Origin of the sequence: Brevibacillus sp. MER 51 (genome assembly GCF_023714195.1) — a bacterium.
In the GTDB taxonomy this organism is placed as follows: domain Bacteria; phylum Bacillota; class Bacilli; order Brevibacillales; family Brevibacillaceae; genus Brevibacillus.
Map to the genome: position 1 here is coordinate 115,344 of NZ_JAMAUS010000001.1, position 57,671 is coordinate 173,014.

54 protein-coding genes and 1 other annotated feature (2 of these 55 cut by a window edge) are annotated in these 57,671 nt (G+C 46.2%); of the genes, 40 read left to right on the forward strand and 14 right to left on the reverse strand.

Translation table 11 applies throughout. The features are described 5' to 3' along the window. On the forward strand, positions 1-835 hold the 3' portion of the coding sequence (gene gnd, locus M3630_RS00480) for a phosphogluconate dehydrogenase (NAD(+)-dependent, decarboxylating) (protein WP_251250827.1). It extends 62 nt beyond the left edge of the window; 835 of the gene's 897 nt are visible here — the last part of the coding sequence; its start codon lies beyond the left edge, outside the window; the stop codon is at positions 833-835. A gap of 179 nt (positions 836-1,014) precedes the next feature. Next, on the forward strand, positions 1,015-1,800 hold the full coding sequence (locus M3630_RS00485; protein ID WP_251250828.1) for an enoyl-CoA hydratase/isomerase family protein: 786 nt from the start codon (positions 1,015-1,017) through the stop codon (positions 1,798-1,800). Here M3630_RS00485 and M3630_RS00490 read toward each other — a convergent pair whose 3' ends face one another. Then, complete coding sequence (locus M3630_RS00490) at positions 1,801-2,505, reverse strand: MerR family transcriptional regulator (protein WP_251250829.1); 705 nt, start codon at positions 2,503-2,505, stop codon at positions 1,801-1,803. Between the two features lie 179 nt (positions 2,506-2,684). Between M3630_RS00490 and M3630_RS00495 the strand changes: the two genes are divergently transcribed. Continuing rightward, on the forward strand, positions 2,685-3,950 hold the full coding sequence (locus M3630_RS00495; protein ID WP_251250830.1) for a methyltransferase domain-containing protein: 1,266 nt from the start codon (positions 2,685-2,687) through the stop codon (positions 3,948-3,950). A 2-nt stretch (positions 3,951-3,952) separates the two neighbouring features. Further along, positions 3,953-6,538, forward strand: a complete 2,586-nt coding sequence (locus M3630_RS00500) for a metallophosphoesterase (protein WP_251250831.1) — start codon at positions 3,953-3,955, stop codon at positions 6,536-6,538. 52 nt (positions 6,539-6,590) lie between these two features. On the opposite strand, the gene M3630_RS00505 is transcribed toward M3630_RS00500, so the two are convergent. Continuing rightward, positions 6,591-8,006, reverse strand: a complete 1,416-nt coding sequence (locus M3630_RS00505; protein ID WP_251250832.1) for an alanine/glycine:cation symporter family protein — start codon at positions 8,004-8,006, stop codon at positions 6,591-6,593. A 43-nt stretch (positions 8,007-8,049) separates the two neighbouring features. Further along, a complete protein-coding gene (locus M3630_RS00510; protein WP_173609287.1) occupies positions 8,050-9,027 on the reverse strand; it encodes a glutaminase in 978 nt (325 codons plus the stop codon). A 265-nt stretch (positions 9,028-9,292) separates the two neighbouring features. Here M3630_RS00510 and M3630_RS00515 point away from each other — a divergent pair, with 265 nt between their 5' ends. From M3630_RS00515 to M3630_RS00545, 7 genes are all read left to right on the forward strand, one after another. After that, on the forward strand, positions 9,293-10,552 hold the full coding sequence (locus tag M3630_RS00515) for an ATP-binding protein (RefSeq protein ID WP_237901062.1): 1,260 nt from the start codon (positions 9,293-9,295) through the stop codon (positions 10,550-10,552). A gap of 4 nt (positions 10,553-10,556) precedes the next feature. Beyond that, complete coding sequence (locus M3630_RS00520) at positions 10,557-11,489, forward strand: response regulator (protein WP_251250833.1); 933 nt, start codon at positions 10,557-10,559, stop codon at positions 11,487-11,489. 163 nt (positions 11,490-11,652) lie between these two features. Continuing rightward, positions 11,653-12,411 (forward strand): alpha/beta fold hydrolase, encoded by a 759-nt coding sequence (locus tag M3630_RS00525; protein WP_251250834.1) that lies wholly within the window; start codon positions 11,653-11,655, stop codon positions 12,409-12,411. A 3-nt stretch (positions 12,412-12,414) separates the two neighbouring features. Next, a complete protein-coding gene (locus tag M3630_RS00530) occupies positions 12,415-13,026 on the forward strand; it encodes a TetR/AcrR family transcriptional regulator (protein ID WP_251250835.1) in 612 nt (203 codons plus the stop codon). Positions 13,027-13,201: 175 nt separating this feature from the next. Then, positions 13,202-13,864: a GntR family transcriptional regulator gene (locus M3630_RS00535; protein ID WP_251250836.1), complete on the forward strand. Its 663-nt coding sequence runs from the start codon at positions 13,202-13,204 to the stop codon at positions 13,862-13,864. A gap of 11 nt (positions 13,865-13,875) precedes the next feature. Further along, entirely contained in the window at positions 13,876-15,213 is a 1,338-nt protein-coding gene (locus M3630_RS00540) for a serine hydroxymethyltransferase (protein WP_251250837.1), read from the forward strand. A 146-nt stretch (positions 15,214-15,359) separates the two neighbouring features. Beyond that, positions 15,360-15,854 (forward strand): MarR family winged helix-turn-helix transcriptional regulator, encoded by a 495-nt coding sequence (locus M3630_RS00545; RefSeq protein ID WP_251250838.1) that lies wholly within the window; start codon positions 15,360-15,362, stop codon positions 15,852-15,854. Positions 15,855-15,866: 12 nt separating this feature from the next. Here the strand turns inward: M3630_RS00545 and M3630_RS00550 are convergent, their stop codons facing one another. Beyond that, a complete protein-coding gene (locus tag M3630_RS00550; protein WP_251250839.1) occupies positions 15,867-16,763 on the reverse strand; it encodes an NAD-dependent epimerase/dehydratase family protein in 897 nt (298 codons plus the stop codon). Positions 16,764-16,964: 201 nt separating this feature from the next. Here M3630_RS00550 and M3630_RS00555 point away from each other — a divergent pair, with 201 nt between their 5' ends. From M3630_RS00555 to M3630_RS00585, 7 genes are all read left to right on the forward strand, one after another. Continuing rightward, positions 16,965-17,951 (forward strand): substrate-binding domain-containing protein, encoded by a 987-nt coding sequence (locus tag M3630_RS00555; protein WP_081603434.1) that lies wholly within the window; start codon positions 16,965-16,967, stop codon positions 17,949-17,951. A gap of 65 nt (positions 17,952-18,016) precedes the next feature. Continuing rightward, entirely contained in the window at positions 18,017-18,985 is a 969-nt protein-coding gene (locus M3630_RS00560; protein ID WP_251250840.1) for a sugar phosphate isomerase/epimerase family protein, read from the forward strand. A gap of 11 nt (positions 18,986-18,996) precedes the next feature. Further along, complete coding sequence (locus M3630_RS00565; protein WP_173609278.1) at positions 18,997-20,055, forward strand: Gfo/Idh/MocA family protein; 1,059 nt, start codon at positions 18,997-18,999, stop codon at positions 20,053-20,055. Between the two features lie 23 nt (positions 20,056-20,078). Beyond that, positions 20,079-21,416 carry an extracellular solute-binding protein gene (locus M3630_RS00570; protein WP_251250841.1) on the forward strand — a complete coding sequence of 446 codons (1,338 nt, stop codon included), beginning with the start codon at positions 20,079-20,081 and terminating at the stop codon, positions 21,414-21,416. Positions 21,417-21,524: 108 nt separating this feature from the next. Beyond that, positions 21,525-22,835 (forward strand): carbohydrate ABC transporter permease, encoded by a 1,311-nt coding sequence (locus M3630_RS00575; RefSeq protein ID WP_251250842.1) that lies wholly within the window; start codon positions 21,525-21,527, stop codon positions 22,833-22,835. Positions 22,836-22,847: 12 nt separating this feature from the next. Further along, entirely contained in the window at positions 22,848-23,675 is an 828-nt protein-coding gene (locus tag M3630_RS00580; protein ID WP_232772830.1) for a carbohydrate ABC transporter permease, read from the forward strand. 18 nt (positions 23,676-23,693) lie between these two features. Continuing rightward, the gene (locus M3630_RS00585; protein ID WP_251250843.1) at positions 23,694-24,185 is read left to right on the forward strand and encodes an SRPBCC family protein; all 492 of its coding nucleotides are present in this window, start codon (positions 23,694-23,696) and stop codon (positions 24,183-24,185) included. Between the two features lie 78 nt (positions 24,186-24,263). Here M3630_RS00585 and M3630_RS00590 read toward each other — a convergent pair whose 3' ends face one another. Then, positions 24,264-25,673, reverse strand: coding sequence for a sigma-54 interaction domain-containing protein (locus tag M3630_RS00590; protein WP_251250844.1), 1,410 nt, complete (start codon positions 25,671-25,673; stop codon positions 24,264-24,266). Positions 25,674-25,904: 231 nt separating this feature from the next. Between M3630_RS00590 and pdhA the strand changes: the two genes are divergently transcribed. From pdhA to M3630_RS00615, 5 genes are all read left to right on the forward strand, one after another. After that, entirely contained in the window at positions 25,905-26,972 is a 1,068-nt protein-coding gene (gene pdhA / locus M3630_RS00595; protein WP_251250845.1) for a pyruvate dehydrogenase (acetyl-transferring) E1 component subunit alpha, read from the forward strand. Beyond that, the gene (locus M3630_RS00600) at positions 26,969-27,952 is read left to right on the forward strand and encodes an alpha-ketoacid dehydrogenase subunit beta (RefSeq protein ID WP_251250846.1); all 984 of its coding nucleotides are present in this window, start codon (positions 26,969-26,971) and stop codon (positions 27,950-27,952) included. The genes pdhA and M3630_RS00600 overlap by 4 nt, the downstream gene beginning before the upstream one ends. Before the next feature lie 18 nt (positions 27,953-27,970). Next, complete coding sequence (locus tag M3630_RS00605) at positions 27,971-29,272, forward strand: dihydrolipoamide acetyltransferase family protein (RefSeq protein ID WP_251250847.1); 1,302 nt, start codon at positions 27,971-27,973, stop codon at positions 29,270-29,272. Next, complete coding sequence (gene lpdA / locus M3630_RS00610; RefSeq protein WP_251250848.1) at positions 29,273-30,718, forward strand: dihydrolipoyl dehydrogenase; 1,446 nt, start codon at positions 29,273-29,275, stop codon at positions 30,716-30,718. It begins immediately after the preceding gene. Between the two features lie 131 nt (positions 30,719-30,849). Continuing rightward, positions 30,850-31,200: a VOC family protein gene (locus tag M3630_RS00615; RefSeq protein WP_173609268.1), complete on the forward strand. Its 351-nt coding sequence runs from the start codon at positions 30,850-30,852 to the stop codon at positions 31,198-31,200. A gap of 142 nt (positions 31,201-31,342) precedes the next feature. Here the strand turns inward: M3630_RS00615 and M3630_RS00620 are convergent, their stop codons facing one another. Beyond that, positions 31,343-31,933 (reverse strand): NAD(P)H oxidoreductase, encoded by a 591-nt coding sequence (locus tag M3630_RS00620; RefSeq protein ID WP_251250849.1) that lies wholly within the window; start codon positions 31,931-31,933, stop codon positions 31,343-31,345. A gap of 188 nt (positions 31,934-32,121) precedes the next feature. Between M3630_RS00620 and M3630_RS00625 the strand changes: the two genes are divergently transcribed. The 3 genes from M3630_RS00625 (at position 32,122) to M3630_RS00630 (ending at position 33,660) form a co-directional block, all read left to right on the forward strand. After that, a complete protein-coding gene (locus M3630_RS00625) occupies positions 32,122-32,466 on the forward strand; it encodes a winged helix-turn-helix transcriptional regulator (RefSeq protein WP_047069284.1) in 345 nt (114 codons plus the stop codon). A 480-nt stretch (positions 32,467-32,946) separates the two neighbouring features. Further along, positions 32,947-33,078 carry a hypothetical protein gene (locus M3630_RS30885; protein WP_285860071.1) on the forward strand — a complete coding sequence of 44 codons (132 nt, stop codon included), beginning with the start codon at positions 32,947-32,949 and terminating at the stop codon, positions 33,076-33,078. Positions 33,079-33,165: 87 nt separating this feature from the next. Beyond that, a complete protein-coding gene (locus M3630_RS00630; RefSeq protein WP_173609265.1) occupies positions 33,166-33,660 on the forward strand; it encodes a YdhK family protein in 495 nt (164 codons plus the stop codon). Positions 33,661-33,750: 90 nt separating this feature from the next. On the opposite strand, the gene M3630_RS00635 is transcribed toward M3630_RS00630, so the two are convergent. The 4 genes from M3630_RS00635 to M3630_RS00650 form a co-directional block, all read right to left on the reverse strand. Further along, positions 33,751-34,221 (reverse strand): GbsR/MarR family transcriptional regulator, encoded by a 471-nt coding sequence (locus tag M3630_RS00635; protein WP_251250850.1) that lies wholly within the window; start codon positions 34,219-34,221, stop codon positions 33,751-33,753. Positions 34,222-34,349: 128 nt separating this feature from the next. Further along, a complete protein-coding gene (locus M3630_RS00640; RefSeq protein WP_251250851.1) occupies positions 34,350-35,741 on the reverse strand; it encodes a M14 family zinc carboxypeptidase in 1,392 nt (463 codons plus the stop codon). Continuing rightward, positions 35,734-36,930: an MFS transporter gene (locus M3630_RS00645; protein ID WP_251250852.1), complete on the reverse strand. Its 1,197-nt coding sequence runs from the start codon at positions 36,928-36,930 to the stop codon at positions 35,734-35,736. The genes M3630_RS00640 and M3630_RS00645 overlap by 8 nt, the downstream gene beginning before the upstream one ends. Positions 36,931-37,222: 292 nt before the next feature. Then, complete coding sequence (locus M3630_RS00650; RefSeq protein ID WP_251250853.1) at positions 37,223-37,852, reverse strand: hypothetical protein; 630 nt, start codon at positions 37,850-37,852, stop codon at positions 37,223-37,225. Positions 37,853-38,309: 457 nt separating this feature from the next. Here M3630_RS00650 and M3630_RS00655 point away from each other — a divergent pair, with 457 nt between their 5' ends. Together M3630_RS00655 and M3630_RS00660 are read left to right on the forward strand one after the other, a co-directional pair. Continuing rightward, positions 38,310-39,788, forward strand: a complete 1,479-nt coding sequence (locus M3630_RS00655; protein ID WP_237900933.1) for an Lsa family ABC-F type ribosomal protection protein — start codon at positions 38,310-38,312, stop codon at positions 39,786-39,788. A 207-nt stretch (positions 39,789-39,995) separates the two neighbouring features. Further along, entirely contained in the window at positions 39,996-40,574 is a 579-nt protein-coding gene (locus tag M3630_RS00660; protein WP_251250854.1) for a dihydrofolate reductase family protein, read from the forward strand. A gap of 87 nt (positions 40,575-40,661) precedes the next feature. On the opposite strand, the gene M3630_RS00665 is transcribed toward M3630_RS00660, so the two are convergent. Then, entirely contained in the window at positions 40,662-41,627 is a 966-nt protein-coding gene (locus M3630_RS00665; protein ID WP_251250855.1) for a DHH family phosphoesterase, read from the reverse strand. Between the two features lie 259 nt (positions 41,628-41,886). On the opposite strand from M3630_RS00665, the gene M3630_RS00670 reads away from it, so the two are divergent. Beyond that, positions 41,887-42,462: a hypothetical protein gene (locus tag M3630_RS00670; RefSeq protein WP_251250856.1), complete on the forward strand. Its 576-nt coding sequence runs from the start codon at positions 41,887-41,889 to the stop codon at positions 42,460-42,462. Positions 42,463-42,575: 113 nt separating this feature from the next. Here M3630_RS00670 and M3630_RS00675 read toward each other — a convergent pair whose 3' ends face one another. Both M3630_RS00675 and M3630_RS00680 read right to left on the reverse strand, forming a co-directional pair. Then, positions 42,576-42,947 carry an ArsR/SmtB family transcription factor gene (locus M3630_RS00675; RefSeq protein ID WP_251250857.1) on the reverse strand — a complete coding sequence of 124 codons (372 nt, stop codon included), beginning with the start codon at positions 42,945-42,947 and terminating at the stop codon, positions 42,576-42,578. Then, positions 42,948-43,382: an SRPBCC family protein gene (locus M3630_RS00680; RefSeq protein WP_221866987.1), complete on the reverse strand. Its 435-nt coding sequence runs from the start codon at positions 43,380-43,382 to the stop codon at positions 42,948-42,950. It lies immediately after the preceding gene. A 248-nt stretch (positions 43,383-43,630) separates the two neighbouring features. Between M3630_RS00680 and M3630_RS00685 the strand changes: the two genes are divergently transcribed. From M3630_RS00685 to tyrS, 8 genes are all read left to right on the forward strand, one after another. Further along, on the forward strand, positions 43,631-45,106 hold the full coding sequence (locus M3630_RS00685) for a protein adenylyltransferase SelO (protein ID WP_251250858.1): 1,476 nt from the start codon (positions 43,631-43,633) through the stop codon (positions 45,104-45,106). 107 nt (positions 45,107-45,213) lie between these two features. Continuing rightward, positions 45,214-46,032 carry a hypothetical protein gene (locus M3630_RS00690; RefSeq protein WP_173609254.1) on the forward strand — a complete coding sequence of 273 codons (819 nt, stop codon included), beginning with the start codon at positions 45,214-45,216 and terminating at the stop codon, positions 46,030-46,032. A 109-nt stretch (positions 46,033-46,141) separates the two neighbouring features. Further along, positions 46,142-47,104, forward strand: coding sequence for an AAA family ATPase (locus M3630_RS00695; protein ID WP_251250859.1), 963 nt, complete (start codon positions 46,142-46,144; stop codon positions 47,102-47,104). Between the two features lie 14 nt (positions 47,105-47,118). Next, positions 47,119-47,757 carry an RNA ligase family protein gene (locus M3630_RS00700; RefSeq protein ID WP_251250860.1) on the forward strand — a complete coding sequence of 213 codons (639 nt, stop codon included), beginning with the start codon at positions 47,119-47,121 and terminating at the stop codon, positions 47,755-47,757. A gap of 147 nt (positions 47,758-47,904) precedes the next feature. Beyond that, positions 47,905-48,966, forward strand: a complete 1,062-nt coding sequence (locus M3630_RS00705) for a suppressor of fused domain protein (protein WP_260506815.1) — start codon at positions 47,905-47,907, stop codon at positions 48,964-48,966. 40 nt (positions 48,967-49,006) lie between these two features. After that, positions 49,007-50,671, forward strand: a complete 1,665-nt coding sequence (locus M3630_RS00710; protein ID WP_251250861.1) for a DUF6138 family protein — start codon at positions 49,007-49,009, stop codon at positions 50,669-50,671. Positions 50,672-51,061: 390 nt separating this feature from the next. Then, the gene (locus tag M3630_RS00715) at positions 51,062-51,451 is read left to right on the forward strand and encodes an ATP-binding cassette domain-containing protein (RefSeq protein ID WP_251250862.1); all 390 of its coding nucleotides are present in this window, start codon (positions 51,062-51,064) and stop codon (positions 51,449-51,451) included. A 365-nt stretch (positions 51,452-51,816) separates the two neighbouring features. Beyond that, positions 51,817-52,046 (forward strand) — a binding site (T-box leader). 58 nt (positions 52,047-52,104) lie between these two features. Beyond that, positions 52,105-53,373: a tyrosine--tRNA ligase gene (gene tyrS, locus M3630_RS00720; RefSeq protein WP_255688258.1), complete on the forward strand. Its 1,269-nt coding sequence runs from the start codon at positions 52,105-52,107 to the stop codon at positions 53,371-53,373. 59 nt (positions 53,374-53,432) lie between these two features. Here tyrS and M3630_RS00725 read toward each other — a convergent pair whose 3' ends face one another. Continuing rightward, positions 53,433-55,547 (reverse strand): hypothetical protein, encoded by a 2,115-nt coding sequence (locus M3630_RS00725; RefSeq protein ID WP_251250863.1) that lies wholly within the window; start codon positions 55,545-55,547, stop codon positions 53,433-53,435. A gap of 153 nt (positions 55,548-55,700) precedes the next feature. Here M3630_RS00725 and M3630_RS00730 point away from each other — a divergent pair, with 153 nt between their 5' ends. From M3630_RS00730 to M3630_RS00740, 3 genes are all read left to right on the forward strand, one after another. After that, positions 55,701-56,117, forward strand: a complete 417-nt coding sequence (locus M3630_RS00730) for a MarR family winged helix-turn-helix transcriptional regulator (protein WP_251250864.1) — start codon at positions 55,701-55,703, stop codon at positions 56,115-56,117. 3 nt (positions 56,118-56,120) lie between these two features. After that, positions 56,121-57,311, forward strand: a complete 1,191-nt coding sequence (locus tag M3630_RS00735; RefSeq protein ID WP_251250865.1) for an MFS transporter — start codon at positions 56,121-56,123, stop codon at positions 57,309-57,311. 258 nt (positions 57,312-57,569) lie between these two features. Next, positions 57,570-57,671 carry the 5' portion of an AI-2E family transporter gene (locus M3630_RS00740; protein ID WP_251250866.1) on the forward strand. The gene runs 1,047 nt beyond the window's last position, so only the first 102 of its 1,149 coding nucleotides appear in the window; the start codon lies at positions 57,570-57,572; its stop codon lies beyond the right edge, outside the window.

The following is a 57,671-nucleotide window of genomic DNA, read 5'->3' on the forward strand; positions in this document are numbered from 1 at the left end:
CCATCAGCATGAGGTTGTAGCGTATGATGTAGATTCTGCGCGTGCAGAAGAGTTGAGTCATGAAGGCGCGATTCCGGCATTTTCGGTGAAGGACGCTGTAGCGAAACTGCCGACACCTCGCGTAGTATGGATGATGGTACCAGCAGGAGAGATTGTGGATCAACTGGTTGATCAACTCTCCACCTTGCTTGCCGCAGGAGATATCGTCATTGACGGTGGCAACTCTCATTACAAGCAATCGCTAGATCGCTATGCACGCTTGAAAGAGAAAGGTATTCACTTCATGGATGCTGGAACGAGCGGAGGCATGGAGGGAGCGCGCCACGGAGCATGCATGATGATTGGCGGAGATCGGGAAGCATTCACGCATATCGAGCCGATGGTTCGCGACATTAACGTTGAAAACGGATATTTGTATGCTGGGGAAGCGGGCAGCGGCCACTTCTTGAAAATGATTCATAATGGAATCGAATACGGCATGATGCAGGCGATTGGAGAAGGTTTTGAGGTACTTGCGAAAAGCCAATATAACTATGATTTTGCAGAGGTCGCACGCGTGTGGGCAAATGGTTCCGTCATTCGAGGCTGGCTGATGGACTTGACAGAGCGAGCTTTTCGAAAAGACGCCAAGCTTGATGAAATCCGTGGGGTCATGCACTCTTCCGGGGAAGGAAAATGGACACTGGAAACCGCGCTGGATCTACAGGCAGCCACACCCGTGATTGCGATGTCCTTGCTGATGCGGTACCGTTCGTTGGATGAGGATACGTTCCACGGAAAAGTGGTCGCAGCCTTGCGTAATGAATTTGGCGGGCATGCCGTAGAAAAGAAATAAGATAGGGGATGACCAAAGGTGCTTCGGTGGTTGAAGCTCCGGGGTCATCCTTTTTTTATGTATGGAAAAAGAAGGGGTTTTTGATTCGGAAAGCAAAGTGTGCAGGTATCACCCAGAAGTTTGCCTGGTCGAAAAGTGCTTTTATTCAGTAGCTTCTAAAACGATGGGAGGATGGAAAGATGAGCGTTGAAGAGGTTGTTTTGTATAAAAATGAGAAAGGAATTGTGACCCTTACGCTAAACAGACCAGAGGCATTGAATGCTTTGAACCGAGATGTCCTTAATCAGCTTTCGACCATCTTGGACAGGATCAAAACCGATACCAGTGTGAGAGCGGTCATCCTTACAGGGGCGGGAGAAAAAGCATTTTCGGCCGGCGCTGACATTTCGTATCTGCATCAGGCGACACCGTTGGAAGTTAGGGATTTTGCTCATTTGGCCGTGTCGGTGACCAGTAAAATCGAATCGTTGGGAAAAGTAGTCGTTGCTGCAATGAACGGCTATGCGTTAGGTGGGGGGCTTGAGATCGCCGAATCGTGCACGCTGCGTATTGCGGTTCACCATGCCAAAATGGGACATCCAGAGGTACGAATTGGAGCAGTGGCGGGCTTTGGTGGAACAACCAGACTTCCTAGGCTAATAGGAAAAGGCCGAGCTGCGGAATTGCTTCTTACAGGGTCAGCGATAGATGCGGATGAAGCATATCGAATGGGTCTGGTAAATCGGGTCGTTTCGCGTGAGCGGCTACTGGCGGAAACAGAGGAGCTTCTCCAGGAAATTTTGTCTCAGTCTCCGCTAGCAGTGAAACTGACGTGGGACGCGATTCACCGCGGAAGCAACCTGACAGTAGAGGAGTCCGCACTTCTAGGCGCAGACTATTTCGGACTCGTGGCATCCACCGAAGACTTTCGGGAAGGAACCAAAGCTTTCTTAGACAAAACTCCACCGCGTTTTACAGGGAGATAATCACACGAGCTTCAGTACCTCACACAATTCAACCAACCGCCTAACTCCGTACATCTGATGGCGATTGCGATCGTGAATGCTTCTAATCGCATCCGCCGTCACTTTTTTGGCCTGCTCAATACTTTGATTTTCTACTGCTTGTACAATTTCTTTCATGTTTGTTAAAAAATACACCGTATTGCGCATTGTGCGGATAAGCAAAATCTTCCGAATATCCATGGGAGTGAATTGGCGGTAGCCATTCGCAGGATCTCGTGGCAGTACGAGCAAGCCTTCTTTTTCCCAATGGCGAATCGCAGACGTGGTGACTCCTGTGTAAGCAGAGACTTCACCAATCGTCATGCGATCTCGCCACTTTTTGTTAGAAGGCAAGGAGACATCGAGATTTTCCAAAAGTCCGAGTGTTTGGTCTGCTGCGACCTTCTCTTGTTGGAGGGTGGCCTGTTCTTTATTCACAAGCCAAAAGGCAGCATCCATATCCGCTTTTTGAATCAATCGAAGGACTTCACAGGTGATGGCGACACCGAAGCCGGGGAACATAGCGCGAAGACAACGAAAATAGGCAAGATGGCTCTCTGTATAAAGTCGATAGCCATTGTCTGCACGTTCGGGAGCAGGAACGACTCCCCAAGATTCATAATGGCGTAAAGCACTCGTGCTAATATGTAGCTCGCGAGCGATCTCAATCGGCTTGAAATAAGGCATCTGACGCACCTCCCGCTGGTTTGTTATCGCGGATTTCACTATACCAAGAACAGCAATTCGAAGCAAATAATCCTGTCATTTTTGGAAAGTCGCCATACTTTTACCCTGTTCAGCATGGGATGGAAAGGCGAATATTGTCAGTAGATATTCATACTTCTTTTCCAGAGGTGAGACAACGTATGGCCATTGTTCAGCTCCGCTCAGAGAACCCGGATTTTTCGTTCATGATCAAGAAAAATCCAAATTCCGGACTGAGTTTACGATCTATTCGAAAAGGCATCGCTTACGGGTGGTTTTCCAATACGGATACATACAACGTTTACTTTAAAGATGCAGAAAATGAGGTTTCCTACAAACAATCGGAACAGGAGCATTTTGAATATTTGAATGTCTCCCGGTACAATACACCCTTGTTTCCGTTAAATGCGATTAGTGAATTTTTTTCCGCTTCGATGAAGCAACACGACGAGCGGGATGCTGAAGGGTATGAGCATGTTTTTTTCATCAACATGATTCACATCGAACGCCTGCTTTATCTGACTTTTTTTGAGAAGCACCTCAAGGATTTCACCTTTGAACTCAAGCACCACGCCGATAAAAGCTACGCTCTGACCATCACAACGAGAACGAGTCTGCATCAGCTTCTCCATGTCGTAAGTGTGCTCTGTCTATTCTTGAGTATGTTTGGAAAAGAGTACATCGATATATCCGATAACATCCTGGATAAATACATCAAAAGCATCCATGTCATCGACGCACCTTTTTACATACGAAGCCTGTTCGCACGCAACTTCCTGACAACCAGAGATCGCTATCGCAAGTATAAGACTGAGATCGAGGAGACAAGCCGCTACCCCATTCAATTGGAGTATGGCAGCACTGGTTTGCAGAGAAGGAACTACATCGCGAGTAAGCTTCCTTTTACCAAATCGATTGTGGATATCGGATGCGGAGAAGGCTTTTATGCGATTCCGTTTGCTACCAAGCTGCCACAGTATTACTATGCCATCGATATTGAGGAACAATCATTGGAAGTAGTCAGACGCAGGGCAGAGGAAAAAGAAATCTCGAATCTCATTTTGTTCCGCTCGCTTGATCAGTTTTTACAGGATTACAACGGTGAACAGGTAGATGTCATTTTGACTGAGGTCATTGAGCATATGAGCAAAGAGGAAGCGCGAGCGCTCATTAAGCAAATCTGCAGTCGATTGGATTTTGACCATCTTATCATTACAACGCCCAACGCGGATTTTAATCAGTTCTACGAGCTGGAAGGCTATCGCCACGACGATCATAAATGGGAAATGGGACAAGAAGAGTTCCAGGCATGGATGACCAAGATCATGGAAGAAGCCGGGGTAGAGGGGCAATTTGTATCTATTGGTGACGGCGTAAACGACATCCATACCACGCAAGGCGTCATTCTCCAGAGGAAGGGGGCGTAACGATGCTGTTACAGACACAGGTTCATACGATTTTCATGCTCGTCGGTCCCACCGAATGTGGGAAAACGACTTTTGCCAAGGAAGTACTCATGCCAAAGCTTTCATTTGAAGATGAACAAAAAAACGTAAAAGCAAATGTCCAATACATTTCCTCGGACAGCATTCGCCAGGAATTGCTGGGCTATGATTACGACAAGTATGATCAGGTGATGCTGGAGGCTAGTGAGCAGGCTTTTCAGCTCCTGTTTGAAAAACTGCGCTTGGTGACTTCGTTTCCGATCAACGCCGAATTCGTGGTTGTCGATACAACAGGGCTAGCGGAAGACTTCCGCTCGAAAGTCCGCGACATTGCAGCCGAGAATAATTACCGCTTGGAAGTGATCCTCTTTGATTATCGCAATCGGGAAGATTACTACGCATCTGAACGGTCGAAAAAACTGATTACCAACCATATTCTCCGTCTAAAGCAAGAAGTGCTCCGGGCATTGTCCAAAGAAGGGTACCACAACATTCACAGGATACGGCACAAAGATTTTTATGCAATAGCTGATGGGTTGGCAAATCCTCGATATGAGGTCGTGATCGAAAATAAGGAGGCCTATCTGGCTACGATCCTTCCCAAAGATCAAACATACATCATCATCGGAGACGTTCACGAATGCGTCCATGAGTTAAAAGGTCTTCTGCAAACCTACGGATTCAAGCTGGAGGACAATCGTCTCATCTCGACTGACAAGGTGCAGCATACCAAAATCATCATAGCAGGAGACTGGATCGACAAAGGAGCGCAAACGAGGGAGATCATCGAGTTTTTATATACGAATCAAGAGTATTTCTTGTTTGTTCTCGGGAATCACGAAAATTTTGTCTACAAGTACCTGCGCAAGGAACTAAAAGGGGTAGACCCACAGCTACTGGATACTTATTTTGATTCCACACACGTCCTGGAAAAAGACGCCGAATTAACTGAGAGGTTCAATCACCTGTATACGCTCGCTCAGCCGTTTTATCGATCGAACGCACTGACTGGCCCGTCCTATTATGTCACACACGCGCCCTGCAAAAAGAAGTATATCGGAAAGCTTGATGCGAATTCGATGCGACGCCAACGCAATTTTCGGATAGACCGAACAGCTTCATTGGAAGAGCAACTCGCATTTTTGACGGTTGAAGCAGTAAGTAACCATCCGTACCATATTTTTGGGCATATTGCGGCTCAAAAAGCGTTTCGCTTGAAAAACAAGCTTCATCTCGATACCGGATGTGTGCACGGAAATGCTTTGACCTCTGTCGTGATCGCACACAAGCCGTTTTTCAAATCGTTTCAGTCTGAGCATCGGGTGATGACTGAGGAGTTGCCGATCTTGTTCCATGCTGAAAAACAAGTATCCGTGGAAGATTTGGCAGAGGAAGAACTTCGTCGACTCCGTTACTGCTCGCAAAACAAGGTCAATTTTATTTCTGGAACGATGCCTCCTGCGGATAAGAATGCGGCGACTCAGGAATTGGAGTCGTTGAAGGCGGGGCTAGACTATTTTGCGAGTCGAGGCGTTCATCAAGTCGTGTTGCAGCCAAAATACATGGGTTCGCGATGCAATCTCTATCTCCATCATGAGCGCGACAAATGCTTTGCGATCAGCAGAAACGGTTATGCCATCAATCAGGTTGATTTGACACCGATTTATGACAGTCTATATGCAAGGTTCCGCACGTACATGGAGCAAAATGAAATTGCGATGCTCATCTTGGATGGCGAATTGTTGCCGTGGAGTGCAATAGGGAAGGGCTTGATCGAAAAGCAGTTCAAACCAATTGAATCCGCGTTGCGGAGTGAATTTGCATTTTTGCAGGAAAACGGTTTTGAAGAAGCGCTTCAGCAACTCATTCACAACTATGACGAGAGCGGATTCGAAAAAGACCAGTTCCATCTATCCAAGAGTGCACTCACGGAAAAATTCGGCTCGAGCTTGTATCAAAACTATAAGTATTTACGAGAAATCAAAGAGAGCTACGTTTCTGTCGCCGAGCATTTGGAGGCCTATCACATTTACCAAAAACAGATGGAGCTCTATGCAGGAGAAGGGGAGCTTGCCTACAAGCCTTTTACGATTCTAAAGACCGTCTATTTGAATGGGGACGAGCAATTGCCCGATTGGAAAACATCCGATATGTATCGCTTTGTCAATGACGATCATTTTCTCACTATCGATTTGTCTGAGCCGAATGCGTATGAAGAAGCGGCTCGTTACTTTTCCACGATTACAATGGAAAACAAGATGGAAGGCGTCGTGATCAAGCCAGAGCTGATCAATCAGAAGGTCGTTCCTGCCATGAAGGTACGCAATCCGGAGTATTTGTCGATTATTTATGGCTACGACTACCGATTCCCACACAAATACCGCAAGCTTTTCAATCAGAAAAATATTACGCAAAAACTCAAGACTTCCATGCAGGAGCATAGGCTGGGTGAGCGGATGCTTGATTTCAAATTCGCCGATATTTCTCCAGAAAATACGGAGTATCAAAAAGTAGTCGCAACGATGCTCTTCGAAGTGGCGAAGGAAAAAGAGATCGATCCACGATTGTAAATGAAAAACGAGAAGCCGCTACTACATAGGCTTCTCGTTTTTATTCGTTGCGTTATTTGTTGGAGGAAGGAGTAGCATTATCCCAGGCTTCAATATTATCGAGACCTTCAATACTGTCCTTGTAGAACACAGGGTCTTTTCCTGCCTTTTTCTGTTTCAAATAATCATGTAGCGCAGCATAGGCGACTTTTGACAACATGGCAATTGCAATCAGGTTGACAATGACCATCAAGCCCATGAACAAATCGGCCAAATCCCATACGAGCTGTACCTTTGCCACTGATCCGAACAACACCATAGCGAGTACACTCAAACGATAAAGCAATAGCCAAGCTTTGCTTGTTTTCAAAAACTCGATGTTGGTCTCGCCGTAGTAGTAGTTACCAATCAATGTACTGAAGGCGAACAGGAATACCATAATGGCAAGGAAGGCAGACGCCCAAGAACCAATATGAATGCTCAGTGCTGCTTGGGACAGCTCAATGCCACTCAATCCTTGTTGCGTGTACGCGCCGGACAGCAAAATGATGAAAGCTGTGCTTGTACAGATCACGAGGGTATCAAATAAAACACCGAATGCCTGAATCAGACCTTGCTTCACTGGATGGCTTGTCGTTGCCGTTGCCGCTGCATTCGGCGCACTACCCATACCGGCTTCGTTCGAGAACAATCCTCGCTTGATGCCGTGCATGAGCGCTGCACCCAGAGAACCACCTGCGATTTGTTCGAAGCCGAACGCGTTTTTCACAATCAACGCGATTAGTGCAGGCATCTCGGTGATGTTCATCAACACGATAAACAGCGCCATCCCGATGTACAATACAGCCAATACAATTACAATGTACTCAGACATTTTCGCAATGCGCTTTACGCCGCCGAAAATGATCGCTGCAAATGCGATCGTCATGATGATACCCAGTATCAAACGATCTGTCCCAAACGAATTTTCAAAAGCAATCGTGATCGTGTTGGATTGCACTGCGTTAAATACGAGACCAAACGAAAGGGTGATGAGGACAGCAAACAGCGCGCCCATCCAACGTTTGTTCAGGCCTTTTTCCATGTAGTAAGCCGGACCGCCACGAAAACCGCTCTTATCCTTGATTTTATAAATCTGAGCGAGCGTACTCTCAACAAAACTGGATGCCGAACCGATAATCGCGATGACCCACATCCAGAATACGGCGCCAGGACCACCTAGAGCAATGGCAATGGCAATTCCCGTAATGTTCCCTGTGCCGACACGCGCGGCCATACTAATAGCGAAAGCTTGAAAAGGGGAGATGCCACCGTCGTCTTTCACTCTTCCTTCTTTAATGGAACGGATCATTTCCGGCAACATACGTACTTGCAAAAATTTACCCCGGTAGGTAAAGAACAAGCCTAACGCGATGAGCATGATAATGATAATATAGGACCACAAAAAATCGTTTATAGAAGTTGTTACATCCAGTAGGAATTGTTGCATCGTGTCACCTCGGAGTTTGTTATGAATGTTTCCTTAGTATTCTCTAAAAAATTGTTACATCCCATTCGTGAGCCATATGTTTTAACAAAGAAACGCCCGCTACACTATTTCCACAACCGTCAATGGAAGGTCCGAAAATACCGATTCCACAGCCATCTTGAAACGGTGAATGTGGTTTGCGGTTAGGAGGAACCAGCGTCATGATACCGCCTGATACGCCACTTTTTGCTGGCAAGCCAACATTCGCGGCAAATTTGCCCGATGCATCGTACATGCCGCAGGTGAGCATCAGTGCTTTGGCTAAACGGACGACATCTTTCGGGAGAACTTGTTCGTTGCGCAGAGGATGGAAGCCGTCGAGTGCCAACAGGAGACCGATCAAGGCGATTTGCTCGGTAGTTACTTCAATCGAGCATTGCGTCAGATAAACCTCCAAAGCCTCTTCTACTTCGCAGGCCAGATAGCCTGTATCCTTTAAATAATGGGCGAGTGCCCGGTTTCTGTGAGAGTTTTCCCATTCGGAAAGAAACACTTCCTCGTTCACCATTGGCGTGACACCTGTGATTTTACTGAAAAATGCATACAAGTAGCGCAGCTTATGATCCGGTGATTGACCAGGGAGGAGTGAAGAGGTCGTAATTGCTCCCGCATTGATCATCGGATTAAAAGGCTTACCTGGCTTGTTCATTTCCAGTCGGATAATGGAGTTGAATGCATCTCCAGTCGGTTCTACATCCACCCGATCCAACACGTAAGGGATGCCATGGTAGCAGCAAACAGCAATAAAACTGATGACTTTGGAAATACTTTGCATCGTAAAAGGAACTTCCCAGTCACCCGCGGTGTGCATTTTTCCTGTAGGCTCGATGATACAAATCCCTAACTGATTCGGATCCGTTCTGTACAAGGCAGGGATATAACTGGCACATTTTCCTTCTGATGCCTTGGAACGATATTGTTCCACCCATTGCTCTAATTCATCCACGAGTAAAACCTGTTGAATCAACGCCTGTCCCCCCAAAAATCGAATACACTGCTCTTACGCGAAGTGGATGAGAAAGCGCTTCCATGCTTCGCGAAAATACATATAATGATCACTTTACAACCACCCTACAAAATAAAACAAAAACTCACAGATTGTTTCATGAGAGTTTCACATTTTTTTTTACTTGTCCGATATGCGTATCCTCGGTAAAAATAGATAAGGGCATCAAGAAACAACATGGGAAGTGAAAGGCGTGCGTGTTCAGACACAAGTAAAACGAGATTGGTATATATTGGTGCTCATGCTGATTACGGTGCCATTGGCAGGGGAGTTGAAATTTTATCCCGTCAATGAGACTTTTCGAATTAGCTTTGGAGCTCCTACCTTTTTCTTCTTTTTATTATTGTTTCAACGAATTCCATCTGTTCTCGCTGGCTTTTTGACGGGGATTACGGTCGTATGCTTCCGGGTTGTGATGGACCTCATCGCCGGGAATCATACAGCATGGGAGGCTTCTCTCCAAGCGCATTATTCTAGCTTTTTCTTTTATTTCGCTTATTGTGTTCTGTTTTACTTAACCGGAGTACGTCATTTTCACAATAGGACCATTTTGGTTGGATTAATGGGAATGGTCATCGAGGTATTGGCTGACCTCATTGAGTTTCTCTCGCAACATGTACTGCTGGATACCGTCCTCACATGGGGAGCGGTGCAAGAAATGCTCGTCATCGCTCTGTCCCACAGCTTTATCGTGATCAGTTTTCTCAACATGATGAAGCTGTACGAAGCACAGTCGCGCGAGCAACAGACAAGAAAACAGAACGAGCACATCCTGATGCTGATATCAAACTTGTATGAGGAATCGATTCATTTGAAAAAAACATTGCAAAATGCCGAGAGTATTAGTATGAAGTCTTTCGAGCTATACCAAGGCTTGCAGGAGCTCCATAAGGAACAGGTGGTCACGAATGTAGAGAGCTTTGCCAAGAAAGCCTTGATTGTTGCAGGCGAGGTTCACGAGATTAAAAAGGATAATCAACGCATTTTTGCAGGGCTGCACAAGCTGATTTCCGATGAAAGCCTTACGGATTACATGGACATCCATCAGCTCGTGGACATTATCAGACGAAGCAATATGAAGTATGCGACTTTGTTGGAGAAGGACATACAGATAACAGCTTCCATTACGGGGACACATCCGCTCTACCATGTTTTCATGATGCTTTCCCTGATCAATAATCTGGTGGCAAATGCAGTGGAAGCTATCCAGCAAACAGGAGCCATTTCCATTGAAATTGATCGGATTGGGGATCATGTGGAAATCAAAATCAACGATGACGGGCCGGGAGTACCTCCACGGAGAAAGGCTTTATTATTCAAGCCTGGCTTTACTACGAAATACGATCAAACCGGCAACCCCTCTACAGGGATCGGACTGTCTTATGTACAACAATTGGTAGAACAATGGCAAGGGGAAATCTCCCTACAGGATGGAGTAGATGGGAAGGGGACGACATTTCTCATGCGAATACCAATTGATCCGATAACGAAGAAAGAGTGAGAAGATGCTGTTTTATTTAGTGGATGACGATGATGCTGTTCGCCTTATGCTGACGGAAATTATAGAAGACGAGAATCTGGGCGAAGTCGTGGGGGAAGCATCTGACGGTTCGATGGTAGACGGTCATACGTTAACCGCACGCAACGTAGATATTTTGCTGATCGACCTGTTCATGCCCGACCGGGATGGGATCGAAACGATTCGCCAAGTAAAGCCGACGTTCTCAGGAAAGATCGTTATGATCTCACAGGCAGAAACGAAAGATTTGATTGCCCAAGCTTATGCCCTTGGAAGCGAATACTACATTATCAAGCCTGTAAACAAGATCGAAGTCGTAACGATCCTCCAAAAAGTGATCGAGAAAATTCGCCTCGAGCGTTCGATACGGGACATTCACAAATCGCTGAATGCCGTCATGCAAGTGGACCAGCCACCTTCCGGACAACATCGTCCGTCACAGGGTAAACCACTTCGCGAGGCGGGGCAATTTCTATTAACAGAATTGGGCATCGCGGGGGACAATGGTAGCAATGACTTGCTAGATATTTTGGACTTCTTGCATGGATACGAACAGACGCATACGTTTAAAAATGGATTTCCTGCGTTAAAAGAGATCTTTGTGGCAGTAGCTCAGGACAGGCTAGGAGTAGCTGCGGATGATCCACAAATCGCTAAGGTTGTCAAAGCTTCTGAGCAGAGAGTACGTCGAGCGATTTATCAGTCGCTGAATCATTTGGCGTCTCTTGGGCTTGCGGACCTCTCGAATTGGAAGTTCGAGAATTACGCTTCGCAGTTTTTTGATTTTACGTATGTGTGGAAGAAGATGGCGGAATTGAAAAGCAATGCTACATCGCCGAGTTCAGATATTCGGATCAATATGAAAAAGTTCATTCAAGTGCTGTATGCAGAGGCGAAGCGCATACAGTCGGAGTCGTGATTGTGCAGATTCTAATGTATAGAGGTAAGTCCTGATCAGGTTGATTAGGGCTTTTTGTTTTGTACGGGGAATACATTTGTTTTTTATTGACTAAACGTTCATTCAATAATAAACTGGGGTCATATACCAAATACCAAATCTACAATTCACGGAGGGATCACCGATGGATTTGTACTATGAGGTTTCAGGGGAAGGAAAACCAGTCATTTTGTTGCACAGTGGCGGTGCTGATTTGCGGGATTGGGTGTTTGTCGCGCCGATTCTGGCGAAGCATTTTCAGGTCATCGCTTTTGACGGACGCGGCTGCGGGAAATCGCCGTCTCCAACAGAGACAGCGAACTACGTCGATGATTTGCTTTCCGTCATGGACTATTTCCAGCTGGACGAAGCCACGCTCGTAGGGCACTCAATAGGCGGTCGAATTGCAATGGATTTTGCGCTGACTTATCCGCAGAGAGTGAGCAAGCTCGTGTTGATTGCTCCTGATTTGTCAGGGTATACATTCAGCAAGCCTTTCACAGAATGGATGCAAACAATTCAAGCGGCAGCACCGGATGTTGACCGTATGTTGGAGCTTTCTCTGTCCTCCTGCTCGTACCGCGTCGTGATGGCAAGTCCCCAGAAGGACCTCATGGTAGAGATGACGAAGCATAATATAGCGAAAATGTTCGAGTGGTCCACCTGGGAGTCCGTATGGCCGCAACCACCTGCGATTGAGCGTCTGGGAGATTTGGCTGATAAAACATGCTTTCTCCTCGGCAAGGAAGATGCGCCTGATCTACAACGTATCGCTGAACTTTTTCAACAAGTCTTGCCAGAGCATAGGGTTATCGAGATTACGGGTGCCGATCATAAACCAACGTTGACGCATCCTGAAGAAATCGCTCGCGCTATCACTGAATTTTTGGAGGGATTGACGTAAACCATGCCGCGTACCCAAGCTGAAAATGAACGCATTCGCCAAGCTGCAAAAGACAAAATCCATGCAGCCGCGATGACGCTATTCATAAAAAAAGGCTACCACGCGACCTCAATCGACGATGTAGCCAAGCAGGCCCAGATATCGAAGGGACTGCTTTACAATTATTACAAAGGCAAAGAAGAGCTTCTCGCCGCGATGGTCCAGGTACGGATCGAGGAAGTAAAAGAAGTGATGGAGGCTGCGACTCAGCTTGCAACGCCGCACGAACAGCTGCGCCATATTGTCAACGGTGCGCTTGATAACGTATACCAGCGACCGGATGTCTATCGTTTTTACTTGAATTTGCAGACGCAGCCCGAAGATGATCGTGTTCTTGCTTCTTACAGAGAGCAATTAAATGAGGAGTCACGCAGGCAGTTTGAAGTCCAGTGCCAGATCTTCAAACAATTAGGAGTAAAGCAGCCCAGATTGAGATCGCTCTATTTTTCATCGGCGCTCCAAGGCGCAATGCTGATGATGACGACTTATCCGGAAGGGTTTCCGGTTGAAGAGATGAAGGCGCAGATTGTTCGGGAGTATGGTAGCCCTCCGGCAGAATCAGAGAGTTTTGATTGATAATGAAGAGGCTATCCCATTCGTAAAGGATACAGGTGGGGTAGCCTCTTTTTTTCTGTACCTATGACCTATGGTATTACTGAAAAGCCCAAAACACATACCATCCAAACCACCGCTTTGATATATCAAAATATTTTAAATTGACAGAAATAAATAAAACCAATATATTGGTTTCATGGACATGAACCTAATCAAACAGATCGAACGCCCCACATTACGCGAACAGGTATACCAAGGCTTGAAGAAAGCGATCATCATGCTGGAGCTAAAGCCAGGACAACGAGTCAACGACAACGAGCTGGCGGCTTTATTTGGCGTGAGTCGAACACCTGTGAGAGAAGCGCTCAAACGGCTGGAGGACGAAGGGCTTATTGAATCCGTTCCCGGCTCTCTCACACGGGTGACACCCTTACTCGAAAAGGAGGCGAAGCACGCTTTTCCGGTTGTTGCGGCCTTGCACGGGTTGGCAACACGATTGGCGATGCCATTTGAAACAGAGGTCATCTGTAGTCTGGAGCAATGGAATGAAAAGCTGCAGGTCGCACTCGAACAGCAAGATGTGATCAAAGCTCTTGAAGCAGATGATGGCTTTCACGACGTGATCCTCGAAGCTGCTGGGAATCGTGAAATCTACCTGGCTCTTGAGCGAGTTGTACCGAAAATTCGGCGTTTGGAATTTGCTCGGTTTGGTTCCTTAGAAGGGGTGGAATCAGTAGAACAGCATCGCAGAATCATCGAAGCGATTCGAGACAACAACAGTCAGCTTGCCTCTTCTTTAATGGAAAAAAACTGGATCAACCTTGGCAGATTGCTTACGGACCATTCTAATGATGAATAGGGGGTAATGGCATGAGTACGGTTGAAATGAAGGGAGAAGTACATGATTCGCGTGTTCTTCAATGGGCACGATCCATTATCGAAGAGAGCCCGTCCCACCGTCTGATTCAGCAAGAGATCGTGAATGCTGTCAACCGCAATGCGATTTGGCGCGGCGAGGAATGCCTGAATTTGCTCGCACCAGAAGCTCCTACCACGCCCATCGTACGTCAACTGCTCGCTTCTGAGGTTGGTACTCGCGCTGCGGAAGGACATATTGGCAGCACGCAGAGATGGTTCGCTGGCACAAAATATATCGACGAAATCGAAGCGCTATGTGTGGAGCTATTGAAAAAAGTATTCCACGCCAATTTTGCTGACCATCGATTGGTAGCGAGCATGATCGGGAACATGACAGTCTATGCGGCGTTAACACAACCGGGCAATACGATTATGACGATTGCGCAACCGTTTGGGGGGCATTCCAGCAACCGGGTGGACGGGCCTGCTGGCATTCGCGGTTTGCAAATTGTGGATGTGCCAATGGACCCCGCTGAGCTTACCGTTGATTTGGACGAATTCGCGAAAGTCGCACGGCAAGTTAGACCAAAGCTCGTTACCCTCGGCGCGTCCATGACCTTATTCCCATTTCCTTTGAAGGAAATGGCTGAGATCGTGAAGGAATGGGGCGGGCGCATTTATTTTGATGGCGCACACCAGTTGGGGTTGATCGGTGGTGGTCAATTTCAAGACCCGCTACGAGAAGGGGCATGTGTGATGACTGGCTCGGCTGGCAAAACATTTAGTGGTCCGCAAAGCGGCATTATCGTCTGGAATGACCCGGAACTTTCGATACCGATAACAGATGCCATTTTCCCAGCCCTTGCCGCGACACATCAAGTCAACCGGGTAGCGGCACTGGCTGCGGCGGCGGCAGAGTTTTTGGCGTTTGGCAAAGAATACATGGCGCAAATTGTGACGAATGCGCAAGCGCTGGGAAAAGCATTCGATGAACGGGGTATTCGAGTTCTTTGCGCGCATAAAGGCTATACACGTACACACCAAGTCATTCTGGACGTAAAAGAGTTTGGCGGTGGGTACGAGGTAGGTAAGCGATTGGCAGAAGCGAATATCATCACGAACAAAAATTTAATTCCAGGCGATGGACCAGAGGATTGGGACTTTCCAAGCGGTCTGCGTATCGGGACGACAGAAGTCACTCGCTTTGGTATGAAGGAACAAGAGATGGACATGATTGCAGAACTCATTGTTAGTGTGTTGTCCGGCAGGGAAAAGCCCGAGGTGGTTAAGTCTAAGGTGACCGAATTGCGCAGATCGTTTAGCAAGATGCAGTTCTGCTTCCCGGAATAGAGCCGGTGGGAAAAACACCGTATGCCGGTGGGTCAAACCTTGGCATACGGTGTTTTTCGAGTGGTAAGTGGACTCTCATTCTTGACAATGTCTTTTCATTTCGTAAATAATCGATTGATACCATCAAAGAATGGGAGTCTAAACGGATGAGTACAGACCATACAAACTCAAACTCGGATGTTACTATTGATCAGACAACGAAAGAGCTTGCTCTCGTATTTGGTCAGCTAAAGCGGATCGGACATGTTTTCAGTCCTTCGAAAGACCTCCGTCAGAGCGAACTGAATTTGCTAGTTCACTTGACCTACGTCAGTCCACCTGGCACGAGCGGCATCAGAGTTTCTGAGCTAGGCAAGCAGTTGAAAATAACGTCAGCAGCTGTGACCCATGTGATTCAATCACTCGAACAGCAAGGCTACATAACCCGTACCGTAGGACCTAAGGATCGACGCTCCATTCTCGTAGCCCCTACGAAAAAGGGATTTGATTTTGTGGCAGCGAGAGAGCAAGAGCTGTTTAATCGTTTTCAGCAGCTGCATGAGCATCTAGGTACGGATGATGCACAGGCACTCATACGAATTTTAACGAAATCAATCCGATTCCTGCATACCTATCAGGATAGCGATGAATCACACCCATAGTTCGAAGAGGAACTATGATTTTTTATTGTTTTGATAAGAACCTTGCTCCAGCTCTTTAAGGAGAGAGTTCGCAGAGGGGCTCCATTGCAACTGTTGTTCCGCGCGCAATCCAGATATCCTCTGATTGATGCTCGCCCCCCAAGCGGCTGGTCCTAACTCCTTGGCCGCATCCTCATAGCTCCATGATTCCGCTTTGTCTATCCCGGCTATTTTGGCAATCGAAGTCATGAGCTCTTTCGTCGTGATCATTTCCTTGGAAGTTCCATTAAATAATGAGCCTGGCTGTGCGCGTAAAAAAGCGCATTCGTAAAGGCTCGCCAAATCATTAACATCGATAGTTGACCATGCCGTTTGTCCATCACCGATGTAGTTGGCTGACTGAGAGAGCTTCGTTCTTTGAATCGTTGCTTGGACGAGTCCACCACCACGACCATACACAAGTGTAGGACGTATGACGATTGTACGAATATTGCGCTCGGCTGCTACTAAAACTTCCTGCTCCTGGTTCGCTTTCCATTGGAGAAAAGGCAAAGGGTTGAGAGGGGAGTTCTCATCCACGACAGTGTCGTACGTATCGTTATAGATCAGCGTTCCGCTCGTATAAATGAATGGCTTCCCTGTCCCTTCCAAACCATCCAGCATTGCCTGAACCGCAGCTACATCCAGTTTTTCCATATCAGGAGTGTGCGAGATCGCCATATGAATGACCCCATCGAATTTTTTAACAATCTCCGTTAGCAGTGTGGTGTCCGCAAGATCGCCAGCAATAGGGGTGAACCCCTGTGAAAGCAACAGCTCCGCTTTCTCTTCCGATCGTACAAGTCCAGCAACCTGATACCCAAGAGACTGAAAATGCTCGGCGACTACGGACCCGACATAACCTGTTATTCCTGTAAGAAAAACATTCATGACAAAACCTCCTTCATACATAATTAATTTAGTAACTAAATTATATAGTGAATTATTTAGTAACCTCCTTGCGATGTCAACACAATTTATAATTAACTGAATATTGACAAAACGAAAGTTGGGTGTTATTTTTACATTAGGAAAACGTTTACCCGCTACATAGAAAGTGAGTGAAGAACCATTACTGTAACCATTAAAGATATCGCTCAACTCGCCAACGTTTCCATTGCGACTGTTTCGCGCGTGCTGAACAATTCCAAGCCAGTCCGACCAGAACTGCGGGAAAGAGTCTTGAAAATCGTGCAAGAGACGGGCTTTCAGCCGAATGCGATTGCCAGGAGCTTGGTTAGCAAGGAAACCCGCATCATCGGGGTGATGATTCCCGATATCTCCAACAATTTTTACTCCAATCTCATTTACGGAATTGACAGCGTCATTAGCGAGTACGACTACAGTATGTTTTTGGCGATATCCGATGAAGTGGTGGACAAAGAGCTGAAGTACTTGCGCCTGTTCAAAGAAAAACAAATCGATGGTGTCATTATCGCGAGCATCCATTTCCTGGAGGGCAACATCCAGACGCTGCAAGAGATTCAGGTTCCCCTTGTTGTTACCGGCCACGATTTGCCCGGCTATCAGATTCCGACTGTCAACGTTAACAATGTGCAAGCTTCTTATGACGCTACCGCCTATCTCATTTCGCAAGGCCATACAAAAATCGCGTGTATATCTGGTCCACTGTGGGACCCGCCGTGTGGTCTGGATCGCATGGGTGGTTACCGAAAAGCCATGCGGGCACATGATTTGCCCATTCACGAAGGATTTGTCGTGGAAGGAGAATTCACAGCCAAGAGCGGTTACGAAGCCATGCGCCGTATTTGTGAGGAAAAAATTCGTCCAACAGCCGTTTTTGTTGCCACAGACCTGATGGCGGTTGGCGTCCTCAATTACTTGTACGACCATGGCATTCGTGTACCAGAAGACATCTCCGTCATGGGCTTCGACAATTTGGAGCTCGCCTCACTTTCCCGTCCGATGCTCACCACCGTGCACAATGACCCGTTCATGTACGGAAAAGCCGCAGCAGAGCAATTACTCAGACAAATCCGCAATGAACCTGTAGAGAGAATGAGCACCGTCCCCCATCATCTCGTGATTCGCCAAACTGTAAGCGCTTTACTGGAGTGAGGCAACAAGTCTTTACCATATAGAAGAAGCAAACGAGTTTACGCATTCAAAAGGGGTGAAGAGATATGAAGCTTGGCGTATTTACCGTTCTTTTTAGCGAGAAGTCGTTCGAAGAAATGCTGGATCATGTGAAGGCAGCAGGTTTAGAGGCCGTGGAAATTGGCACAGGCTGCTATCCGGGCAATGCACACTGCAATCTGGATGAGCTGTTGGAAAATCCGGAAAAAAGACGAGCGTACAAAAAAGCAGTAGAGGATCGGGGATTGATAATCAGCGCGCTTAGTTGTCACGGAAACCCGTTGACACCAGAGAAAAGCTTTGCGCAGCAATCCCACGAAACGTTTGTGAAAACGGTACAATTAGCCGAGATGCTGGAGGTGCCTGTGGTCAACTGCTTTTCAGGCACGGCAGGCGACCACGAAGGAGCGAAGTACCCGAGCTGGCCCGTTGCTCCTTGGCCCAATGAGTATCGCGACGTGCTGCATTGGCAATGGAATGAGAGGCTCATCCCGTATTGGCGCGAATGGACTGCTTATGCGACAGAGCATCATGTCAAGGTTGCGCTGGAACTGCATGGCGGATTTCTCGTCCACACACCAGGGACACTGCTAAAGCTGCGGGAACAGGTAGGTGAGGGAATCGGGGCAAACTTCGATCCAAGTCACATGTGGTGGCAAGGGATTGATCCTGTAGCTGCGATCAAAATCTTGGGCAAAGAAAAAGCTATCTATCATTTCCATGCCAAAGACACGTATATCGACCAGGAAAAAGTGAACATGTACGGGCTGACGGATATGAATTCCTACGCCAACCTACATGAACGTGCGTGGTATTTCCGAACCGTAGGCTATGGGCATTCGCAGCAGACGTGGGCGGATATGATGAGTGCACTGCGCATGAATGGATACGATTATGTCGTGAGTATCGAGCATGAGGATGCCATCATGTCGATTGAAGAAGGCTTTTTGCGCGCTGTTCAAAATCTGCAGCAAGTCATCTTGCGAGAACCAGTCCAGAATCTATGGTGGGTGTAGGAGGGAAGGAAATGACGAGTAGACGCAAATGGAAAATCGGAATCATCGGTGCAGGGGGGATTACAGAAGCACACTTGGAGGCGATCAAGGAAGAGCCGCGAGCAGAGGTAGTTGCGATTGCAGATATTTCAGCAGAAATGGCTTCCTTTCGTGCGAAACGGCATGAGATTCCGCAAGTTTTCACCGAATACCAGACGATGCTGCAAGAGTCTGATACGGACGCAATCATTGTTTGTGTCCCGAACTACTTGCATGCAGAAGCGACCAAACGTGCGCTTGCAGCAGGCAAACACTTGTTGTGCGAAAAGCCGATGGCTATGAATGCCCAGGAAGCAGAAGAAATGATCGAAGCCGCGAAGAAAGCAGACAAAATCCTCATGGTAGCTCAAAACAACCGATTCCGAAGCGATTCCCTGCAAGTCAAAACATGGCTGAAGGAAGGAAAGCTGGGGAACATTTATCACGCCAAAACCGGTTGGATCAGGCGTAACGGGATTCCCGGATGGGGGAGCTGGTTTACGCAAAAAGAAAGGGCTGGCGGCGGTCCGTTGATTGATATCGGCGTACATATGCTCGATTTGACCTTATGGCTCTTGGATCATCCAAAGCCTGTATCTGTCCTCGGGCAAACGTATGCGCAATTCGGACCTCACAAACGCGGCTTGTCAGAGTGGGGAAGGATCGATGATAACGGGAAGTTTGACGTGGAAGATATGGCAGTTGCGATGATCACTTTTGAGAATGGATTGTCACTTACGCTCGATGCAAGCTGGGCTTCTCACATCGCAGAGGAAAACGTTTTCCTTCAACTATATGGACAAGAGGGTGGGGCCTCCCTGCGTTTATTGGAGAACCAGTTCACGCTTTACCACGAGTGGAACGGCGTAACTGCTTCGACAGAATTAACACCAAAACCTCAAAAAGAACGCGTACTCTTATTCCGTAATTTCATAGACGCCATCGAAGGGAAAGCAGAGGTGCTCTGCACACCGGAACAAGCCTTGTACATCAATAGATTGATCGAAGCCATCTACGCATCCGCACAAAAAGGTGAAGCAGTCCGCTTTTAACATGAGCATAGGGGGTTACTTAGATGAAAGTTGCAAAAAGACTTACATCCGTTGGACTTACCTTATTAATGGCCTTCTCATTGGCAGCATGTTCTTCCACACCTCAGCAAGCTTCTACAGATACAACCCCATCACAGCCTTCAACACCAACCGCACCTAAAACAGAGCCATCACAGCCCACAGCAGAAAAAATCAAGCTTGTCTACGCACGCGGAAAAGACGCGACGGATTCCACCAAAAAGCTCGTGGAGGCTTTCCAAAAAGCCCATCCGAATATCGAAGTAGAAATCCGTGAGATGCCTGCCGATTCCGGGCAGAGTCATGATCAATACGTTACCATGTTCAGTGCCCAATCCTCCGAGATCGATGTATTTGACCTGGACGTGATCTGGCCGGCTGAATTTGCACAAGCGGGTTATCTTCTGCCGCTCGACCGCCTGATGGAGCAAGATGGAATCGAGACCGGAAAATATATCAAGGGGGCCATGGATGCCGGGAACTTTGGCGGCCAGCAATGGACCATGCCCAAGTTTATCGACGCGGGACTCTTGTTTTACCGCAAAGATCTTGTATCCGAAGCACCAAAGACGTGGGATGACCTGATTGCCCAAGCAAAGGCAACGAAGGGCAAGGGCGGCACGAAGTTCGGCTACTTGATGCAAGCCAAGCAATATGAAGGACTGGTTTGCAACTTTGTCGAGTTCAGTGCATCGTACGGCGGTAAAATTTTGGATGAACAAGGCAAAGTAGCGGTCAACAATCCGGCTACGATCAAAGGGTTGAAAAAAATGATCGAGGTCGTCAAATCTGATTTCGTCCCATCCAATGTCACCACATTCATGGAGCCGGAATCACACACCGCTTTCCTCGAGGGGCAGGCACCTTTTATCCGCAACTGGCCGTATCAGTTCGCGTTGGCGCAGGATCAGGCCCAGTCCAAAATCGTTGATCAAGTAGCGATCGCTCCACTGCCAGCTGGCGATGTAGGCTCCGCAGCAGCACTTGGCGGTTGGATGGGCGGAATCAACAAGTTCTCGAAGCACCCGAAAGAAGCATGGGAATTCCTCAAATTCATGACAGGTCCAGAGGGTCAGAAAATATCAGCGATAGAAGGTGGGCTCGCACCAACTTACCTGCCAGCCTACGAAGACGCCGATGTTCAAAAAGCTAGTCCGTTGTTCGCCAACAAAGATTTCGTCGATGGAGTAAGCGCTGCTGTATCTCGTCCAACGACTCCGATCTATCCCAAAATTTCGGAAGTGATCCAGATTGAAGTGTCCAAAGCGCTTGCAGGGCAGCAAACAGCCGAGCAAGCGGTGCAAAACATGGAAACGCAGATGAACGACTTGATGAGAAATTAAGCGGCACCATATGGAGCTTCCAAGGGAGTCTAACCGACTTCCTTGGAAGTTGCACAACGATCAGGCAAGCCCAAGCATGCTTCTAGCGGGAAGGAAGGTGGTGAACGGATGAATCGATCAACCAAAATGTCTCTCTCAGAAAAACAGATGGGGTATGTGCTGATTTTTCCTGCACTGCTCATCATACTTGTTATCGCGATTTGGCCTGTCATGCGATCCTTTTGGATCAGTCTGCACGATATCCGGTTGAACGACCCGACGAAATCAGAGATTCACTCTTCATATGGACTAGATATGGAACGCTACGTCAGCACGTTACCCAATCTGCTCCGGTATGTAAAGAGGGAGGCGGACTCTGCAGAAGGGTCATCAAAAGAAAAATTGAACGCGCTCCAAGTGCAAATCGAGCAAATGAACACTTCCCTCAACCAAACAGGCGAGGTCGCGAGCCGATACCAAATGATCGACCAGCTATTGCTGGACTTTAAACCAGTCCCCACAGAACTCAAATATGTGAGCCTCTCGAACGTACAAACAGAGTCTATCAAAAACACCTTGGCGGAAATCAGAGCGGTCCTTTTGCAAATGAGTGAACAAAAGCTGCTTTCGAAGCCAGAGGGTGCTCTTGGCGTGCTCCAAGGCATTGAAGCTTCGATAATCGAACCCAACTTTGTTGGCTTTGCCTACTACAAGAAGTTTTTAACGGACGCCCGGATGTGGGGGGCTCTGTACAATACGGCGTTTTTTACCGTTATTTCCGTTGCCATTGAACTAGTGCTCGGCATATTGATCGCGCTTTTGATCAATCGACCTTTTCGTGGAAGGAGTCTTGTACGAGCAACTGTGTTAATACCGTGGGCGATTCCGACGGTTATCTCCGCGATGATGTGGAAGTTTTTGTACGATGGGCAAAATGGCATCGTCGCCTATCTTTTTGAGCAGGCAGGGCTGATCGCGGATATGGGGATGCTCCTGACGACAAAGGCTGGAGCTATGTTTTCCGTCATTTTGGCAGATGTGTGGAAGACGACGCCGTTCATGGCTTTGCTCATATTCGCAGGCCTGCAAACGATTCCCCAAAGCTTGTATGAAGCAGCTTCTGTCGACGGTGCCACCCGCACCCAGCAATTTTTTCGTATTACGCTTCCGATGCTGAAATCAACTATTCTGGTGGCGCTATTGTTCCGCACACTAGATGCGTTCCGCGTATTTGACCTGATTTACACGCTGACAGGTGGGGCACCCGGGAACTCAACTGAGACCATTTCCATTTACGCGTACAAAACGATGTTTGCTCAAATGAGTTTTGGAGAAGGTTCTGCGCTTGCGGTCATTGTCTTTTTATGTGTGGCATTGATCTCCATCGGCTATGTCAAAATATTGGGAGCTGATCTGCTGAGTGATGGCAGTAGCAAATAAGGAGGTGATTGGATGGGTAAACATACAGGTCCCTTGTTTTACGTGGGTCTACTGCTATTCGTTTTTCTTGTGATGTTCCCGTTTTTATGGATTCTCCTCGCAGCATTGAAGCCACCAGCGGAGCTGTTTGGAGAGCGAGCCTTTCATTTTATCATCCAAAATCCTTCGTTGGACAACTTTGTCCGCGTCTTCACGGAAAGACCGTTTGCCCGTTACTTGTGGAATTCAACTGTCGTGGCGACGTTAACCACACTCTACTCTATAACGATCGCTTCCTTTGCTGCATATGCAATTGCCTGGCTTTCCTTTCGGGGGAAAACGGTTATTTTGGGTGTCGTACTGGCTGTGTCCATGTTTCCGCAGATCGCTACCATTTCTCCTATTTTTATGTTCATGCAATCGATGGGCTTAACGAACAGCTACATTGGCCTGATCATTCCGTATACAACCTTCGCGCTGCCGCTCGCCATCTGGAATCTGACCATCTTTTTCCGCAAAATACCGAGTGATTTGGGCGAAGCAGCCAAAGTAGACGGTGCGAGCATTTGGCAAACGATGACGAAAGTGTTTTTCCCGCTTGCTATGCCTGGGGTTTTTACGACCGCCATCCTCGTTTTTATCGCAGCGTGGAATGAATTTTTGTTCGCCTTGACGTTGAATACACAGGAAGCGATGAAGACAGTGCCTGTGGGAATCGTCATGTTTCAGGGAATGTTTACAATCCCGTGGGGAGAAATATCTGCTGCCTCCATCATTGTGACGATCCCGCTCGTAGTGATGGTGTTGATTTTCCAGAGGCGGATTATTTCAGGGCTGACATCTGGGGCTGTCAAAGAATAAAAGGCGTCAGTCAATCGTTTGTCTCGCAAGTGTGATTGTGTTACGGTGGAAGCAGCAATCAGAAAGCGAGTTGACGAACGCATGAATAATCTTACAAAATTTCAGATTAACAGGCCTGCCCATGAAGTGTTCGAAGCTTTCGTGGACCCGGCGAAAATCGGCAACTTCTGGTTCTCTTCCAGCTCGGCAAGGTGGGAAGAAGGGAAGCACATTACATTATTCTACGATATTTACAACGCAGAAGTAGGGATTGCCGTTCGCGAAATCGAAGAGCACAAACGAATTGTTTTCCAGTGGGCGGGAGAAGAAAATACTGTAACGATTACATTAAACGCGTTGGATGAAGCCACGACGATCATTGAAGTGAACGAAGAGGGTTTTCAAGAAGATGATCCAGCGCTTCTACAAAAAATCGTCGACAATAAAGAAGGCTGGGTGTACGTCTTAAGCTGTTTGAAAGGGTATCTGGAGCATGGGATCAACACTTTAAGAGAAGGGCTTGTGAAATAGCCCCCGGATGTTTGCGAGACCATACGCTGAAAGAACGAGAAAGCCCGAACCAAAGTGTATCGGGCTTTTCCTTTTGCCTTATTTAATGCCGAGGGTACGCTTTTTTCGAACGAGCGTGGATATGTTCACTTGCAGCTTATCCGCACACTGCTGCATGGTGTCTGTCTCTTTCAAGAGGCGCTGGATATACGCTCGTTCAAACCGTTCGACCGCTTCTTTTAGCGGCAATAGCTCATCCATTTTAGCGAGTTGGAGAGGCAGGGCTGTCTGTTGCGTATTACGAATGGATGTTGGCAACTGATCAAAGGTAATCCGCCCATTTTCACACATGTGGAAAGAACGTTCCACCACATTTTTCAACTCGCGTGTATTCCCTGGCCAATCATAATCCATCAGCGCCTCCAACGCATCTGTTTCGACGCGCATCTCTTGCTGGTACTTCCATTCGAGCTTTTTCAAATAGTAGAAAATGAGAGCCGGAATATCCTCGCGGCGCTCACGCAAGGGTGGGATGGTAAGAGAAAGTACGTTTAGCCGGTAGAACAAATCCTGCCGAAAACGCTTTTGTTCCACCATCGCTTCCAAATCACTATTAGTGGCAGCGATGATACGCATGTTCACTTGACGAGATGTTTTCCCCCCAAGTCTCCGAATCCGTCCATCCTGCAACACATTCAAGAGCTTCACCTGTAAAGGAAAGGGAAGGTCTCCAATCTCATCGAGAAATATGGTTCCTCGATCCGCCAGCTCAAACAATCCTTCCTTTGACTGGCTTGCCCCCGTAAATGCGCCTTTCTCATAGCCAAACAATTCTGACTCAAGCAAATGCTCGGGAATGGCCCCACAGTTAATCTTGATAAACTCTCCAGTTCGTCCGCTTTGCGCGTGAATGTAATTCGCCATGACATCTTTACCAACACCAGACTCGCCTAGCAAAAGGATGGGAGAGTCGTTGGTCGCAAAGCGCTTGGCGAGTGAAGCGATTCGATGCATGAGCCCACTGCGATAAATGATCTGCTCGTCAAAGTTACCATCGGTTTGGATATGCTCCAGAGCCCTTTGATACGCCGAACTGATTTGACGTGTTTCTTCCAGCTCCTTCTGAAGCTGATTCAGTTCCGTGACGTCGCGCACATTTCCCACTACAAACAATAATTCCTGGTCTGAATCGAGCAGCGGGGTAGCTGTGTTAATCGCTTGCCGACCGTTTGGATAATCGATCACGACACTATGGGTTTGTTTCGTCAAAATCGTCCGCACAGCAGAAGAGTCAGGAACAAGATGCATTTCTTTTTGCTCCATAAAGCTGAAATTATTCAGGATGTCGGCGGGAACTCCCGTGATGTTCAAGTACGCCTCATTGTAGAGCAGGACGTAGCCGTTGCGGTCACAGATCGCCAATCCATCGTGAGACGTACTGAAGATGGTTGTCAGCAATTTTGCGAGTTCATGATTGTCACTGGCCTGGAAATACTTGGTTTGATACATGGAAGTCCTCCTATGTAAGCTTGTAAACGGAATAATCAGAATTAATCATCGATGCGCAATTATGCATATGCAAAAATGATCATTTTTGAATGGTTTTGTTGTGAAATCGCTTTCAAATGATTGGCATGCTACTTGCTCTTCTATAAAGACGAAAGCAAAAGCAAAACGATCAGGATCACACTAACGAAAGACACCGCGGTGTTTTTCATTGAAAAAGAGAGGGATGTTTCCATGTCTTCATTATATCAGGTATTGAGTCCAGCGGGTGAGCTGGTAGGCGATCTCAAGGGGCAATTAGACGAGGCGACGATGATCAAGATGTATGAAAATATGGTGCTGGTTCGCCAGTTTGACCGCAAGTCGATTAACCTGCAACGACAAGGAAGAATGGGTACGTATGCTCCTTTTGAAGGGCAGGAAGCTTCGCAAGTAGGCAGCGCGATGGCATTAACACCTGGAGATTGGCTTTTCCCAACCTACCGAGACCATGCGGCAGCAATCGTCCATGGTCAATCCATGGCACGGGTGTTCCTCTATTGGATGGGCCACATGGAAGGGAGTATCAGTCCGAAGCATTTGAACATCATGCCGCCCTGCGTACCGATTGCGACTCAAATGGTTCATGCGGCAGGAACTGCTTGGGCGAGCAAGCTGCAAAACGAAAAGCATGTCAGCATCGCCTACTTTGGTGATGGAGCAAGCTCAGAGGGCGATTTTCATGAGGCTTTGAATTTTGCAGGCGTATTTCAAACACCGACCATTTTCTTCTGTCAAAACAACGGCTTCGCCATCAGCGTTCCGTTTTCACAGCAGTCTTCATCGAAAACGATTGCACAGCGTTCGGCTGCTTATGACATCCCTGGAGTTCGGATAGACGGCAATGATATCTTCGCTGTTTGGCTGACGATGAAAGAAGCCATGCAACGTGCACTAGATGGCAAGGGACCAACGTTGATCGAAGCGGTGACATTCCGATATGGCGCACACACAACCGCAGATGATCCAAAGAAATACCGGGATCAAGAGAGTTTGTCTGAGGAATGGCGTCAAGAACGCGATCCACTCCAACGTCTGCGTGTATATCTGGAGAATCAAGGGTTGTGGAATGAAACGAAGGAAGAGGAGTTGGTTGCACGGGTCAATGAACAGATCGACGCAGCTCTTGTCGAAGCAGAGAGCTATCCGAAGTCCAAACCGGAAGACATGTTCAAGCACGTCTACGCTGAACCATCGTGGATGGCAACGGAACAGGAGAGCGAGCTCGTCAAGCCATCGAAGCAGGAGGGAATCCCCGCATGAAACGCAAACTGACGATGATTCAAGCAATCACGGAGGCTATGGATCAAAAATTGGCAGATGATTCACGCATTATACTGCTCGGCGAGGATATTGGCGTGAATGGTGGCGTGTTCCGGGCGACGGAAGATTTGATTCACAAGTACGGTCCGGATCGTGTAGTGGACACGCCGCTTGCTGAGGCGGGAATCATCGGGGCAGCAATCGGTCTTGCCATGAACGGGAAAATTCCTGTGGTCGAGATTCAATTCCTTGCCTTCATATATCCGGGCTTTGAGCAAATTGTTTCTCATGCGGCACGCATGCGCTATCGGACTCGCGGACAGTACCATGTCCCGATGGTCATACGCACACCGTATGGAGCAGGGATTCGCGGTCCTGAGCTGCATTCGGAGAGTGTCGAAACGTTTTTTGCTCATGTCCCTGGCTTAAAGGTTGTAGCACCAAGCACACCTTATGATGCAAAAGGCTTGCTGATTGCAGCAATGGAAGATCCTGACCCGGTCATATTTTTGGAGCCGACCAAGCTGTATCGTGCATTTAAACAAGAGGTTCCAGAGGAAATGTACCGTGTCCCCATTGGAAAAGCGAAGGTCGTCCAGGAAGGCTCGGATGTATCCATTTTTGCTTGGGGAGCGATGCTTCGCGTCGCTGAGGATGCTGCGAAGCAGATCGAGCGCGAAAACGGCTTGAGTTGTGAAGTCATTGATCTGCGGACGCTCTATCCATTGGATCGGGATACGATCATCGCCTCGGTCAAAAAGACTGGACGCGCAGTTGTCGTACATGAAGCGCATAAGACAGCCGGGTTGGGTGCAGAGATCATCTCCATAATCAATGATGAAGCATTGATCTACATGAAGGCTCCCGTGAAACGGATTACCGGATTTGACGTCCCCGTCCCGCAATTCAGCATCGAGGATGACTATTTGCCAACGGCTGAACGCGTGAAGGACGGAATTTTGGAAACGGCTACGTTTTAAAGAGAAGGAGCGAGTCATATGGTTGAGTTCAAGCTTCCTGATGTGGGAGAAGGTATGCATGAAGGAGAAATTGTAAAAGTACTGGTTCGCACGGGCGAATCCGTTCAACAGGATCAACCGCTGCTGGAGGTTCAGACAGACAAGGTGAATGCCGAGTTGTCTGCGCCAGTGACAGGCATTATTCGTGACATTTTCATATCAGAAGGGGAAACAGTAGAGGTCGGAACTACCCTTCTCGTAATCGATGCAGGTACGGAAGCAAAGAAGGAAGAGACAAAGCTTCCAGAAAAGGTCGTAAATCCGGATAAGACAGTCAATTTTGCCCCAGCTCGTGCTGATCACCGCCGCTCATTGGCCACACCATACGTTCGGCAGTTGGCACGGGAAATGAAGCTGGATATCGAGTTGGTCACGGGAACAGGAGCAGCAGGGCGTGTGACAGAAGAAGATTTGCGCCAATTCGCCAATCGACTGCAAAAATCAGTACCAGCCAAGTTTCCGACTTCGGCTACTGGCAATGAGCGTCTGTTGGAGGCAAGTACGGTGCAGGTTGAGACTGAACCGGTTGTTCAGCCGAAAACAGGAACCACTACTCGCGCGACCACCTCGTCGCAGGGAGATATCGAACGGCTACCTTTAAAAGGCATCCGGAAAAAGATTGCCGAGCATATGGTGAAATCAGTGACAATCATCCCGCATGTTACTTCAGTCGATGAGCTGGAGATGGATCAGCTGCGTACTTTGCGCGAAAAGCTAAAGCCATATGCGGAAAAACGGAATATCAAGCTGACCTTCCTGCCGTTCTTTATCAAGGCGCTGGTCATTGCACTGAAGGAATTCCCGACGCTGAACGCATCGATTGACGAACATACGAATGAAATCCTGCTCAAGCGTTTTTACCATATCGGCATTGCAACGGATACGCCGGAGGGCTTGATTGTACCAGTTATCAAGGATGCAGACCACAAATCGATTTTTCAACTCGCAGAGGAAATCGATCAGCTGGCACGCTTGGCTCGCGAAGGCAAATTGACCATGGAGCACATAACAGGCGGCACCTTCACGGTCAGCAATGTAGGTCCTATCGGGGGACTGCAAGCAACTCCCATCATTAATCACCCCGAAGTGGCGATTATCAGTTTGCACAAAATGGAGAAGCGTTGGGTCGTGCGTGAGGATGAAGGCGTTATTCGCTGGATGATGAACCTGTCACTTTCGTTTGATCATCGCCTGATCGATGGCGTGACGGCGGTACGTTTTACCAACCGGATCAAGGAGTTGCTGGAAGATCCGAATCTATTGTTTGCGGAGATGGTATAGATGGTAGTCGGCGAAGTAGCAGTAGAAACAGATGTGGTTGTCATCGGCGGTGGGCCAGGAGGTTATGCAGCCGCTATTCGTCTCGGACAGCTGGGGAAATCGGTTGTTCTGATTGAGAAAGAAGTACTGGGTGGGGTCTGCTTGAATCGCGGATGCATTCCGTCGAAAGCCTTGATTCATACAGCAGGCGAATACCACAAGCTAAGTAGTCTAACTAAGCTTGGAATTCAACTGCCGACAGGGAAAACAACGTTCCACATGCCGAGCTGGCAGACGTGGAAGTCTTCTGTCGTTGCTCAGCTGAACAAAGGGGTCGATTATCTCTGCCAGGCCAACGGGGTTACGGTCGTAAAGGGGATAGCGATATTTCTCTCGAGTGATCGGATTGGCGTAGAGACGGGTGGCGATTTTGAAACGTACAAATTCAAACAAGCGATTATTGCGACAGGATCACGTCCATTCATTCCATCGTTTTTGAAAACAGATGGAGAATATATTCTGGATTCTACTGATATGCTGGCATTGGATGACGTACCGGAAACACTGGCCATTATCGGCGGGGGCTATATTGGAATGGAGCTCGGGATGGCGTTCGCCAAGCTTGGATCGCAGGTGACTGTCATCGAGGCAACCGAGCGAATTCTGCCACAGACAGCGGCGCATCTCTCTTCGGAAGTGCTCAAGCAAGCGAAACAGCTCGGGATGACGGTCAAGACCGCAACAAAGGTAGAGAAGGCTGAGGTAGCGAACGGAAGAGTCACGCTCGCATGCACCTCGGAAAAGAACGGTTTCGAAAGTGTCATCGCACATAAAACACTCGTCACCATAGGGCGAGTGCCGAACACAGGCGAACTCGGACTTGCCCAGGCGGGTGTAGAAATGGACGAGCGCGGCTACATACCCGTGACATCGATTGGCAGTACGAACAGGGCGCATATTTATGCCATCGGCGATGTAACACCTGGCCCTGCGTTAGCCCATCGTGCAACGAAGCAAGGGATTGTGGCAGCCGAGGTGATCGCAGGGCTGCCTAGCAGCGTAGATTCCCCTTTTGTACCTTATGTGATTTTTACCGAACCGCAAATAGCGGGTGTGGGGATGACACGCGAAGAGGCAGAACTTCAAGGATACAAGGTCAAGGTAGCGGCGTTTCCTTATCGGGCGAATGGAAGAGCACTCGCCATGGATGAGGGAGAGGGTTTTGCAGAAGTGATAGTGGATCAAGAAAGCCATTTATTATTGGGAATGCACGTTGTAGGTGCGGATGCCTCAAACCTGATTGGGGAGGGTGTGCTGGCACTTGAGCTTGCTGCACGTGTAGAAGATGTGGCGTTAACTATGCATCCGCATCCCACTTTAAGCGAAGTATGGCTGGAGGCTGCTGAAGCGGTGTTAGGTCATGCCATTCATATCGTAAACAAATCAAAAGTAGCTGTGAACCAATAGAACTATCGTGAAACCTTAAAGATAAGTGACGGATATTCATGACAATGATCAGCCTCAGACCCTGTCAAGATTAGCATTTGCATGAATGTGCTACGCTTGAATTAATCTCGTGCAAAGGATGTGTGGTCATTATGAAATTGAATCACGTCAATCTTACGGTTACGGATGTTCCAGCTGCTTCTGATTTCTTGGAGAAATATTTTGGCTTGAAAAAGTTAGATACGTCGGATGATGCCCGTGGCGATAGTTTTGGGGTCCTATTTGACGATAACGGCCTGGTGTTTACCTTGATGAAGGGTGCCGAAGTCCAATATCCAAAGACATTTCATATCGGCTTCATTCAGGAGAGCGAAGAGAAAGTAAATGAAATCAATCAACGCTTAAAAGAAGATGGTTACAAAGTAGCACCGCCAGTAAGATCGCATGGCTGGACGTTTTACGTGAAAGCTCCTGGTGGATTTACAGTTGAGGTACTTGCGTAGCATTAAATACACATAGTTGAAAGCCTTCTTTTTCTCACAAGAAAAGAGGGTTTTCTTTTTTATTGTTTGGACATCCGGTAAATCAGAAGGGGTGGGCGTTAAGTTGCAACTCCCACCGCTGGCTACGATAGAAAGACATTTTTTATACTTGCAGGCTCTCTTTCTTCCCATAATGGAATCCCAATTGATATGCACGGTCCAACAACTGCTCGATATGCGCAGGATTTTGCGCCAAGGTGTCATAAAGGAACTCAACCCTCGAATCATTGATTCCGACGTAACCGGAGATTCCGACATTGAGGTGATGCGCTATCATTTGGTCATAACTTCTTTTTTGAAAATGATCTTCCGTAGCAGCTGCCAAACCAATCCACAATGCATGCTTATGATGCAGTTTTCGTGAACCATAGGCAAACCCGTTGTTCCAGACGCGATCGATATATCCTTTTAGCATGGCTGGCATGCTGAACCACCAGATCGGAAAAATGAAAGCTAACGCGTCGTGTTTTCTCATGCGCTCCATTTCAATCTCGACCTCTTCGGAATATTTCTTATCGCCATTATTCCAATCCGGCTCATCTTCCTCCCATAATACAGGGTGAAACCCACTGCGATGCAAATCCAAAACTTCAACCTCATGTCCTGCATCTTTTAGGCCCTGAACGAAGCGTTCTGAAACGGCAAAGGTCAAGGAATTGGTACGTGGATGGGTAACAACTGTCAGTACTTTCATTTCATACACCCTCTATCTTTGTAGTCATTTATACGGCCATCTTCTAAGGCGCTGGTATATCCGAATCATGCACCATATAATGGAATGTGAAAAGTACGCACTTTTTTGTGCTTTCGATACCAAAAAGTAACATAGGAACAAAAAGGTTCCTGAAAAAATCGTAAGCCATGAGGGAGGATAGCAAATCGATGAGACCAAAGCTCAAACATACATACCAAATTCCTTCTGAAGCAACGCTAGATGTTTTAGGTGGAAAATGGAAAACCTTGATTTTATGTCAGCTATACTACGGGCCAAAAAGAACGAGCGAATTGAAAAAACAAATGCCGGACATTAGCCAAAAAATCCTGACTCAGCAGCTGCGTGAGCTAGAAGAGGATGGAATCGTCATTAGGACCGTGTACAGCCAAGTACCGCCAAAGGTCGAGTATGAATTGAGTGAATTGGGAGAATCGCTCAAACCAATCATGGATCTCATGTGTGAATGGGGCGAACGATACCTTCGAGGGGAAATACCGGGGAAAGAATCTTAAATACTGATCGGCCGCTTCTTGACCGACCGGGAGAGAAGATGAATTACAATTCTGGTTGTTCGCATTTATTGTCTGCCATCCTGCAAAAGGCAACAGGATGAGCACATATGATTTTGCCAAAAAGCATCTCTTTCTGCCTCTAAATATCAAAGACTCGTATTGGTATTCTGACGGACAGGGTATTCATAACGGGGGAGACGGATTACGCCTTACTTCGCGTGATATGGAAAAGCTAGGATTTCTCTATCTGTCAATGGCAAGAAAAGCAGATTGTTTCAGCAGCATGGGTTCAAGAGTCGATTCAGCCAAAATTTCGGATATACGAGAGGATTGGGTCTTACGGCTTGTTGTGTTCAGCAGTGAGCTGTACGACCATTCTTTGCGGCCTTTTGCTTTATTCAGAAAGTACATACTTGCAGCGGAATAGAGCGAAAACCAGTTCAGGGCACGAGCAGGTCCTTCGAACTGGTTTCTTTTTACATGAAACATTTTATTTGGGTGGCGCGTCTGTATGGACAAGAGTTGACTGGCAGAATGGCTAGCAGGAGGAAGATGTTGCTGTACACAGATGCGCAGGATTTGCCAAGCCCGTCCAAGGATGCATTCAAATAAAGCATCAAGCAGGATACAAGTGGATAAGGAAGGTATTGTGTACCCATAATACCTTTGACAGACAACAAAGAATTCGGGGTGTTTAGAATGAAAAAATGGAAACTGTTATCGCTCATGCTGATTACCGCAATGGGGTTAAGCGCATGTGGCGGTCCTGCTGCACCGGATGTGCTGGAGCAAGTAGAAGTTGTACCGAAACCTACGTATACAGTAGGGAGTGAAGTCATCTTGAAAGCAAGTCACCAACCAGGGATGCAAGGGGCGAAAGCAAAAATCGTGGGGGCTTACGACACGACGGCCTATTCCGTTACCTATACGCCTACAACGGGTGAGCCCCCTGTGAAAGGTTATAAATGGATCATTCAAGAAGAAATCAAGAACCATATCCAGCAACCGTATAATCCGGGAACGGAAGTGGTCTTGAAGGCGGATCATGTGAAAGGGATGCTCGATGCATCAGCCAAGCTTGATACGGCAAATACAACGACTGTCTATATGATCGATTACACTCCCACGACAGGGGGAGGAGAAATAAAGAACTACAAATGGGTAACGGAGGATGAGATATCACCAGTCAAATGATCGATGCCATCCTTTTATGGAAAAAGGCAGCCGCGGCTTTTTCAGCGCCAAAGCTGCCTTTCTGCTTTTCCATTGATACTCTGTTTGCTGTTACATACGACGAGACTTCCACTCAACGAGCATTTGGTTGAGAGATTCCCTGTATAGCTCAATTGCTTCCAGCATCTCATGGAATCGCTGCATAACTAGCTCACTATCCTTCAAATTTTCAATTTGCATTCCTTTTTCTATGATATTCTTTAATGATAGGATGCGTTCTAAACCCTGTATAAGCTCTTCCTCAATCGTGTCTGGTGCCATGATGTAATAGCTCACACGGTCGCCTGTCACACTCTTTTTTTCCGCGAATCCAATTTTCAAAAGCATGCGCATATTGGTTGACACGCTTCCGAGACTGACTTGTAATGTAGTGGCAATCTGCTCGGATGAAAGGGGTTCCTGAGAGACCATCAACAGTCCAATAATCCGGCCAGCAATTCTGGATAATCCTTGATTTTCGTGATGGAGAGCCATTTCTTCAATCAATTGCATTGTTTCCGCCGTTAATTTGTCCAACTTCATGACTCCTTTTTCCTCGTTTTGCCCGATTTCCATGCTTTTGTCTATTATACTACCAATAGTCATCGCTTTCTTCAGAAAATACCAAAAGAAAATGCACCTGCTCTTTTGACAGGTGCCCACGTCATTCCTTATTTTAGTGGCGTGGAAGTGGTTTCATGGGTTTGACGAAGATATTCCATGATCATCAAGGCAGAACCTAGCTGGACACCGCACAATTCGCGCAGCGGACGCATCGACCAGTTAAAAAAGGAGAGTAGCTCTTGTAAGCCTTGATTCAGCCATTGTTCTGAATCTGCTCGAATCTCCGAAAGGGCGATGTTGTTGGGCTGGGCATCCAGCATGCGGATGAGCATGCTACAGCAGCATAGAGAACTCCAAAAAGTGCGTAGTTTCAGGTCAAACATTTCAGCTACTGTTGCGAAGCGTACTAAACCTGCATCACTTTCAGCTGATTGTAAATGATGGGATCGAACTTCCTCCATACCGATCAGAAAATCCTCTACAGACCGCTGAAATTTGGTTGGTACCGTTATGAATGCCTGTGCGTTTTGGTACTGTTTGGATAAAAAAGCAATCTGTTCCCCTTCCAGTTTGGCTATGTCCAGCGTAGCATCCTTGTAGCTATGAGTGGTTTCCGATTTATCTCCCATCCTTGGATCCGTAAACAACGATATTTCCGAAACAAGGCAAAAGGTACCATAACGTGTCCCAGCATAATCGCGCGATGAGCCCCCCATGAGGATTGCTTTCGAAGGGTCTTCTCCAGTAGGCAGGATACTTTGGTAGTAATCGTACATAGCAGACAGCTCAGGTAGCAGATAAAAACCGGCTTGGATAGGGGGCATGAATGGTGCCTCCGGTTCGCCGATCATCAGCGGTAATTGATGATCATGGGTCAGTTTTATGATCTGTTGGCACAATGCGTCGGGAAGAGGAGTCGATACATAATAAAACGTTCCAGTTTGATCGGAGCTGTGCAAGCTGTTGAGGAAATGCGGCTTGGCTTCATCAATCGCCCGCATAAATGCTACGGTTTCAGGAATGGGCTCGCTGAAGCTGAACGTTTTATACGCATACGGGAATGTCCATTCAACTTGTTCGTGCATACTGGGACGATAGTAGTTGCGGATGTAACGATCTGGAGAAAACGGGCCGCCGTACCAACCTTCATTCAGTCGGCAACCATCTACATCGATTTCTTTAATGATATAAAAGGTATAATCCATTTGCTCTAATAGGGCTGAATCCTCACATAGCTTTTTGCAGAGATACTCTAGCGATAGAGCTCCAATCGGCTCATTTGGATGCGGACAACCGACGAACAGCGCGCGATGCTGGCCATTCCCAATTCGCAGCATGAGGATGGGGTGTCCTTCTGTTGAGTGACCGATGGTACTGAGGGTAACAAGATCTGGATAGGCGGCTGCTAGTTCACGGGAAGAGGTGTCCAATTCCTCAATCGTTAGAAAATGTGAAAAATCAGGCATTTCTTGTAACAGTTTTTGAATGAAATCAGTCAAGCTCCTCACTCCTTTTGAGATGGATAAGAAAGGATGAAACAAGTGCAATTCCTGCACCTACTAGCAACAGGGAAAAACCGGCTTGAAAGGAGAACGCCTGAATAAATGCGCCCATCGCGATTGGTGTAAAAATACTTGCCAGCTTTCCTCCGGTTAACAGAATTCCACTAGCAGTACCCAATGCATCTGAGGGAATGATACGCATGGTAAGGCCAATAATGGGTTGAGTGGTAAGGGAGAGAAAAAACAAAGAGATCGACTCAAACAACAGAAACTGGTTGACATTGTCAGATAGGATCATAAGTGTAAGGAGAATCGTTGAGAACAGAAGGGACGGAATGACCATCGATCGAAACTTTTGATGAAAATAACGGTCAAACAACCAACCTCCTGCCAAATAGCCAAGCATGGAAATGAGAAGAGGAAGCGATGCGTATAAGCCTGATTGGGTAATAGCAAGATGTTTTTCCGTTGTTAAGTAAGTAGGTACCCATGTCAAGCATCCAACCATCACGATTTGAATTCCGCAGAGCATACTTGTTAGTTTCCACAAATACCCGTTACGGAAAAGAGACATGAAAGGGGTGGGGTTCGACTCTGATGATGCTGAGCATGATGGTGATTCCTTCACGAAAGGACGGGGAAGGAATATCCAGAGAATGGGGGCCAAGAGCAGGCCGATTAATGCTGTAACAAAAGTAGCTTCCTGCCATCCCAGTATCGCAATCAATGGTGCGACTAGAAAGGGGGCAAGTCCAGTCCCAATTGGTTCAGCTGATGAAACGATGGAGACTGTGGTCGTACGGATGTTTGCAGGTGTTCGTTCGGCAATCGCTTTTAACATAGCAGGCATTAGGGGGGCATCGATAAACCCCAACAAAAATCGGATGACGAGTAAGGCTGCAAAACTTGTGACCGCCCCTGTAAGCGCAGTCAATATTGCCCACAGTACCAAGTTGATTACAATAATTTGCTTCGATCCTCGTTTATCAGCAATGATCCCTCCCGGAATGGTAAAAATCGCGAAGCCTAAAAAATAAACACTGATGATTGCACCTTGCTCCACTGGATTCAGATGAAATTCTTCTCCAATAAATGGCAGCGCAATAATGATGCTGTACGAGCCAAGAACCCCAACGAGTATAGTGACAAACAAGAGCACAGCACTGATCGAAGTAGTCTTTTTCATGTGCATCACTTCCTAAAAGATGTTATGAGTATTATATTAAGTATTTTCAGTAATTTTAGTCAATACTGAAATTACTGAAATGAATGTCGCCTAAAAAAACTTCAAAGCCAGGAGGTGCGGTTATGGAGGTTCCTTATGGCAATGAGATTCAACTGCACATATAATTTGGAAGCCGCTGAGAGCTACATTTCGAAAAACGAAAACGACCTGTGGGTTGCACGAATGGTTTTCCATCGTGTTACCTACAGGTCGTTTCATGATCTCATTTCGTAACAGATTGTATCCGTTATGATTAGTACTTTCTTGTGAGAATTCGAGAATGCTCTCCGTCTACAGTGATTTCCCAGCCTCTTGGGATTTCATAAGCAAAGGCTGGCGAAGGGTGTTTGACCGCTTCAATGCTGGATTCAGTAGGGATACTGGTGATATTGACGATTTGTTTTTCATAGAGACTTACATTTACCACGACCCAGCCATATGGTACAGGCACCCCGGTACCGACCCATTTATTCTCCAGATCTTGAGGTTGGTACCGTTTTTTATTCTCATTTCTGATATCGATATAAGCCTGTCTCTTGCTGTTATAACCTCGACCGATTTCTACCCAACCAGAAGGGATGTTAAAGCTCAAGCTTCTTTCCACTTGCCCATAATTCGCGCCATTAATATATTTCGCTACTTCATATCCAAGCTGTGTTCCACGATGTGGCTCTTTTTCAATCGAAATCCATCCATTCGGAAAGAACGTATCGTATGCCACTACTAACGTATCACCGTACTTCCAGTTTCCATCAAAGATATATTTTTGTGGACGGACGTTAGAGTCTTTTCCCTTTCCTACCGCATCTGCTGCTTGAGTCGGGACGAACAGGAATGATGATGCCAAGACGAGAATACCCAGACTTCTTACCACTTTTTTCATGATTTACTCCTCCATATGAATGCGAATAAGAAAAAAGAATTTCAATAAGCATGAGAATTCTGAACACATTTGAAAATACCTTCTTTTTATGGAAAAAAATTCTTATTGTAGCAAAACGATTGTTGCGAGGGGACACTAGTTTTCAATAGAATCGCAGTAAAAAAACGGAAATATTACTTGTTGAAACGTACAAATGAATATGTTATGATGCTGTTAACTTAATGACTGGAGCTGAAGAGTATAATGGATAATTTTCTTGCTTAAAAAATAAAACAAACTGCGATATTTTTCGCATGTTTTATTCTTTATGTGCAAGAAAGTTACTTATATCTCTTCACTCAAACAATATATCCTTATCTAACTTCATTTTTGAGTTGGATTTGCTGTATTTATTTGAGCTACAAGAGAGTAACTTTCTTGTAGCTTTTCTATTTTTTGCATGCAGGGGGATGATTGTATGTCATTAATCAATGTAAATAACTTGACGTTTGCCTATGAAGGCAGTTTTGATAACATTTTTGAAAACGTGAGCTTCCAAATCGATACGGATTGGAAATTGGGTTTTACGGGAAGAAATGGCAGGGGGAAGACAACTTTTCTCAACCTGTTGCTTGGTAAATATGAATACAGCGGGAAGATCAGTGCCCATGTCAGCTTTGAATACTTTCCTTTCCAAGTCGAGAACAAAGAATATCTGACGCTTGATATCGTTCAAGACATTGTCCCGGACTATCAGCTATGGGAATTAATGCGCGAATTCTCCCTCTTAAAGGTTTCAGAGGATGTTCTATATCGTCCATTTGAATCTTTGTCTAACGGGGAGCAAACGAAAGTGATGTTAGCCGCTTTATTTCTAAAGGAAAACAGTTTTTTGTTAATTGATGAACCAACCAATCACCTCGACATGCATGCAAGGGAGCTCGTCAGTGATTATCTCCATTCCAAAAGCGGTTATATTCTTGTTTCTCACGACCGAGCATTTCTGGACAATTGTGTCGATCACATCTTGTCCATCAACAAGACGAACATCGAGGTGCAAAAAGGGAATTTCTCCGATTGGTGGGAAAATAAACAGAGACAGGATAACTATGAACTCGCTGAGAACGAGAAGCTCAAAAAAGACATTAAACGCTTGTCGGACGCAGCGAAACGAACGAGCAACTGGTCGGACGCTGTGGAAAAGACGAAAAATGGTACCTTAAATTCAGGCTCTAAGCTCGACAAAGGCTATGTGGGTCACAAAGCTGCGAAAATGATGAAACGCTCTAAATCAATTGAGCAAAGACAGCAATCTGCGCTGGAAGAAAAGTCGAAGCTCCTGAAAAACATTGAAAGCCATGACAGCTTAAAGATTGCACAGCTTGCTTACCATAAGAACCAACTTGCTGAACTGGATAAGGTTTCGATTCGTTATGGGGAGAAGTTGGTTTGCTCAGATATTAGTTTTACGATTGAGCAGGGGGAGCGTATCGCGCTGTCAGGCAAAAACGGCTCTGGCAAATCCAGCATTCTCAAGCTCATTTGCGGGGAGAACATCGATCATACTGGTGCCTTCCGAAAGGGGAGTCAGTTGAAAATCTCGTATGTATCCCAAGACACTTCGCATCTAAAGGGAAATCTGACGGATTTTGCCCGAGAAAACGGGATTGATGAAAGCCTGTTTAAATCGATTTTGCGAAAGCTGGACTTTTCCCGCGTACAATTTGAGAAGGACATTTCCGCTTTTAGCGGCGGCCAGAAGAAGAAAGTATTGATTGCGAAAAGTCTTTGCGAGAAAGCCCATCTCCATATTTGGGATGAGCCACTTAACTTTATTGATGTCATTTCGCGCATGCAAATTGAAGAGCTGCTTCTCGAGCACTCGCCAACGATCCTTTTTGTCGAGCATGACAGGGAGTTTTGCAATAACATTGCTACAAAGATCGTTGAACTGTAATTGGACGAAAAGTCTCTAAAAGAAAGAAGGTGGGGAAAACCGTTTCGTTTTCCTCACCTTTCTTTGCAATGTCTTCTCTAAATGTAGGAACGACTGCTTCTGCTGGAGGGGGAATTTGAGCAGTCGAGAAGAAATACTAAGTAGTGAAATGTGGTAATCTTTTGATAATACTTTTGAAAGAATGGCGGAGATTCGATGGGGAAGATAATGGCAAACGTAAGCAGCACATTGAATGGTATTTATACGGGGCCGACAGGAGAAGAAGACAAAATGGTTAGCTGGGCGTTGCCTGGAATTATCGACGCCACAGATGATGGTCTTGCGTTCTTCCAGAGGGTTGACGCCATCTTGATGGGGCGAGTCACCTATGAAGGCTTTGCAAGCTATTGGCCGTTTCAAGTGGGGGATTGGGCTGATGCAATGAATAAGACTCAGAAGTTTGTAGTAACCAATAATCGTGAGTTTACAGAAGTTCATTGGGGGAACTACACCGAGACGATTACACTCCTTCATTCTGATGTTATGACAAAAATACAACAGCTAAAAACACAAATCAAAGGTGATATCATTGTTCCTGCAAGTGCGGGTCTTGTTCAAAGTTTGATCAATGCTGATTTGCTTGATGAACTCCGGATAATCATTCATCCGGTCTTAATGGGCAGCGGCAAACATTACTTTGACAACATCAACACACGTCACGACATGAAGTTGCTAGAAACAAAGCTTTATGGAAAAAGCGGGTCCATACAACTGCGATATGAGATCGGAGAGGCACAAGTAAAATAAATGGTTGTGTTAACAATTAGTCGTACTCCGGAAGAATAAAAAGCCCCATTTCACGGATAGAGAAATGGGACTTTTTATTGTTTTGCTCTAATTCGTCCGCAAAGCAGGGTACACAAAAGCCTTTAACGTAACGCCTGTAAAGGAACATCCGGAAGCCTTTGGATGACCGCCCCCACCGTAATGTTGGGCGATCACCGACAGATCCAGGTCTTCGCGTATGGTTCGAAAGCTGATTCTGCCTTTTCCAGGATCGAGCATCGCGACGAAATCAATCATTTCCGCATTTTTACATAAGAAATTGCCTGTCGTGGAGTGATATTGCTCAAGGAAAACCACGCCTACTTGAAATGTTTTTGGCTCATCTAAATCGATTTCTACGGGGATCAGCTTCATTTGCTTCAGCTTTTTTTGTTCAAATTCATCGATTCGCTTTTCTTCTGTATAGATGAGAATAGATTCTACTTCATCAAATACAAATTGGTCTGTATTGGCACCATCAACACGCAAGCGTCCTAGCACATTTTGAATAAACGTGTCTCGCTCGATCATATAGAATAAAATGTTCAGTTGATTAGCCTGTACAGTACCGGTTGCATCCCAATCCCACGTATCAAAGGCCCGAACCAGCTCCACATAGTCAGAGAGAACGCCAGTAGGGGTCAGATACCCCTGGTTTACCAGGTAATCATAATAAAGGCTCGTTGCCGAAGTCTTTTTCCCTGATTCTTCCGTAATAACTTTTGCCCATTCGTACTTGGAAGCCAACGGCAAGGCAGTTGGGTGATGATCGATCAAGACAAACGCATGTCCTTGATCGACCTTTTTTTGAATAAGCGATCCGACCTCGTCATTGACACTTACATCGGTAATCATCACGTACGCATCGGGGGTAAGCTCTTCTTCGATAAACTTTTGAACTTCTTGATTGACAGTGTAAGGAGTCACCCCGCGGTAATCGACTTCTTGATTGGAAAAAGCAATTTGACTAAGAATTGCACAGGATACGCCATCCAAGTCCTTATCACTGAAATGAATGATTTTTTGATGATTCATGAAGTATCTCCTTAGGAATCCGTCTGTCGTCCGAATTGTACTGCCTTCATTCATCTTTCCCATTCAATAAGACGTGCTTGCACGAAGACAACAATTGGTGATTATTTGCAATATTACTTTGGTTGTATTATAATGCTTGGGTTAAAAGCACTCCACGTTAGTTCAATCGGTCGGGCGTGTTCGCGTATGTTCGTGATCGCCCTTTTTTCTATTACGCGAGTAAAGCAGTGGAGAGAAAAAGTAAAAGGTGGTCCTTAACATGAAAAAGTCTACATGGATCCCGGCTGCACTTCTGCTAGCAGTCCTGACTGCTTGCGGCAACACGCAGCCTACAGAGCAACCAAAAAATCAAAATCAAGCGGCAACAGGTACCCAACAGCAAACGGGTGAAACAACTACGCAAAAACCTGAAGAAGCGAAAAAAGAAGAGCAACAGGTGATCGCTACTCCACAAGAAATCGTCGTGTACAAGCAAGGGGAAAAAACATCCCTGAAGCCGGAAGATGACAAGTTCAAGGAAATTCTTGCGCTCATGAACAAACGCTTTGAAACACCTGCGGACCAAATGCGTTTTGACGAGAGCACCCAAGCGGTGGAGAAGGACAAGAAAGAGGCTTTGGCAGTAGAATTCAACTACGCTGAAGTAACGACAAACACTTTGCCAGCGACTGTTAATACAGATAACAAAGCGGAAGTAAAGGCGAAGACACTGTTCTTCGTATTGAGTGGAGAAAATAAAGACCATATGTTTGATTCAGAAGATGGCAAAACTTATGGAACGGCACCGTTGCACTTGACCGAATCCACTGAACTGACCGAGCTATTGAATAAGTAAGCGAACTACCCAGACTGTCGAGCAATCGGCAGTCTTTTTCTATCTGTACTGCCTGATCAAAGAAAACCCTCTTGATCTTGGGGCAAACGATCAAGAGGGAAGGGCATGACAATCTAAATCCTTTTTTGATCCGGTTCCGATTGCACGACAGTTAACGTCGTATCACCATCGGTCTCCACCAGATGCTTCAACATAGAGAGCTTATTGTTCCAAAACTGCTCGTAAAAGGAAAGCCACTGCTTTACTTCCGTCAGAGGACCGGGATGCAACCGATAGATTTTCTCGCGACCTACCTTATGTCCTGTAACCAAATCTGCGTCAGCAAGTATATGAAGATGCTTGACTACAGCCGTTCGGCTTATGGGGAAATGAGAGGTAATCGCTGAGATCGGCAATTCTTTTTCAGCGAGCAAGCGAAGTACTTCCCGACGAGTAGGGTCAGCGATCGCTTGAAATACATCAACCTTTTCTGCTGAAGCAGACATTTACCCTTCCACAACCTTTTTCAGACGTTCGTGTACAATACCAACCCAACCTTGATTCATCTTCTCGCGAATCATTGAGCTCTTCGCGTTTGCTTTTCCGATAATCTCATCTGCCGCTTTCCATCCACCATGAATGAGGGTAAACTCCGTTTTTTCTCCCAGTTCTTTTAAAAGAAACGAGACGACCCAACCGTCTGTATCCCAAGCAAAAGAAAGGCGATGTGGTGCTTCTACTTCCAACACTTTGCATGGAGACGGCCCAAAAGGGGATTGGATATGGAACTCATGACCTACCACTGGTTGAAAATCATTGGGCATAAACCAAGCAGAAATGGCTTCCGCAGTGGATACTTTCTCCCATACCTTTTGAATAGGGGCGTCGAAAACGATGGTTTGTTTAATATCTTCTACGGCTTGTTGATTGTTTTGTTCCACGATAAAATCTCTCCGTTTCGTAGTGAAAATCTAACACCCTTTGGTTATACTTTAAGATAATATAACACCTTTTGGTTATATGTAAATGGTATTTTTCCTCCCATTCACGAATTATATTCGGCTGGGAGTGCGCTAAAAATGTACGAATGTGCTCGAAACTCGCAAGAAAAGGGTATAATAAATTGGCAAAATGTATCATGTGTACGTTACGTCCATGTAAATAACGCCAATCGATAAAAGGAGATCCAATGACAGACAAAAAAGCAACAATCGAACCGGGATGGAATTTTGACAACAGCTATACAACGCTGCCAAAATCGTTTTTTTCCAGGCTCAATCCACCTCCTGTACGATCACCGAAGCTAGCCATTCTCAATGAACGTTTGGCAAAAACGCTTGGGCTGAATGTCGAAGCTCTGCAAAGCGAAGAAGTCATAGCCATGCTTGCGGGAAACAAAACCCCAGAAGGCGCAATGCCTCTTGCCCAAGCATATGCGGGACACCAATTCGGTCATTTTACCATGCTAGGCGATGGCAGGGCTCTTCTTCTTGGTGAACAAATTACACCCTCCGGCGAGCGCTTTGATATCCAACTGAAAGGTTCAGGCAGAACACCTTATTCTCGCGGCGGTGACGGTAGAGCAGCCCTTGGCCCGATGCTGCGCGAATACATCATTAGCGAGGCCATGCATGGACTCGGAATTCCTACTACGCGGAGCCTTGCAGTAGTGACAACGGGCGAGTCTGTCTATCGCGAAACCGAGCTGCCTGGTGCTATTTTGACGCGTGTCGCTGCCAGTCATATCCGAGTAGGGACATTCCAATTCGCGGCAAGATGGTGCTCGATAGAAGACCTCCGTGCGTTGGCTGATTACACGTTGCAAAGACATTTTCCAAAGATCGCGGCAGATGAAAACCGCTACCTCCTCCTACTGAAGGAAGTCATCCAGCGTCAGGCTGCGCTGATTTCCAAGTGGCAACTCGCAGGATTTATTCACGGAGTCATGAACACCGACAACATGGCAATCAGCGGCGAAACGATTGATTACGGTCCTTGCGCTTTTATGGACACATATGACCCTGCAACTGTATTTAGCTCCATTGACGTTCAGGGTCGGTATGCTTACGGAAATCAGCCGTACATTGCTGTGTGGAATCTTTCTCGTTTTGCGGAAAGCTTATTGCCGTTGTTGCATGAAAATGAAGCGCAGGCTGTAAAAGTGGCCGAAGATGCACTTGCCGAATTTAGCAAGCTGTATCACAGCCATTGGCTCACAGGAATGCGGGCAAAGCTCGGATTGTTCAACGAAGAGGAGCAAGACGAAGCGTTGATCGAAGGTCTGCTCAACATGATGAAGGACCACCATGCTGACTATACGAATACATTCCGTGCTTTCACGCTTAATCAACCAGAAGAAACTGCAATGTTTGGCACGAGCGAATTCACGGAATGGCACGAGCAGTGGAAAGCACGACTAACAAGACAGCCAGAGGACACCGCTGCGGTACAACATGTAATGAAAAAGAGCAACCCGGCAATCATCCCACGGAACCATCGTGTAGAAGAAGCATTGGAAGCAGCGTGGAAAGAGGGCGACTACACGGTGATGGAACGACTCTTGGAAGTCCTTTCCAATCCATATGCGTACACGCCTGAACAGGTAGAATACACGACCTTACCAGCGGAATCGGCATGTCCTTACCAAACGTTTTGCGGTACATGATAGCATGCAATCAGAGTCCAACGATCTTTCACATGTTGGACTCTTTTTTCATACGTCCGATTCGCGCTAGAATATGGAAAGCCGAAGAAAAAAGGAGCAATTGCTTTATGGATAAAAAAGCAAAGCAAATCTTGATGAAAACATTTTGGAGCAGCAACGGGTGGAAGAGTCGCCCATACGATTTTTCGGGAGCAGATTTTGAATACGCCAAAAGCAAAGGTCTCATGTTTGATCTGCAGACAATTAGTCACGAAGATTGTATAGACAAAATCATTACTCTGCATAAAAAAGTGACAAAAGAACAAGCCGCCGCTGCATTTTTGCACAGTCTCTCGACGCGAAAGGTGTACCTGCGCAGCGCCTTGTCTAGCTGGGCTTTGACAGAGTCTTTAAAAGCCCATGACTTCGAAAGTAACGTCGGCAAGTATACAAATCCAGAAAACGGCACCTATTTCGCCATGTACGGAGACTGCCATAAGTGCGACCGTTATTATATCGCGGGACGAGAGCTATATACGGAAGAAGATTTGAACGTTTTGAATTTTGAAAGAATCAAGTGGGGAGGTATCCGCCTAAACTATCTACCGTACCTCATGCTTGATCTGGAGCTGTTAAGCAAGGAAGAAAATCTTTCAGTACAGGAAGAAGATGTAGCAATTCTCCGTCAGGTGCTAGCCATCATTGCCAGCAGTGAACCAACCGATGCCGCCCGTCAATTGGAGAAGCGCCTCCATGGTGTCTTCGCATCTAGCAAAAACGAACGGGATGTCTTAATGGAAATTCTTGCATCCGCCGGGATCTTGGCGCCAAGCAAGGACAGACCAGGGCGTGGCGGGAAGAACGACTTTTTTGCCGTAGTAAATTGGCGCGGCGAAGATAGCTATTCCGAGCAAGCTATCCAGAACTTCTTTGGCCCATGGCTGTAAAGAACGGAAAATCTAGGAACAAAGAAGGGTGCCATCTATACGCGAAGTGTGTATAATATTGGAAAAGCATGTCGAAAGTTTGTTTTTATTGAAAGGAGGTGAGATATAAGTGAAAAAGAAATTAATCGTCCTGTCAGGCATTGCGGGCAGTGGCAAAAGCAAGTGGGCACAAGAAATTGCCAAAAAGGAACGGGCAACAATCGTGTCTACGGATGAAATTCGCCAGAACTTATTTGGTGACGAGCGAAAACAAAAAAGATCAGCACAAGTATTTTTTGAGGTCTATTCGAAAATCGCAACGGAGCTGGCGAATGGAAAGAATGTCATTTTAGACGCTACCAATATTGACAGAGAGAAAAGAATGAGGGTCCTTGCCAAATTTCCCGATGTCCAGAAGGAATGCTATTACGTCGATGTTCCCTATACCGTTTGCCTAGAGCGCAATCGATCCCGAAAGAGAACCGTAGACGAATACATCCTGGCGAAGATGCGGAAGAACTTCCATTTTCCCATTAAGAATGAGGGCTGGGATCACATTCATCTCTTGCACGAGCCAGTTCCTTATTCCATTGAAAAAGAAGAATTCGTTCAATTGCTTCAAAAAGAACCCTCCTATGAAGAGCTGTTCGACAGGTTGAATGCCATTCCCATCTTCAAAGAGATGTATCAATTTAATCAGGAAAACCCTTATCATCAGTACCCTTTGTGCAAGCATACCTATCATGTTTTCGATTATGTAAACGCCTTTTACACGGAAGAAGACAAATTCCTCATGCAAGTGGTCGCCTTGTTTCACGATACAGGAAAACCATTTTGCAAAACCTACAAGCCGATGAAAGGCCATTACTCCTACTTCGGACATGAGCATGTTTCTGCGCAAATTGCTTGTCATTTCTTAAAAGAATTAGGATTCGAAGATGATTTTATTTTCGAAGCCGTCAACCTGATTCAAATGCACATGAAGATTAATTATGGAACTCAGCAAGATATTTCCGAGATTTATCATTTGTTGGGCGAAGAGTACCTGTGGAAGCTGTACTTCTTCAAGGAAGGAGATGCCTATGCCAAATAAGGAGGTGAATAACGTTGTTGAAAAAATACCCGAGAACCTTTCATTTACCCTGGTCAAGAAGTAGAACCGACGACGATAAAATCTTGCGATCAGTGTGTCACTTCGAGGGGAAAGAAGTAGTCGTAACAGAAAAGCTGGATGGAGAAAATACCACGCTGTACCGAAATCATATCCATGCAAGGTCACTTGATAGCAAAGATCACGCATCAAGACATTGGATAAAGATGCTTCACGGGACGATTTCGTTTCATATCCCGGAAGGCTGGAGAATTTGCGGGGAAAACGTATATGCGCTCCACTCCATCTACTACGAATACCTAACGAGCTATTTCTACGTGTTCTCGATCTGGAATGAAAACAATGAATGCTTGTCGTGGGATGAAACGGTAGAATGGGCCGAACTACTGGGCTTAGAAACAGCACCTGTCTTATACAGAGGGATTTGGAAGGAAGAGACCGTAAAAAGTTGCTACACCAAACAATCTGTCTTCGGCGGAGAACAAGAGGGGTATGTGGTACGAGTAACAGAGAGGTTTCCGTACGAAGATTTTAAACAATCTGCCGCCAAGTTTGTGCGCAAAAATCATGTGCAAACCGACCAGCACTGGTTATCGAAGCCAGTCGTTCCGAATGGGCTAGCACAAACAAATTAAAGACTTTGATATTGAAGGGAATGAGAACGATGTAATTTGCTAAGTGGTATTGACCGTCTAATAGAGTATCCAAATTTCATTTTGGCTATTGTTAAGACAGTCATTACATAGGAGGCGTGAGAAATGAACGAAGAGATGAACGAAGAATTGAATGAAGAAATGATGTCAGCTGGCTGGGATGCCATTGATCAGGAGATGCGTAAGATTTATGGAGAGCAGGAGCCTAAACATTACGGCACGCTTATCTCGTATGCACTGGGTGGTCCCGATCCATTAGATGGAATTAGCGCCTACAAAGCGGACGAGCCTTACCCGCATTGGCATTTTGTGACTTATGGGTTTACTGAACTGTATGAAAAAGAGTCCGAGAATGAAGAGGAAAGCGGTTTTGGCTTTGAATTGACGTTTCGATTGGCTCGTAAAGACGACGAGGAGGAACCGCCTGCCTGGGCGCTGAATTTGCTTCAAAATATGGGGCGTTACGTATTCAACACGGGCAATGTTTTTCAAGCAGGTGATCATTTGGATGCAAACGGTCCGATATGCTTGGGTGCCGATACCCAACTGACTGCGCTCGCTTTTGTCACAGACCCACAGCTTGCCGAAATCGATACGCCGAATGGGCGAGTGCAATTTTTGCAAATGGTAGGAATCACTGGTGATGAACTCGATGCAATGATGGCTTGGAATACACGTGGCGTGCTTCAATCCGGCTTGCCGTATATGCCTTCCTACATAACCGATCTCGAGCGTGATTCTCTCCTTTGCAACTCTACAGTTTCTGATGCTGTTCAAAAAGGAATGGAACAAGAAGGCTCCAACACTGCCTATTTGTTTGTCAGCCAGCTTGGCTGGGAGCCAGGGAAAAAAGGCTTCTTGAAAAAAGCACCTTCGACCCTGAGCTTGGGAGCTAAGCAAGCGGAAGTCATCGGAAAAATTCTCCGCGGACGTATGCGAAAAGGAGAAAGCCTGAGCCTGCTGGGACCTGATGTCCGCGTTGTCTTTGAGGCAGGAGCCAATCCTGAATGTATTCCAGGAGAGGACGTTATTCGGTTTGTTCTCGATGATGCAACAACGATTGCGCTTACCAAGCAGTTGCTTCCAAAGGAAAGCAGCTTTGAGATTCCTTCCCTGAAAGGAATTGCCATCAACATTGTGAAAACCAATATTACCGATAGCGAGGGCAATGTCGTCAAGGTCATCGGTTAAAGGCGACAGCGCTGTTTTTTGCGAGGAGGAGAGTCAGTCAATGCATGAGGCAGCAGAAGCATTTCTAAACGAAGTATGGACTTCCATCCAAGAAATTTACCAAAAAGAGAACCAGCGGATCAAAGAGATCAAAGACTGGAGTCTACTGCAGGCGGGGGTCAAAGACTACCTGAGAGTGGCGTGGAGAAAAGGAAAACTCAATTGGGCCAATGGCAAAATCCACGTGGATGTCCACGAACCTTTCAGTTGGAGTGACGACTCGTACAAATACGATGCTGGCTCTTATATTGAGGAGCTTACAGAGGAAATGCTCATGAATGAGTTTTTCCCCGCACTGTGTGATCGAATGGAATCCCTGTTCCATTCCACCAATTATGATTCTCACTTTTTTAATTACCGCTTCGAGCTTGTTTTCGAATTCGAGTGGAAACAATCGGTGCAAAGCCATGCTCGCCATTTCATAAACGAGCGAAAACGCGAGAGTCTCAAACAAGTACTGGATCAATTTATCGAAGCAAAAATTAAAGCGGAGCTTCCTGTACGTCCGAAAGAAAGAGACGATTTCTTCTTCGCTCATTGCCTCGTCAATCCCGATTTGATGGAACAAAAGCAGGAGCTTGTCGAACCACTCATCCAGCGTCTTAGGGAAAAGCTGCACTCCAACAAAGAACGCAGTGATTCGTGGACATACCACTATACTTTGGCTTTAAAAGGCTGGGCGGATGAGCGTTTTTTAGTCAAATTTTTTGATCGTACCGGGCATTATGGATTGGATTGGGTTTTGAAACCCGAGCAGGAGCGTCAGGAACCAAAAACAGGGGAGCTGGACTTTTTCCTGTACGTCGCTCTCGCAATAGGTAACAAGGAGCCGGATACCCGCAAGAAGTACCTGGACCTCGCTGTTCAGCTTGGCTCCAAGCGAGCTGTGGACTATGTAAAACGGGGCAGTGGTCGCTTTGAAAACGAGTATAAAAGCAGCCTGATTCAAACAATGGCCAATGATGTTTTACAAGCGATCGACATCCGTATCGTATCGGAGGAAGAAGCTGCCTACGGTGAAGCCATTGATTTTATCAACGGCCTTTTGCGTGAAGGCTTTCCCAAAGGGTACAAGCTCAAGCTGAAGAGCAGCGAAAAGAATTACTTCCCAGTAAAAAAGCTGGCGAAGTCAGGTCTCCATCAGTTTTTTGCCAATGCGTCCCGTTATCCTGCGTTATATCCGAAAATCGCAGAATATGCCGAGCTTGCGATGGAGGAGTTCGCGTGGTACGGGGATGTAGAGCCAAGCGAGAAATCCGTCATGCCTGGTACCTATGCGGTATTGGCTCTCGGCTTGTCTAGCAGCGATTATTTTCCACTCTTTCGTCGCTATATGGAGATGGTCGACACGGAGCATCAGTCTGCTCAGGACGATTTTGCTTTAGCTTTTATGGAGGCGCATGGTGTAACTGTAGAGAATATCCCCGTACTCGTCTCTCTGGTGCTTGGCAGTAGTGATTCGGCGAAGCCTTTGAAAAATGTCACCATCGATCGTGCAGAACTGGTGGATGCGCTTATAGAGGAGCTTGCAGCGCTGGAAGATTACAAGCGGGAAACCGTTATTTATCGCCTTTTCGGTGGGAATAAGAAGCTCGCACAGGCGGTAAAAAAGGAATCTTCCCCCATCAAGGACAAGCTCGGACAATTGCTAGCTTTGGTCGAATAGCTACATTGACAATATTTGGAAGTCCATGCTATATTGAAGTCAACTTCATGGAACGGAGGGTGAATCATTTGCGCAATTGTTTATTTATAGGAAAAGCCAATCCCATAATAAATAAACAAGAAGCCAAATTCACCCGCAAATGTATAGCTTGAATTCCTGTATGATTTATTTTTCATATAGCGATTTCTATTAGGAGAGCAAGATGCTTCTGTTTATTGGACAGGAGCATCTTTTTTTGTTGTAAAAAAAAGGGGGTGATACAGATGAACAAGGAGTAAATGACGAGAAACGTAAAAACGAAAAAAGCAGCTTATTAAAGTTGATATACGCGGAACAAATGATTGCCTAGTATTGCACATTTGCAGGTAACGTGCTGCGAAACGATTTTCTATGGGATTTCTTGCACAGGAACTATCGGACGAAGAAAAACAATGGACCATCGCCGAGTTTTTTGTCGAAAATCAATGGAGCAAAGAACTGGTGAGGGCGATGGATGACCTCGGTATTCATGCATTGGATTCAGATAAAAAGATGGGTGTTCTGTCAGGTGGTGAGCGTTTCAAATACCGCTTTTTAAGTCTGCTGGCACAGAATCCTGACGTTTTATTGCTGGACGAACCCACGAATGATTTGGATATTCAAACGATGGAATGGCTGGAAGAGTTTATTCAACAAACATCGCTTCCTGTCCTATATGTATCGCATGACGAAACGTTTATTGCGAATACAGCAAACGGTATCCTTCATTTGAAGCTGGAAATGGCACGACGTTTGGAATAAGGCAGAGCATCAACATCGGAACGTGTCCCGCTCAGATCCACGTCTGCAAAAGAAGATCAAGTCTTTGAAAAATCAAAGAGAGCGCATGGAGAAAGCATCGGAAACGTTTGTATAGGCTCCGAGTGTGGAAGAAAAAAGCGAATTCCAATTTGATTCTGCGGTACATGTGCCGGGCGTTAACGGCTTTCGACGGTGTGATTATCAGTATTTCGCATGATCGACGGTATTTGCATGAGGTCGCAACAACTGTTTATGAACTAACCTCCAACGGTCTTACGAAAATAAAATAAGGGATCGTGGCGGAATCCTTGCTACATGGTTGACATTGCTATTTGAATTCAATATACTGACTTTAATTTCATATGAAACATACGTTGAAAGAGCCCAGTAGCAGCTTATTCCCTGTCCTAGAAAGCCGGGGGTTGATGGAACCCGGTACACAATAAGCTAGCGAATTACACTCTGGAGTATCTCGGGTAATGCCGAGCGGAATCGCGAACGATAACTCGCTACGAGTGGCATGAATGGCCTGCGCAAGCGCTTGGGTCCATTGGTGCAAGATGGGTGGTAACACGGTTATTCAATCGTCCCTATGTCTACAATAGACAAGGGGCGATTTTTTGTTTTTTTACCATAGGAGATTGAAGGAGTGTATGGCAGTGAATATTATCGACGAACTCGAATGGCGCGAAGCCATTAATCAGCAAACAGATGCAGAAGGGCTGCGAGAATTAACGAATGAAAAAGCAGTCTCGTTATATTGTGGTGTCGATCCAACAGGTGACAGCATGCATATCGGTCACTTGATTCCTTTCATGGTACTGAAACGCTTTCAGCTCGCTGGTCATCGTCCGGTCATTTTGATCGGTGGTGCAACAGGTACGATTGGCGATCCGAGCGGCCGTCAATCCGAGCGCTCTTTGCAAACACTGGAACAGATTCAGGAGAACGTCGACAAACTCACCGCGCAGATGAAAAAGCTGTTCATTACAGATGGCGACAACCAAATTCGCTTGGTGAACAACTACGACTGGACGCACAAAATCAATGTCATTGAATTTCTGCGGGATTACGGGAAAAACTTCAGCATTAATACGATGCTTGCCAAGGATGTCGTATCGAGCAGACTGGAAAGCGGCATTTCGTTTACGGAGTTTTCCTATCAAATTCTGCAATCGCTGGATTACCTGCATCTGTACAAACATGAAGATGTTCAGCTGCAAATCGGCGGTTCCGACCAATGGGGCAACATCACGAGCGGTCTCGATCTGATCCGCAAAAAAGAAGGACCAGAAGCAAAAGCATTCGGTCTCACTATTCCTCTGATGCTGAAGGCAGATGGCACGAAATTCGGGAAGACAGCAGGAGGAGCCATCTGGCTTGATCCAAATAAAACAACTCCATTCGAATTCTACCAATTCTGGGCGAATACCGATGACCGCGATGTTGTGAAATACTTGAAATACTTTACGTTCCTCTCCAAGGAACAAATTGAAGAGCTGGCTGAAAAAGTACAGACCGAGCCACATAAACGCGAGGCGCAAAAAGCGCTGGCAGAGGAAATGACGAGATTTGTGCACGGCGAGGAATTGCTGGAGCAGGCGAAGCGCATTACAGCAGCTTTGTTTACTGGAGATATCAAATCGCTGTCGGCAGATGAGATCGAGCAAGGCTTCAAAGAAATGCCGACATTCGAATCTACCCTCGAAACGAAGAACATTGTCGACTGGCTCGTTGAGGTCGGCATCGAGCCATCCAAACGTCAAGCACGTGAGGATATTACAAAAGGCGCTATCTCCATGAATGGTGAACGTGTTACCGATCTGGAACTGGAAGTAACGCCAAGCCTTGCTATCGGCGGTCGCTTCATCATTATCCGCAAAGGTAAGAAAAACTACAGCTTGGTAAAATTGTCTCAATAGATAAAGGAATAAGAAGCTTCCCTAGACCCACTAGGGAAGCTTCTTTGTATTTATGGGATTTATTTCGGATGTGAAGTACTATCTACTTTGTTCGCAGCAATAACGGCAACTGCATTTGGCTCCAGATCGAAGCAAAAGATAAGATCGCCATCCGCTTTCTTTTGCGACGGCTTCATCCCGTTCACATAAACTTCCGAAGCTTTTGTCGCCATGGAAAGACCAGAAATCTTTTGCGTACCATCGTTGTGCAGAACGATAGAGCCGTTTGGTGCATATTCCAATCTGACTTGAGAGAGGGCGAGCCAATAATCCATGATTTCACGTACGGTTGTCAAATGCAATTTTCCTTGATCTCGCAGAACTTCCATTCGCTTTAGCAAGCGGTCAAAATCGGGATGGATGATCCAGTTTCCTTGGGCATCTCGAATGACAAATTTCCCGCCCTGCTTGTTGGATGGAAATCTTGCCAAGTAGGTATGGTTGATAAAAACTCCACGGTTTTGAATGAGCTGCTGGAGATTTTGCTCCCGATACAGATAAAGTGAATCTTCTGGAATGGTGGCAGCCGACCATGAATAAAACGGGCCTGTCACTGTCGGGTGCGACCAATAGAGCGGAGTGCGCAGGGAGTCGCCTCTTTGGGATTGGTACAGATCGAGACCATTATTCGGATTCGCGATATCTTCTGAGCTGTAGTGCCAAAAATACGATGTGCCGTATTTTTTCCACTGATGCGCCAAGTAATTCGCAGTCTGGTTGTCGAGCGCGTTAAACGCAAAGCTGGTCTTCAAATACCCATGGTCAATCCAGGTACGGCTCCGGAAGTGATCTTTCATTACCTGCAGTGCATCTTCCGTCGTCTTTTGATAGTGCCTGATTTCGTATGGATAGAGGGTATGTAGCCCAATTTCATCACCGTTCCGATTCAGATCATCCAGAAACTGCAAAAATTCAGGGCTTTGCGCAATGGCGACATTGACAGGCAATTTCGCTTGAAAATACGGATTCGAGTAAAATACGCTTTTTGTAACCGGAATCCGGTGTTTAACAAAACCGCCTGTCGCTTGTGCCGACGATGTAATCCTCCCGGAGCCGAAATAAACAGCTCGATTCGTTTGCAGCGTCTGCTCGTCAGCATGCTCTGTCCATACATGAGTCGCCAAAAAACCAGAAGGCTGACTCATAAAACGCGGCATGAGCTTTGGTTGATACCCAACTACCAGCGAGAAAGAATTCGTCCGTTCTTCGTTTGCGCGATATTCGGAAGCGTGGCGGACTTTTCCGACTTGATTCGTAGAGCCTTGCTGTACGTATCTGTGATCGTTCATGTGATCCAGATTCACGATGAGCTGTTTTTGCGTTGTATTCAATTCAAGTGAAGACACGTTGGGGGCATGGTACAAAAAAGCTGCTTGCTTTCCTTGACCAAATTTCGCGCCTTGGTGATCCAGCCAGTAAGAAGGTTGGAATTTCTGTGCGTCCACTTTCCGATTCTTGCGATATACCTCTGTCACATTTGGCTTGAATTGCAGGGCGAGGGCTTCACGAAAAACCTTTGCCTGTCGCTTATAGGTGGTTTTTACGGTGATATCGATGGCTGGGCTGTTTTTTTGCAATGCATATTGTATTGTAACCATTGCAATCGGAGTATGACCTGTGACAATGACTGTGTTACCAGTAGCGGTTTCCTGGTGTTCCACCTTTACGTCATCCCATTTACGAACCCAGTGGCTGCCCCGTTTGATAAATATGTTCCTGTCGATCACTTTCGTCGTAGGTGGAGAAAAATACAAATCATTTCCACGGACGGCAGTAACTTTCGCCTGATGGACAAGCGGAGCATTCATTCGGCCGCCAAACGATTCTGAGCGAATTTCGATGACCGCGCCTGGTTGAAATGGTGGGCTTTGATCCAACGTTAATTGATTGGAACCTTTCGGAAGGGAAGGAGTCATCGCATTATAAATGGTGCCATATTCAGCTTGGTACTGAATGGAAGAGAGGATTTCGTTTTTTGCCAAATCAGTAATGCGGACATTGCCTTTCTCATCCCAGCCAAATACATAATACAGATATTGAATGGACGATTCCTTCGCAAGCGTAGGGATTGGAAAAGAAAGTACGAAGAAAAGCAATAATAGGAAGTTTATAGCGAACAACCTTTTTTCCAGCATGATTTTCTCCTTTTGTATGATGATATAGGTTAGACGAATGTGTGAGGAAAAAGCCACAAGGTAACCCATCTTGATTTAGACCTTCTCAAACAGCAAGGAAAGATATATAATTATAATTAATTAAATTAATTAACTAATGATAAGGAGCGTAACATGTACCCGTTCTTTTCAAAAGTCGCATTCACACATCGTGTCTACAATAACCAATTGCAAGAGGAATTACTTCCATTCGGCATATCCGTCACGCAATGGGCGTTAATTCGTTATCTCAAAAATAACGGTTCTGCTACTTTTAGCGACGTTGCCGATTATTGGCAAGTAGAGAAGCCGGCGATTACACCTATTGCGCAAAAATTAGCTGCGCGTGAAATAATTTCGATTTTGTCAGGTGAAGACAAACGGCAAAAAATTATGTGCTTGTCTGAGAAAGGTGAAGCGCTATATAAAACGATCATGGAAGCGACTGATCCATTCTTGGAAGAAGTAATGGAGGGCATCACACAAGAAGAAAGAGACGCAGCAGCCACAGTATTAGAAAAGCTTATCATGAACCTAAAGAGAAGAGGGTAAGCAGTGAATAAGGAAAGGCTTTGGACAAAAGAGTTCGTCATTGTTTCTTTCATCAATTTTCTTTTGACACTTATGTATTTTTTACTAATGGTTACAATCGCTTCGTATGCCAAAACAGAATTTCACGCTTCAACCAGTTTAGCCGGATTAGTTTCCAGTATCTTTATCATTGGTGCTTTGATCGGCCGCTTACTCACGGGTAGAGCCATAAGTCATATTGGCACGAAAAAAACGCTTTGGATTGGGTTGGGATTTTTTGCTGTCACCTCGTTGCTTTACTTTTTTGCCGTCCATATCAGTTTTTTACTGGTAAATCGATTGCTGCAAGGAATCGCCGTTGGTATTGCCAGTACAGCTACAGGTACCATTATTGCCCAAATCTTGCCCGCATCTCGCAAGGGTGAGGGGATTGGCTATTACAGCTTAAGTGCGATTTTAGCCACTGCGATTGGTCCTTTTCTCGGCATGATCTTATTGCGGCTTGAAAATGGTTTCACCTGGATCTTCACGCTGAATGTCGTGTTTTCCCTGATTTGTTTGCTGTTTTATGCGATGGCAAAAATCAATGTTCCGCTTCCTTCCACAAGTGTAAAAGAGGAAGCAAAAGGTTCTCAGCTTTCGAAATTTATCGAGCCCAAAGCCTTACCGATTTCATTCGTCGCTTTATTAATCGGCTTCAGCTATTCGGGTGTCTTGTCATTTCTCTCGTTTTATGCGGAAGAAATTAATCTCACCTCAGCTTCGAGTTATTTCTTTTTGGTGTATGCCATTGTCATTATTCTCTCGCGACCATTCTCAGGGAAGCTAATGGACGCAAGAGGGGCGAACATCGTGACTTACCCCAGCCTGGTGATATTTGCTGCCGGGATGCTTATATTCAGTCAAGCTTCGACTTCCTGGATGCTGCTGTTATCCGCTGCATTGATTGGAGTAGGCTTCGGTAACTTTAACTCCATTGCCCAAACGGTAGCTGTGAAGGTGACAGCTCCGCATCGCTTTGGATTAGCTACCTCTACTTACTACATTATGTATGATCTGGGATTAGGAATCGGGCCCTATCTGCTCGGATTTATCGTACCACACACAGGATATCGCATGATCTTCAGCGGGATGGTTGCCTTTATCCTTTTCAGTATCCCGCTTTATCACTGGCTACACGGCAAACGGGATCGGGAATTGATACGTGCTACCTAACTCACCCAAGTAAAAAAAGGGGAGTTAATACCCCTATAGAAGATAGGCAGGCTGCCCTAAGTGGTAGCCTGTTATATTTTTTCAGTATGTTTTGATACGCATGATTGTGATAAGTTCGTGGGAAGTTTTAGTCAAAGTGGAAAAATAATTACGTACGGCTAAAAAACATAGTATACTTTTGGGTGGACATAGTAATGGAAAAGTTTATGAACAAACAGATCAACTTAGAACTCACAAAGATTAGGAGTCATCCGGAAAATGATGGAGAAAGTACACTGGCGAGATATAAAGAAATACATAATGATCGCGACTTACACCGTATTGCTGTTTGCTGTGGTATGGAATTTTCCTGAGGTAAAG

Bases quoted from the DNA above. Each gene is read 5' to 3' on its own strand.
- M3630_RS00545 (WP_251250838.1), top strand. From the start codon at position 15,360: ATGAGTACAGACCATACAAACTCAAACTCGGATGTTACTATTGATCAG.
- M3630_RS00515 (WP_237901062.1), top strand. From the start codon at position 9,293: ATGCTGATTACGGTGCCATTGGCAGGGGAGTTGAAATTTTATCCCGTC.
- M3630_RS00580 (WP_232772830.1), top strand. From the start codon at position 22,848: ATGGGTAAACATACAGGTCCCTTGTTTTACGTGGGTCTACTGCTATTC.
- M3630_RS00605 (WP_251250847.1), top strand. From the start codon at position 27,971: ATGGTTGAGTTCAAGCTTCCTGATGTGGGAGAAGGTATGCATGAAGGA.
- M3630_RS00615 (WP_173609268.1), top strand. From the start codon at position 30,850: ATGAAATTGAATCACGTCAATCTTACGGTTACGGATGTTCCAGCTGCT.
- M3630_RS00645 (WP_251250852.1), bottom strand. From the start codon at position 36,930: ATGAAAAAGACTACTTCGATCAGTGCTGTGCTCTTGTTTGTCACTATA.
- M3630_RS00560 (WP_251250840.1), top strand. From the start codon at position 18,017: ATGAAGCTTGGCGTATTTACCGTTCTTTTTAGCGAGAAGTCGTTCGAA.
- M3630_RS00600 (WP_251250846.1), top strand. From the start codon at position 26,969: ATGAAACGCAAACTGACGATGATTCAAGCAATCACGGAGGCTATGGAT.
- M3630_RS00690 (WP_173609254.1), top strand. From the start codon at position 45,214: ATGGATAAAAAAGCAAAGCAAATCTTGATGAAAACATTTTGGAGCAGC.
- M3630_RS00565 (WP_173609278.1), top strand. From the start codon at position 18,997: ATGACGAGTAGACGCAAATGGAAAATCGGAATCATCGGTGCAGGGGGG.
- M3630_RS00715 (WP_251250862.1), top strand. From the start codon at position 51,062: ATGGGATTTCTTGCACAGGAACTATCGGACGAAGAAAAACAATGGACC.
- M3630_RS00655 (WP_237900933.1), top strand. From the start codon at position 38,310: ATGTCATTAATCAATGTAAATAACTTGACGTTTGCCTATGAAGGCAGT.
- M3630_RS00535 (WP_251250836.1), top strand. From the start codon at position 13,202: ATGGACATGAACCTAATCAAACAGATCGAACGCCCCACATTACGCGAA.
- M3630_RS00590 (WP_251250844.1), bottom strand. From the start codon at position 25,673: ATGTATCAAACCAAGTATTTCCAGGCCAGTGACAATCATGAACTCGCA.
- tyrS (WP_255688258.1), top strand. From the start codon at position 52,105: ATGGCAGTGAATATTATCGACGAACTCGAATGGCGCGAAGCCATTAAT.
- M3630_RS00550 (WP_251250839.1), bottom strand. From the start codon at position 16,763: ATGAATGTTTTTCTTACAGGAATAACAGGTTATGTCGGGTCCGTAGTC.
- M3630_RS00575 (WP_251250842.1), top strand. From the start codon at position 21,525: ATGAATCGATCAACCAAAATGTCTCTCTCAGAAAAACAGATGGGGTAT.
- M3630_RS00520 (WP_251250833.1), top strand. From the start codon at position 10,557: ATGCTGTTTTATTTAGTGGATGACGATGATGCTGTTCGCCTTATGCTG.
- M3630_RS00725 (WP_251250863.1), bottom strand. From the start codon at position 55,547: ATGCTGGAAAAAAGGTTGTTCGCTATAAACTTCCTATTATTGCTTTTC.
- M3630_RS00570 (WP_251250841.1), top strand. From the start codon at position 20,079: ATGAAAGTTGCAAAAAGACTTACATCCGTTGGACTTACCTTATTAATG.
- M3630_RS00665 (WP_251250855.1), bottom strand. From the start codon at position 41,627: ATGAATCATCAAAAAATCATTCATTTCAGTGATAAGGACTTGGATGGC.
- M3630_RS00620 (WP_251250849.1), bottom strand. From the start codon at position 31,933: ATGAAAGTACTGACAGTTGTTACCCATCCACGTACCAATTCCTTGACC.
- M3630_RS00685 (WP_251250858.1), top strand. From the start codon at position 43,631: ATGACAGACAAAAAAGCAACAATCGAACCGGGATGGAATTTTGACAAC.
- M3630_RS30885 (WP_285860071.1), top strand. From the start codon at position 32,947: ATGAAACATTTTATTTGGGTGGCGCGTCTGTATGGACAAGAGTTGACT.
- M3630_RS00635 (WP_251250850.1), bottom strand. From the start codon at position 34,221: ATGAAGTTGGACAAATTAACGGCGGAAACAATGCAATTGATTGAAGAA.
- M3630_RS00490 (WP_251250829.1), bottom strand. From the start codon at position 2,505: ATGCCTTATTTCAAGCCGATTGAGATCGCTCGCGAGCTACATATTAGC.
- M3630_RS00675 (WP_251250857.1), bottom strand. From the start codon at position 42,947: ATGTCTGCTTCAGCAGAAAAGGTTGATGTATTTCAAGCGATCGCTGAC.
- M3630_RS00730 (WP_251250864.1), top strand. From the start codon at position 55,701: ATGTACCCGTTCTTTTCAAAAGTCGCATTCACACATCGTGTCTACAAT.
- M3630_RS00540 (WP_251250837.1), top strand. From the start codon at position 13,876: ATGAGTACGGTTGAAATGAAGGGAGAAGTACATGATTCGCGTGTTCTT.
- M3630_RS00670 (WP_251250856.1), top strand. From the start codon at position 41,887: ATGAAAAAGTCTACATGGATCCCGGCTGCACTTCTGCTAGCAGTCCTG.
- pdhA (WP_251250845.1), top strand. From the start codon at position 25,905: ATGTCTTCATTATATCAGGTATTGAGTCCAGCGGGTGAGCTGGTAGGC.
- M3630_RS00710 (WP_251250861.1), top strand. From the start codon at position 49,007: ATGCATGAGGCAGCAGAAGCATTTCTAAACGAAGTATGGACTTCCATC.
- M3630_RS00530 (WP_251250835.1), top strand. From the start codon at position 12,415: ATGCCGCGTACCCAAGCTGAAAATGAACGCATTCGCCAAGCTGCAAAA.
- M3630_RS00500 (WP_251250831.1), top strand. From the start codon at position 3,953: ATGCTGTTACAGACACAGGTTCATACGATTTTCATGCTCGTCGGTCCC.
- M3630_RS00660 (WP_251250854.1), top strand. From the start codon at position 39,996: ATGGCAAACGTAAGCAGCACATTGAATGGTATTTATACGGGGCCGACA.
- M3630_RS00505 (WP_251250832.1), bottom strand. From the start codon at position 8,006: ATGCAACAATTCCTACTGGATGTAACAACTTCTATAAACGATTTTTTG.
- M3630_RS00625 (WP_047069284.1), top strand. From the start codon at position 32,122: ATGAGACCAAAGCTCAAACATACATACCAAATTCCTTCTGAAGCAACG.
- M3630_RS00495 (WP_251250830.1), top strand. From the start codon at position 2,685: ATGGCCATTGTTCAGCTCCGCTCAGAGAACCCGGATTTTTCGTTCATG.
- M3630_RS00485 (WP_251250828.1), top strand. From the start codon at position 1,015: ATGAGCGTTGAAGAGGTTGTTTTGTATAAAAATGAGAAAGGAATTGTG.
- M3630_RS00630 (WP_173609265.1), top strand. From the start codon at position 33,166: ATGAAAAAATGGAAACTGTTATCGCTCATGCTGATTACCGCAATGGGG.
- lpdA (WP_251250848.1), top strand. From the start codon at position 29,273: ATGGTAGTCGGCGAAGTAGCAGTAGAAACAGATGTGGTTGTCATCGGC.
- M3630_RS00525 (WP_251250834.1), top strand. From the start codon at position 11,653: ATGGATTTGTACTATGAGGTTTCAGGGGAAGGAAAACCAGTCATTTTG.
- M3630_RS00650 (WP_251250853.1), bottom strand. From the start codon at position 37,852: ATGAAAAAAGTGGTAAGAAGTCTGGGTATTCTCGTCTTGGCATCATCA.